Origin of the sequence: Flavobacterium okayamense (assembly GCF_019702945.1) — a bacterium.
Lineage (GTDB): Bacteria > Bacteroidota > Bacteroidia > Flavobacteriales > Flavobacteriaceae > Flavobacterium > Flavobacterium okayamense.
Window position 1 is genome coordinate 1,787,104 of the sequence record NZ_AP024749.1, and the last position, 57,671, is coordinate 1,844,774.

Annotated in this window: 60 protein-coding genes and 1 tRNA gene (2 of these 61 only partly in view); 24 read left to right on the forward strand and 37 right to left on the reverse strand. The window is 30.9% G+C overall.

Annotated elements, in window-relative coordinates; translation table 11 throughout:
- From KK2020170_RS08240 to uvrB, 3 genes are all read right to left on the reverse strand, one after another.
- A protein-coding gene (locus KK2020170_RS08240) for a response regulator (RefSeq protein ID WP_221257858.1) crosses the window boundary here: on the reverse strand, positions 1–1,311 show its 5' portion. The gene continues 1,455 nt to the left of window position 1, outside the view; 1,311 of the gene's 2,766 nt are visible here — the first part of the coding sequence; its start codon is at positions 1,309–1,311; the stop codon falls past the left edge of the window.
- 118 nt (positions 1,312–1,429) lie between these two features.
- Entirely contained in the window at positions 1,430–1,744 is a 315-nt protein-coding gene (locus KK2020170_RS08245; protein WP_221257859.1) for an HPF/RaiA family ribosome-associated protein, read from the reverse strand.
- 88 nt (positions 1,745–1,832) lie between these two features.
- Positions 1,833–3,821 carry an excinuclease ABC subunit UvrB gene (uvrB, locus tag KK2020170_RS08250; protein ID WP_221257860.1) on the reverse strand — a complete coding sequence of 663 codons (1,989 nt, stop codon included), beginning with the start codon at positions 3,819–3,821 and terminating at the stop codon, positions 1,833–1,835.
- 114 nt (positions 3,822–3,935) lie between these two features.
- Between uvrB and KK2020170_RS08255 the strand changes: the two genes are divergently transcribed.
- Both KK2020170_RS08255 and KK2020170_RS08260 read left to right on the forward strand, forming a co-directional pair.
- Complete coding sequence (locus KK2020170_RS08255; RefSeq protein WP_221257861.1) at positions 3,936–4,325, forward strand: hypothetical protein; 390 nt, start codon at positions 3,936–3,938, stop codon at positions 4,323–4,325.
- Between the two features lie 71 nt (positions 4,326–4,396).
- On the forward strand, positions 4,397–5,566 hold the full coding sequence (locus KK2020170_RS08260; protein ID WP_221257862.1) for a M28 family peptidase: 1,170 nt from the start codon (positions 4,397–4,399) through the stop codon (positions 5,564–5,566).
- Here KK2020170_RS08260 and KK2020170_RS08265 read toward each other — a convergent pair.
- Genes KK2020170_RS08265 through KK2020170_RS08275 form a run of 3 tightly spaced genes read right to left on the reverse strand, consistent with a single transcriptional unit; the run spans position 5,563 to position 9,485 of the window.
- Entirely contained in the window at positions 5,563–6,225 is a 663-nt protein-coding gene (locus tag KK2020170_RS08265; RefSeq protein WP_221257863.1) for a thiamine diphosphokinase, read from the reverse strand. The genes KK2020170_RS08260 and KK2020170_RS08265 overlap by 4 nt on opposite strands.
- Before the next feature lie 39 nt (positions 6,226–6,264).
- Entirely contained in the window at positions 6,265–7,104 is an 840-nt protein-coding gene (locus tag KK2020170_RS08270) for a DUF4249 domain-containing protein (RefSeq protein ID WP_221257864.1), read from the reverse strand.
- Positions 7,105–7,106: 2 nt separating this feature from the next.
- The gene (locus KK2020170_RS08275; RefSeq protein ID WP_221257865.1) at positions 7,107–9,485 is read right to left on the reverse strand and encodes a TonB-dependent receptor; all 2,379 of its coding nucleotides are present in this window, start codon (positions 9,483–9,485) and stop codon (positions 7,107–7,109) included.
- A gap of 122 nt (positions 9,486–9,607) precedes the next feature.
- On the opposite strand from KK2020170_RS08275, the gene KK2020170_RS08280 reads away from it, so the two are divergent.
- Entirely contained in the window at positions 9,608–10,264 is a 657-nt protein-coding gene (locus tag KK2020170_RS08280) for a hypothetical protein (protein ID WP_221257866.1), read from the forward strand.
- 53 nt (positions 10,265–10,317) lie between these two features.
- On the opposite strand, the gene KK2020170_RS08285 is transcribed toward KK2020170_RS08280, so the two are convergent.
- From KK2020170_RS08285 to KK2020170_RS08310, 6 genes are all read right to left on the reverse strand, one after another.
- Positions 10,318–12,540, reverse strand: a complete 2,223-nt coding sequence (locus KK2020170_RS08285; RefSeq protein ID WP_221257867.1) for an NADP-dependent isocitrate dehydrogenase — start codon at positions 12,538–12,540, stop codon at positions 10,318–10,320.
- Between the two features lie 220 nt (positions 12,541–12,760).
- On the reverse strand, positions 12,761–13,111 hold the full coding sequence (gene rplS / locus KK2020170_RS08290) for a 50S ribosomal protein L19 (RefSeq protein WP_221257868.1): 351 nt from the start codon (positions 13,109–13,111) through the stop codon (positions 12,761–12,763).
- 120 nt (positions 13,112–13,231) lie between these two features.
- Positions 13,232–13,909, reverse strand: coding sequence for a tRNA (guanosine(37)-N1)-methyltransferase TrmD (trmD, locus tag KK2020170_RS08295; protein WP_221257869.1), 678 nt, complete (start codon positions 13,907–13,909; stop codon positions 13,232–13,234).
- A 47-nt stretch (positions 13,910–13,956) separates the two neighbouring features.
- On the reverse strand, positions 13,957–14,403 hold the full coding sequence (locus tag KK2020170_RS08300) for a hypothetical protein (protein WP_221257870.1): 447 nt from the start codon (positions 14,401–14,403) through the stop codon (positions 13,957–13,959).
- A gap of 188 nt (positions 14,404–14,591) precedes the next feature.
- Complete coding sequence (locus KK2020170_RS08305) at positions 14,592–15,041, reverse strand: DUF1569 domain-containing protein (RefSeq protein ID WP_221257871.1); 450 nt, start codon at positions 15,039–15,041, stop codon at positions 14,592–14,594.
- A gap of 3 nt (positions 15,042–15,044) precedes the next feature.
- Positions 15,045–15,842, reverse strand: a complete 798-nt coding sequence (locus tag KK2020170_RS08310; protein WP_221257872.1) for a class I SAM-dependent methyltransferase — start codon at positions 15,840–15,842, stop codon at positions 15,045–15,047.
- 47 nt (positions 15,843–15,889) lie between these two features.
- On the opposite strand from KK2020170_RS08310, the gene KK2020170_RS08315 reads away from it, so the two are divergent.
- The 11 genes from KK2020170_RS08315 to hisIE all read left to right on the forward strand — a co-directional run bounded on the left by KK2020170_RS08315 (position 15,890) and on the right by hisIE (position 25,102).
- Positions 15,890–16,822, forward strand: coding sequence for a peptidylprolyl isomerase (locus KK2020170_RS08315; RefSeq protein WP_221260016.1), 933 nt, complete (start codon positions 15,890–15,892; stop codon positions 16,820–16,822).
- A gap of 101 nt (positions 16,823–16,923) precedes the next feature.
- Positions 16,924–17,214, forward strand: coding sequence for a cytochrome c (locus tag KK2020170_RS08320; protein WP_221257873.1), 291 nt, complete (start codon positions 16,924–16,926; stop codon positions 17,212–17,214).
- Positions 17,215–17,261: 47 nt separating this feature from the next.
- Positions 17,262–17,762: a hypothetical protein gene (locus KK2020170_RS08325; protein WP_221257874.1), complete on the forward strand. Its 501-nt coding sequence runs from the start codon at positions 17,262–17,264 to the stop codon at positions 17,760–17,762.
- A 246-nt stretch (positions 17,763–18,008) separates the two neighbouring features.
- Positions 18,009–18,866 carry an ATP phosphoribosyltransferase gene (hisG, locus tag KK2020170_RS08330; RefSeq protein WP_221257875.1) on the forward strand — a complete coding sequence of 286 codons (858 nt, stop codon included), beginning with the start codon at positions 18,009–18,011 and terminating at the stop codon, positions 18,864–18,866.
- A 17-nt stretch (positions 18,867–18,883) separates the two neighbouring features.
- Entirely contained in the window at positions 18,884–20,170 is a 1,287-nt protein-coding gene (hisD, locus tag KK2020170_RS08335) for a histidinol dehydrogenase (protein ID WP_221257876.1), read from the forward strand.
- A complete protein-coding gene (gene hisC, locus KK2020170_RS08340) occupies positions 20,167–21,234 on the forward strand; it encodes a histidinol-phosphate transaminase (RefSeq protein WP_221257877.1) in 1,068 nt (355 codons plus the stop codon). Before hisD ends, hisC begins: the two co-directional genes overlap by 4 nt.
- Complete coding sequence (gene hisB / locus KK2020170_RS08345; protein ID WP_221257878.1) at positions 21,209–22,348, forward strand: bifunctional histidinol-phosphatase/imidazoleglycerol-phosphate dehydratase HisB; 1,140 nt, start codon at positions 21,209–21,211, stop codon at positions 22,346–22,348. The genes hisC and hisB overlap by 26 nt, the downstream gene beginning before the upstream one ends.
- Positions 22,348–22,941 carry an imidazole glycerol phosphate synthase subunit HisH gene (gene hisH / locus KK2020170_RS08350; RefSeq protein ID WP_221257879.1) on the forward strand — a complete coding sequence of 198 codons (594 nt, stop codon included), beginning with the start codon at positions 22,348–22,350 and terminating at the stop codon, positions 22,939–22,941. Before hisB ends, hisH begins: the two co-directional genes overlap by 1 nt.
- Positions 22,942–22,948: 7 nt before the next feature.
- On the forward strand, positions 22,949–23,692 hold the full coding sequence (gene hisA / locus KK2020170_RS08355; protein ID WP_221257880.1) for a 1-(5-phosphoribosyl)-5-[(5-phosphoribosylamino)methylideneamino]imidazole-4-carboxamide isomerase: 744 nt from the start codon (positions 22,949–22,951) through the stop codon (positions 23,690–23,692).
- A 2-nt stretch (positions 23,693–23,694) separates the two neighbouring features.
- Entirely contained in the window at positions 23,695–24,450 is a 756-nt protein-coding gene (hisF, locus tag KK2020170_RS08360; RefSeq protein WP_221257881.1) for an imidazole glycerol phosphate synthase subunit HisF, read from the forward strand.
- Between the two features lie 52 nt (positions 24,451–24,502).
- The gene (gene hisIE, locus KK2020170_RS08365; RefSeq protein WP_221260017.1) at positions 24,503–25,102 is read left to right on the forward strand and encodes a bifunctional phosphoribosyl-AMP cyclohydrolase/phosphoribosyl-ATP diphosphatase HisIE; all 600 of its coding nucleotides are present in this window, start codon (positions 24,503–24,505) and stop codon (positions 25,100–25,102) included.
- A 1-nt stretch (position 25,103) separates the two neighbouring features.
- Here the strand turns inward: hisIE and KK2020170_RS08370 are convergent, their stop codons facing one another.
- The 24 genes from KK2020170_RS08370 to porX form a co-directional block, all read right to left on the reverse strand.
- Positions 25,104–25,571: a hypothetical protein gene (locus tag KK2020170_RS08370; RefSeq protein ID WP_221257882.1), complete on the reverse strand. Its 468-nt coding sequence runs from the start codon at positions 25,569–25,571 to the stop codon at positions 25,104–25,106.
- Positions 25,572–25,606: 35 nt separating this feature from the next.
- Complete coding sequence (locus KK2020170_RS08375) at positions 25,607–25,765, reverse strand: hypothetical protein (RefSeq protein ID WP_221257883.1); 159 nt, start codon at positions 25,763–25,765, stop codon at positions 25,607–25,609.
- A gap of 169 nt (positions 25,766–25,934) precedes the next feature.
- Positions 25,935–26,417, reverse strand: coding sequence for a hypothetical protein (locus KK2020170_RS08380; protein ID WP_221257884.1), 483 nt, complete (start codon positions 26,415–26,417; stop codon positions 25,935–25,937).
- Between the two features lie 153 nt (positions 26,418–26,570).
- The gene (locus KK2020170_RS08385) at positions 26,571–27,260 is read right to left on the reverse strand and encodes a M949_RS01915 family surface polysaccharide biosynthesis protein (RefSeq protein ID WP_221257885.1); all 690 of its coding nucleotides are present in this window, start codon (positions 27,258–27,260) and stop codon (positions 26,571–26,573) included.
- 228 nt (positions 27,261–27,488) lie between these two features.
- Entirely contained in the window at positions 27,489–27,983 is a 495-nt protein-coding gene (locus KK2020170_RS08390; RefSeq protein ID WP_221257886.1) for a hypothetical protein, read from the reverse strand.
- 461 nt (positions 27,984–28,444) lie between these two features.
- On the reverse strand, positions 28,445–29,458 hold the full coding sequence (locus KK2020170_RS08395) for a hypothetical protein (protein ID WP_221257887.1): 1,014 nt from the start codon (positions 29,456–29,458) through the stop codon (positions 28,445–28,447).
- A gap of 485 nt (positions 29,459–29,943) precedes the next feature.
- Positions 29,944–30,447 (reverse strand): hypothetical protein, encoded by a 504-nt coding sequence (locus tag KK2020170_RS08400; protein ID WP_221257888.1) that lies wholly within the window; start codon positions 30,445–30,447, stop codon positions 29,944–29,946.
- A gap of 501 nt (positions 30,448–30,948) precedes the next feature.
- Positions 30,949–32,064, reverse strand: a complete 1,116-nt coding sequence (locus tag KK2020170_RS08405; protein ID WP_221257889.1) for an FG-GAP repeat domain-containing protein — start codon at positions 32,062–32,064, stop codon at positions 30,949–30,951.
- A 481-nt stretch (positions 32,065–32,545) separates the two neighbouring features.
- Positions 32,546–33,217, reverse strand: a complete 672-nt coding sequence (locus KK2020170_RS08410) for a DUF4304 domain-containing protein (RefSeq protein WP_221257890.1) — start codon at positions 33,215–33,217, stop codon at positions 32,546–32,548.
- Between the two features lie 2 nt (positions 33,218–33,219).
- The gene (locus tag KK2020170_RS08415; RefSeq protein ID WP_221257891.1) at positions 33,220–33,705 is read right to left on the reverse strand and encodes a DUF2004 domain-containing protein; all 486 of its coding nucleotides are present in this window, start codon (positions 33,703–33,705) and stop codon (positions 33,220–33,222) included.
- 191 nt (positions 33,706–33,896) lie between these two features.
- Complete coding sequence (locus KK2020170_RS08420) at positions 33,897–34,595, reverse strand: hypothetical protein (RefSeq protein ID WP_221257892.1); 699 nt, start codon at positions 34,593–34,595, stop codon at positions 33,897–33,899.
- A 153-nt stretch (positions 34,596–34,748) separates the two neighbouring features.
- Positions 34,749–35,279 (reverse strand): hypothetical protein, encoded by a 531-nt coding sequence (locus tag KK2020170_RS08425; protein WP_221257893.1) that lies wholly within the window; start codon positions 35,277–35,279, stop codon positions 34,749–34,751.
- A gap of 529 nt (positions 35,280–35,808) precedes the next feature.
- On the reverse strand, positions 35,809–36,300 hold the full coding sequence (locus KK2020170_RS08430) for a hypothetical protein (protein ID WP_221257894.1): 492 nt from the start codon (positions 36,298–36,300) through the stop codon (positions 35,809–35,811).
- Between the two features lie 160 nt (positions 36,301–36,460).
- Entirely contained in the window at positions 36,461–37,054 is a 594-nt protein-coding gene (locus KK2020170_RS08435; RefSeq protein WP_221257895.1) for a hypothetical protein, read from the reverse strand.
- Positions 37,055–37,555: 501 nt separating this feature from the next.
- Entirely contained in the window at positions 37,556–38,464 is a 909-nt protein-coding gene (locus KK2020170_RS08440) for a hypothetical protein (protein ID WP_221257896.1), read from the reverse strand.
- A 478-nt stretch (positions 38,465–38,942) separates the two neighbouring features.
- The gene (locus tag KK2020170_RS08445; protein ID WP_221257897.1) at positions 38,943–39,425 is read right to left on the reverse strand and encodes a hypothetical protein; all 483 of its coding nucleotides are present in this window, start codon (positions 39,423–39,425) and stop codon (positions 38,943–38,945) included.
- Between the two features lie 257 nt (positions 39,426–39,682).
- A complete protein-coding gene (locus tag KK2020170_RS08450; protein ID WP_221257898.1) occupies positions 39,683–40,285 on the reverse strand; it encodes a hypothetical protein in 603 nt (200 codons plus the stop codon).
- Between the two features lie 550 nt (positions 40,286–40,835).
- The gene (locus tag KK2020170_RS08455) at positions 40,836–41,429 is read right to left on the reverse strand and encodes a DUF3997 domain-containing protein (protein WP_221257899.1); all 594 of its coding nucleotides are present in this window, start codon (positions 41,427–41,429) and stop codon (positions 40,836–40,838) included.
- Between the two features lie 195 nt (positions 41,430–41,624).
- Positions 41,625–41,699, reverse strand: a tRNA-Val gene (locus KK2020170_RS08460).
- Between the two features lie 82 nt (positions 41,700–41,781).
- Positions 41,782–42,168 carry a DUF4258 domain-containing protein gene (locus KK2020170_RS08465; RefSeq protein WP_221257900.1) on the reverse strand — a complete coding sequence of 129 codons (387 nt, stop codon included), beginning with the start codon at positions 42,166–42,168 and terminating at the stop codon, positions 41,782–41,784.
- Between the two features lie 118 nt (positions 42,169–42,286).
- Positions 42,287–43,483, reverse strand: a complete 1,197-nt coding sequence (locus tag KK2020170_RS08470) for an alanine dehydrogenase (RefSeq protein WP_221257901.1) — start codon at positions 43,481–43,483, stop codon at positions 42,287–42,289.
- 87 nt (positions 43,484–43,570) lie between these two features.
- Positions 43,571–43,981 (reverse strand): RDD family protein, encoded by a 411-nt coding sequence (locus KK2020170_RS08475; RefSeq protein ID WP_221257902.1) that lies wholly within the window; start codon positions 43,979–43,981, stop codon positions 43,571–43,573.
- Between the two features lie 6 nt (positions 43,982–43,987).
- Entirely contained in the window at positions 43,988–44,401 is a 414-nt protein-coding gene (tsaE, locus tag KK2020170_RS08480) for a tRNA (adenosine(37)-N6)-threonylcarbamoyltransferase complex ATPase subunit type 1 TsaE (RefSeq protein ID WP_221257903.1), read from the reverse strand.
- Between the two features lie 37 nt (positions 44,402–44,438).
- Positions 44,439–45,992: a T9SS response regulator signal transducer PorX gene (gene porX / locus KK2020170_RS08485; RefSeq protein WP_221257904.1), complete on the reverse strand. Its 1,554-nt coding sequence runs from the start codon at positions 45,990–45,992 to the stop codon at positions 44,439–44,441.
- A gap of 143 nt (positions 45,993–46,135) precedes the next feature.
- Here porX and KK2020170_RS08490 point away from each other — a divergent pair, with 143 nt between their 5' ends.
- The 8 genes from KK2020170_RS08490 to sucD all read left to right on the forward strand — a co-directional run bounded on the left by KK2020170_RS08490 (position 46,136) and on the right by sucD (position 53,720).
- Positions 46,136–47,371, forward strand: coding sequence for an HD domain-containing protein (locus KK2020170_RS08490; protein ID WP_221257905.1), 1,236 nt, complete (start codon positions 46,136–46,138; stop codon positions 47,369–47,371).
- Positions 47,372–47,449: 78 nt separating this feature from the next.
- Positions 47,450–48,469 (forward strand): UDP-3-O-(3-hydroxymyristoyl)glucosamine N-acyltransferase, encoded by a 1,020-nt coding sequence (gene lpxD / locus KK2020170_RS08495; RefSeq protein ID WP_221257906.1) that lies wholly within the window; start codon positions 47,450–47,452, stop codon positions 48,467–48,469.
- 10 nt (positions 48,470–48,479) lie between these two features.
- Entirely contained in the window at positions 48,480–49,868 is a 1,389-nt protein-coding gene (locus KK2020170_RS08500; RefSeq protein WP_221257907.1) for a bifunctional UDP-3-O-[3-hydroxymyristoyl] N-acetylglucosamine deacetylase/3-hydroxyacyl-ACP dehydratase, read from the forward strand.
- Between the two features lie 149 nt (positions 49,869–50,017).
- Entirely contained in the window at positions 50,018–50,803 is a 786-nt protein-coding gene (lpxA, locus tag KK2020170_RS08505; RefSeq protein WP_221257908.1) for an acyl-ACP--UDP-N-acetylglucosamine O-acyltransferase, read from the forward strand.
- Between the two features lie 22 nt (positions 50,804–50,825).
- Entirely contained in the window at positions 50,826–51,386 is a 561-nt protein-coding gene (gene efp, locus KK2020170_RS08510; RefSeq protein WP_221257909.1) for an elongation factor P, read from the forward strand.
- Positions 51,387–51,463: 77 nt separating this feature from the next.
- Complete coding sequence (locus KK2020170_RS08515) at positions 51,464–52,396, forward strand: UDP-3-O-(3-hydroxymyristoyl)glucosamine N-acyltransferase (RefSeq protein WP_221257910.1); 933 nt, start codon at positions 51,464–51,466, stop codon at positions 52,394–52,396.
- Positions 52,396–52,758 carry a nuclear transport factor 2 family protein gene (locus tag KK2020170_RS08520; RefSeq protein ID WP_221257911.1) on the forward strand — a complete coding sequence of 121 codons (363 nt, stop codon included), beginning with the start codon at positions 52,396–52,398 and terminating at the stop codon, positions 52,756–52,758. Before KK2020170_RS08515 ends, KK2020170_RS08520 begins: the two co-directional genes overlap by 1 nt.
- A gap of 89 nt (positions 52,759–52,847) precedes the next feature.
- Positions 52,848–53,720 carry a succinate--CoA ligase subunit alpha gene (gene sucD / locus KK2020170_RS08525; RefSeq protein WP_221257912.1) on the forward strand — a complete coding sequence of 291 codons (873 nt, stop codon included), beginning with the start codon at positions 52,848–52,850 and terminating at the stop codon, positions 53,718–53,720.
- A gap of 52 nt (positions 53,721–53,772) precedes the next feature.
- Here the strand turns inward: sucD and KK2020170_RS08530 are convergent, their stop codons facing one another.
- Entirely contained in the window at positions 53,773–54,945 is a 1,173-nt protein-coding gene (locus KK2020170_RS08530; protein WP_255567299.1) for a cytochrome-c peroxidase, read from the reverse strand.
- 178 nt (positions 54,946–55,123) lie between these two features.
- On the opposite strand from KK2020170_RS08530, the gene fabG reads away from it, so the two are divergent.
- A complete protein-coding gene (fabG, locus tag KK2020170_RS08535; RefSeq protein WP_221257913.1) occupies positions 55,124–55,870 on the forward strand; it encodes a 3-oxoacyl-[acyl-carrier-protein] reductase in 747 nt (248 codons plus the stop codon).
- A 13-nt stretch (positions 55,871–55,883) separates the two neighbouring features.
- A protein-coding gene (locus KK2020170_RS08540; RefSeq protein ID WP_221257914.1) for a hypothetical protein crosses the window boundary here: on the forward strand, positions 55,884–57,671 show its 5' portion. The gene runs 240 nt beyond the window's last position; 1,788 of the gene's 2,028 nt are visible here — the first part of the coding sequence; its start codon is at positions 55,884–55,886; the stop codon falls past the right edge of the window.

The following is a 57,671-nucleotide window of genomic DNA, read 5'->3' on the forward strand; positions in this document are numbered from 1 at the left end:
AAATTCGTGGGAAATATTAGCAAAAAAGCGCGATTTAAGTTCGTTTAATTCGTTTAGTTTTTGAGCGGTTTTTATTTTATTACGATAACCTAAAAATAAGAATAATCCGCTGACTAATAATAGAACAGCAATGGCGATGTAAATGTATTTTTGCTTTTCAGAAAGTTCGTTTTTCGTTTTTAAAAGTTCAATTTCTTGTTCTTTTTTTTCGGTTTGATATTTGATTTCTAAATCGCTAAAAAGTTGGTTGTTCGTTTTTTGTTCTAAACTATCTCTATAGGTAACATAATTTTCAAGTGCTTGATATGCTAAATCATTCTCATTTCTTGACTTGTAAATATCTGATAGATAGTAGTATGAATTTGAAATTATACTGTAATCAATGTTTTTTTCATTCTTTAAAATTTGAATTACTGCGTTATAATTTTTAATTGCTTCTTCATATTTTTTAATTTCATATAAAAAACTTGCGTAAGCCCAATAAGCTCTTATTAAAGCATTGTTATCATTAAATGTTTTACTTTTTTCAATAAATTCTTTGTAATATTTGGTAGCTAAATCATTTCGATTTATTTTTCGATATAAAGAAGCGTAAGCCCAATAAGTATCACTAAATTCTTTTACTATTTTATTTTCAAAGAAATATTTATTAGCATCGTCATAAAATTTTAAAGCGGTTTCTATTTCAGGATTTTCGCTTTCTACAAAAGTAGAACCATAGTAAAGTCCAGATACATGCATTTCAGTTAATGAGTTAGATGATTTTGCTAATTCATAAGCTTTTTTAAAGTAATCTTTAGCTTTACCATATTTTTTATTGTTGGCAGGATTATATCCTCTTAACATCATTAAGCCTATGTTTTGCATTGCTCTTATTTGTACATCATTTATAAATTTATTGGCTTCGCTAATTGAGTCAATATAAAAGTATTTTGCAATGGCCTTGTCGTCCTCGTATTTAGAATAATGAATGTTTGCTAAAATATTATTAGCTTCAAGAAAGTTTGTAATTTCTTCTTTTGTGGCGTAATTCTTTTTAATTATTTCTTCAATCAAAGAGATTGATTGGTCAAACATTTTTAGTTTGTAGTAAACTTTAGCTTTGTAAACTTTAGCTTTATCTTGAGCAGTGGATTCATTTTTCTGTTTGGCAAATGTAAAGAGTTTATCCGCTGAAATTAGCGCTAAATCATATTTCATTTCATTGAATGAAGACTCAAAATTTTGGCTATAAATATCAATTGAATCATTTTGAATTTGAGCAATTGAAAATGTACTGAAACAGAAAATTAAAAAGACTGCTAATCTCATAAAATTAAATTTATAACAATACTACAATTATTCTTTTATAATTTAACAAAACAATGTAACATTTTAGGGTTACAATATTTAAAAAAAAATCCCGAGTATATCTCGGGATTTTGAATTATTAATGTGCTTTTATTTTTTCCTTTTCGGTTGTAAGCTGTCTTTTCATTTTATGTAAGGCGTCATAAAATGCTTTTTCGGGAGTATCACCATTTGAAGTAACAGCAATTGGATTTTTTTTCTCAATTCGAGCTTCAATTACACATCTTTTATCATTTTTTCCACCTTTATCTCCATTTTCGTCTTCTAAATGGACTTCAATTCGTGTTACTAATTCATCGAAACGAGCTAAATCTTTTCTAATTTCTTCCTCAAAAAAATCATTCATTCTTTTGTGGCCTTCAATATTCTTGTCTGTATTAATTTGAACTAGCATAATTTTTTAGTTTTTTAATTATACTTAAAGTTACGAAATTTCTTTCAAATTTGTGTAATGAATAATACAAAGTATTGTTAAAAATTTTCTATATTTTTTCTTGTAGCGCCTGAATTTCGTCTCGCAATTTTGCAGCTTGCATAAAGTCTAAATCTTTTGCTGCTTTTTCCATGGCTTTACGTTTTTCGCGAATTTTCTTTTCTATTTCTGGTTTAGACAAATATTCACTTTCAGGTTCTGCCGCTTTTAAAACTTGGTTTTCATAATATTGTGTCGATACAGAATTACCTCTTAATGCATTTCCTAAACTTTTATTCAAAGCTTTCGGAACCAAATTATTTTCTTTATTATAATTAATTTGCTTCTCACGACGATAATTGGTTTCGTCAATCGTTCGTTGCATAGAATTGGTAATTTTATCAGCATACATAATGGCTTTTCCATTTACGTTTCGAGCCGCACGACCAACGGTTTGCGTTAACGAGCGTTGACTACGTAAAAAACCTTCTTTGTCGGCATCGATAATAGCTACTAATGAAACTTCGGGTAAATCTAAACCTTCACGTAATAAATTAACTCCGATTAAAACATCGAATAAACCTTTACGTAAATCTTGCATAATTTCAACGCGTTCCAAAGTGTCAATATCACTATGAACGTAGCGACAACGAATAGCAACTTTGGTTAAATATTTCGCTAATTCTTCCGCCATTCTTTTTGTTAAAGTAGTAACCAGCACACGTTCGTCAACTTCAACTCTTTGTTGAATTTCTTCAATTAAATCATCAATTTGGTTTAAACTAGGACGTACTTCTATAATTGGATCAAGTAAACCTGTTGGGCGAATTACTTGTTCTACATAAATACCTTCCGTTTTCTTTAATTCATAATCAGCAGGAGTTGCCGAAACATAAATTACCTGATTTTGTAAGCTTTCAAATTCTTCAAACTTCAATGGTCGGTTGTCCATAGCAGCTGGTAATCGGAAACCATATTCTACTAAGTTCTCTTTTCTACTTCTATCGCCTCCATACATCGCATGAACTTGGGAAATAGTAACGTGACTTTCATCCACAACCATTAAATAATCATCTGGAAAATAATCTAACAAACAGAAAGGTCGAGTTCCTGGCGCTCTTCCGTCTAAATAACGTGAATAGTTTTCAATTCCAGAACAGTAGCCTAATTCGCGAATCATTTCCAAATCGAAATTGGTTCGTTCCTCTAATCGTTTTGCTTCGAGATGTTTGCCGATTTCTTTGAAATAATCTACTTGTTTGACCATGTCTTGCTGTATTTCCCAAATTGCCTTTTGAAGAACATCTGGAGAAGTCACAAACATATTCGCTGGATAAATGTTTAGTTTCTCATAGCGTTCCAAAACCTGAGAAGTTTTGGCATCAAAAGCTTCAATTTCTTCAATTTCATCACCAAAAAAGTGAATTCGGAAAGGTTCATCAGCATAGCTTGGGAAAATTTCTACAGTATCTCCTTTAATTCTGAAAGTTCCCGGAGTGAATTCGGCTTCCGTTCGCGCATACAAACTCTGAACCAAACGATGTAATAATTTGGTACGCGAAATTTCCTGACCATTATCTAATGAAATGACATTTTTTTGAAACTCCACTGGATTTCCTATACCATACAAACACGAAACGGAAGCAACTACTAAAACATCTCTTCGACCCGAAAGTAGAGCAGAAGTAGTGCTCAACCTCATTTTTTCTAATTCATCATTAATTGATAAATCTTTTTCAATATAGGTTCCTGTAACAGGAATATACGCTTCGGGTTGGTAATAGTCGTAATAGGATACAAAATATTCAACCGCATTATTTGGAAAAAACTGTTTAAATTCTGAATACAATTGGGCTGCTAGTGTTTTGTTGTGTGCCAAAACTAGTGTAGGGCGTTGTACTTCTTGAATAACATTTGCAACAGTAAACGTTTTACCAGAACCCGTTACACCTAGAAGGGTTTGGTACTTTTCCTCATTTAAAATTCCTTCTGATAGTTTTTTAATAGCTTGAGGCTGATCTCCAGTTGGACTGTATTCGGATACGACTTGAAATTTCATTTAGAATTGTTGCAAATTTTAGAAGCAATAAAGTTACAAAGTTTATTACGAATTGTAATTAAATTTCCAATAGATTTGGCATTGTTATTGTTTGTCTGTTCAAAACTTTATGTCATGAAAACTTTTATTTTAAATTTATTTTTCTTTTTCTCAATTACTATTTACTCACAAGAGTTTGTTGGAGAGTACTCTTATAAAAGTGAACCAGTAAATGCCGGACCTATTATTTATAACTTAAAATTAAACGAAGATTTTAGATACGAAATCAACATTCATAGAAGAATTAACCGAGAATTAGGACCAGATGAATATTTTAAGGGAGTAGGAACTTGGAAACAAGTAAATAATAAAATTATTTTTTATCCTGAATTATGTGGTGAAAAGAATGAGATTGATATGACAAGTGTAACTGCTCGGTTTGATATTAAGAAAAAGGATGAATTGTTATTTTATTCAAAAAGAAAGATGAGTTGGGGATTAAATGTTGGTATGAAGAAAGGGTAAAAAGTTATATTTTTAGGGTATATCAAATAAAATTTTATATTTGTAACACCCACAATCTAAACTTAACCAAAATGAAGAAAATTACTCTTTTCGTATTATTTTTAAGTTGTAACTTATTTTCACAGAGTTTTATTCAATCGTATGCTGATGTTGCAAATCAAACTTCTCAAGCAAATATTACAGCGCATTTAACGGAATTTGAAAACCTTGGAGTAAAAAGGAGAGGTACTCAACCATTGGAAGATACATACAACTGGTTAAGAAATGAGTATTTAAGTTACGGATATGTAGCAGGTCAATTACAAGAAGATACTTATTTAAATGCTGGTTTTACATGTAAAAATTTAATTGTTACAAAAGTAGGTTCAGTTTATCCAAACTCTTATGTTATTATTTGTGGTCATTATGATACAATTGTTGGAACAGGAACTAACGACAACGGTAGTGGAACAGTTTCAATACTTGAAGTAGCACGATTATTACAAAATATTGATACAGAATATTCTATAAAATTCATTCACTTCAGTGGTGAAGAAGATGGCTTAGTTGGAAGTAATCATTATGTGAATAATGTTGTAAATGCTACAACTCCTAAAATGGATATAAAGCTAGTTTTTAATTTGGATGAAGTAGGAGGAATAGCTGGAGTTACCAACAATACTATTACTTGTGAGAGAGATACAGGTTCTCCAACTTCAAATAATGCAGCTTCAAATACGATTACTAATGAATTAATTACTTGTGTTGGTTTGTATTCGCCTTTGAATACAAGTTTATCATATGCGTATGCTTCTGATTACATGCCTTTTGAAGACAATAATGAAGTAATTACAGGATTTTATGAAACTAACGAATCTTCTCATCCGCACTCATCGACGGATTTATTAGTAAATATGGATCCAGTCTACAATTATAATGTAGCAAAAGCTGCCGTAGGAGCAATGTTACATTTTGCAATTGCAACTACAAGTTTATCTAATTCAAGTTTTGACAATGATTTTAATATTAGTTTTTTTCCTAATCCAACTCAAGATTATTTAAGTATTAATTTTGGGGAGTTTACTGGAAAAAACACTAAAGTTTCGATTTATGATATTAATGGTAAACAAGTTGAATTCAAACATTATTCGTCGCCTAAAATAATTGAAGTTTTAGATTTTTGCCAATTTGAAAAAGGTATTTATTTGGTTCAAATGGAATCTGATGGTAAAGAAATTTCAAGAAAAATTGTAAAAAATTAATCCCAACATTCCATTAAGAGTAAATCGCCTTCTTGATGTTTAATTACAACAATGCCATCTTCAGCAACATGATTGCTACTACTTGTTCGGTAACCTAAAGTTAAATTGTCATCTTGAAGTGGGTAAAATAAATTTTGTGAATGAACCCCAGATACATTCCCAATAGGAATAAGAGATATTTTAGTGTCTTTTGGATACCATTTTTCGAAACGATTGGGTAATAAAAATATTTTAGAATGATCGTCTAGAATTACAATTTTTAAATCATTTCGAAATCGTACAATGTTGGTAATATTTGTTATGGTGTGGTCGGCTCTTTTACCTGTTGCCCAAATAATATTTACGGCTTTATGGCCTCTTTCAATTAGAAAATCTAATGCTTTTTCTAAATCGGTTTTGTTTTGATCTGGAGTATAAACAATTTCAAGTGGAAATTGTTTTTCTAAATATACCTCAGGATTGAAATCTCTATCAAAATCACCTAAAATAACATCCACCTTAATATCCAATTCTAAAACCCGTTCAATTGCGGAATCTAAGACAACCACAAATGGAGACCATTCTAGTAATTGTCCCATTAATTCTTGGCTACATGATGCGCCGTTTGCTATGATTAAAGCTGGTTCTTGGTCGTCACGGACGATATGATGAGAAGACATTTTATGTTTAATAATTTAGAATTACGAATTTACTAATTATTATTCAACTGTATAAGTCATGGTATCTGTTTCTGATAACCTAAAAAAGCCTAGAGCGTAATTGTCAAAATTTGTTTGATTGATAATATTTCCTCTTACAGTTGCTGGAGGTGTTTGAAATGGACTTCCGCCATTTGTTGCAGCAACGCCAAGTAAAATATTCATGTAATTATAATACGTTTCAGAAATGCCATGTAATGTAAAAGTAACTTCATTTCCGGCTTCTAAATCTTCATTTGTATACAACCCAAACATTTGATTTCCTTGAAAGAACTCATCTGAAATAACATCATATTCTGGTAAAGCTGTAATTGAAGTATTGAATTGAATAAGATAAAAATTATTTTCAAAGGGAACATCGTCATAGAAAAACTTGACTTCAATTTCATCACCTGTAAAACCACCCTCGTTGTCTTGTTCTACAGAATCTATAGTTGGAGCTGCAAGTAAAGTTTCTGAAGCTGTGTACGTTTCACCATTTACAATTACAGTTAAAGTATAATTTTGATTAATTTCAGACACAAAATTTGGACAAAAATATTCTCCAGAATTAGGAATTTCCACAAAATTAAACACATCATTATTTCCATTAGTTATAAAAACGGTAGCTCCAGTTACAAAAGGAATTGTATTTTCATAAAAATCAGTCGTGGTTGTCAATTTTATAGTTTGTTCATTTCCTAATGTTCCTTTTTGCCATTTTAACGAGGCATCAATCACTAATTTTGGTTCAGCAGTTTCTAAATCAATATCTACAACATCTTCACAACTAATTAAACTTATAATTGCGAAGAAAAGAATTAAAAATGTAGTCGCTATTTTAATTATAACTTTTATCATGATTAAAATTTAAAATTATAAGTTACACTTGGAACAATCCCGAAAATTGAAAGTCGAACTGCTTCATTATTGCCAGAATCTTGGTTTTGTCTAAAGCTTATAGATGCTGCATTTCGTCTGTTATACAAATTATAAATTCCAAAAACCCATTCGCCATACCAACTGCGATTCTTATTTTTTTCTGGAATTAATGTTGCTGAAATGTCTAAACGATGATAAGTAGGCAATCTGTTTTCATTACGTAATCCATACGTAGGAACAGTTATGCCTTGGTATTGGTATTGTCCATTAGGATACGTAACAGGTTGTCCACTTTGAAGTGTAAAAATACTTCCAAAACTCCATTTTTCGTTGAGTTTGTACATTCCAGTTACAGAAAGGTTATGAAGTTTATCCCAACCTGTTTTGTACCAATTACCATTATTAATTCCTGTTTCGATTTCAGATCTTCCTTCCGTTTTTTGTTCAGAACGCGAAATAGTATAAGAAACCCAACCATTTAATTTTCCATTGTTTTTTCGGGCTAAAATTTCAAGTCCATAAGCTCGAGCTACGCCATTTAGCACAACTTGTTCAATATCGTCATTTGCAATTAAATCTGCACCATCTATATAATCTAGTCGGTTTTTAACTTTTTTATAAAAAGTCTCAACTTCTAGAGAATAATCTCCATTTTTAATATTTTGAAAATACCCTAAGGCAACTTGATCTAAAATTTGTGGTTTTAAATAATCATCACTTGGTGCCCAAACATCTAGTGGAGTAGGAGATTGTGTATTAGAAATTAGATGAAGGTATTGTGCCATTCTATTGTAACTTGCTTTTAATGAACTGTTTTCATTTAAAGTATAAGCAATTGAAAATCGTGGCTCTAAGTTTCCAAATTGTGAAATAATTTTATTTTTACCATATTGTTTTGTACCAATAGGAGTAGCTTTCTCATAGATTTGAAAGTCTTCATTAAAAACTACAGCTTTATTGTTTTCATACAGATTTATTTCTTCATTACCCAATCGGTAAAATTTGCTAAAACGAAAACCATAGTTTAAAGCGATTTTATTAGATAGCTTCTGTTCAATATCGATATATAAAGAAGGTTCGAAAGCGTATTTTTTAGCCAATTGATCTGGATTAATACCTGAAGAATCATCTGTTGGTTCTATTTTTCCAGGATTAAAGTCATAATATACTGCATTTGCTCCATAATATAGTTTTGTTTTATCATTCAAATAGTGCTTAAAATCGTACTTAATGTTGTAATTTTTAATGCCACTATTCCAATCAAATCCCACAAAATCTAAAGTCAATCCATAATAATAATCGCTGTAAATTAAGGATAGGTTAGAGAATAATTTATCAGTAAATAAATGATTCCATCGTAAGTTAAATACTGAATTACCATAAGTATTTACAAAACTTTCGTTCAAACTAAAAACATCTCTACCGAAATAACCCGATAAATATAAACTGTTATTTTCATTGAAATTGTAGCTTAGTTTAGTATTTAAATCGTAGAAGTAAGCAGAGTTTTTATTATCAGTTAATTTTAAGAATAAATGAGCATATGAACTTCTTCCGGCAAAAAGAAACGAACCTTTATCTTTTTTGATTGGCCCTTCGGCTAAAAGTCTACTTGAAATTAATCCTATTCCTCCATTCATGTGAAATTTCGAATTATTTCCGTCTTTTTGATAAATCTCTAATACTGAAGCAACTCTACCACCAAATCTTGCCGGAATTCCACCTTTATATAATTTGATATCTTTTATAGCATCGGTATTGAATACTGAAAAGAATCCAAATAAATGTGAAGTATTGAAAAGTGTGGCTTCATCTAAAAGTACCAAATTTTGATCAGCCGCACCACCACGTACGTTAAATCCCGACTGACCTTCACCCGCATTTGTAACTCCCGGAAGCGTTAAAATAGATTTTATTACATCGGTTTCTCCTAATACAACTGGCATTTGTTTTATGGATGCAGTTGTAATTTTATTTACACTCATTTCTGGCGTAGAAACTTTCACTTTGTAAGGGTTATCTGTTAGTATAACTTCTTCAAGTTCTTCAAGGTTTTCTTTTAGGACAAAATTTAACTTAATGTTTTCATTTAAATTGATTTCTGAACGAATATCAGAAAACCCTATATAGCTAACTAATAAATTGTAATTTCCTTTAGGAAGTGTTAAAGAATAAAAGCCATATTCATTTGTAGTTGTTCCAGTTTGTAATTCTGGAATTATTATGTTTACACCTATTAATGTCTCGCCAGATAAACTGTCTTTCACAACACCACTAAGAGTAAATTTATCTTGGGAAAATGAAGAATTTATGATAAAAAGTAGAATGAAAATATAAAAATGTTTTCTTTTTCTAAACATGGTATATTATTTGATATACAAAGTTGACGATTAATCTTGAATTTTGTTTCATTACATTTGTTAATCATTGGTTAATTTATAGATACTTTTGTAGTATTTATATAGATTTGTTAAAATTTGAGATGAAGATATTTACAAACATATTTTTTCTTTTTTTCATTGTTTCTTCAATCGCACAGATTGACAAGAAAAATGTTCCTCTTAAATTAAAGTTGGACAATCCATTTAAAGAAACGCCTGCTGATCAATCTAATTTACCCTCATTAGAGTTTAAAAGTATTTTTGATACCGAAAACAAACCTAATCGCTATTCAATTTTGCCAAAAACTGAAGAGAAAACTAAAAGTATATTAGATACCTCTACTGATTTTAAAAATCCAGGAGACGAAATAAAAAATAAATTAAATAATGAAATAGAAAAAGAAGGAAATTGGAATGACGTATTCTTTGGAAAATTCATTGTTAAGACTTCCTCAATAAAAATTAAGACAAGAGATTTTGCAGATCCGGATGGTGATAGAATTAGGTTCTTCTTAAATAAAGATGTTATGTATTTGAATGAATTACTTGAAGCAAATTTTAAAACCTATGTTTTGAATTTGAAAGAAGGAGATAATGCAATTGATATTATGGCACTTAATCAAGGTTTAGCAGGACCAAATACAGCGTTTTTTGCTATTTATGATGAAAATGATAATCTAATTACTTCAAATGAGTGGAATTTAAAAACAGGTGTTTCTGCAAAATTCCTCATTGAATATCGTAAACCTATGAGATAAATAAAAAAGGCTTTCAAAATGAAAGCCTTTTTTATTGTTAAACTAAGTTACTCTTAGTTTAATTTTGCTAAGATTGTATTAAAAGTTTCGCTTGGACGCATTGCTTTGTCAGTTAACTCAAAGTTAGGGTGATAGTAACCACCAATAGCTTGAGGTTTACCTTGAGCAGCAATTAACTCTTCATTGATTTTTGCTTCATTCGCATTTAAAGCTTCAGCAATAGGAGTAAAGGTAGCTTTTAATTCAGCATCTTTATCTTGATTTGCTAATGCATTTGCCCAATATAACGCTAAATAGAAATGCGAACCTCTATTGTCTATACTTCCAATTTTACGAGCAGGCGATTTATCGTTTTCTAAGAATTTTTCAGTCGCTTGATCTAATGTTTCTGATAAAATTAAAGCTTTTTGATTACCAAAAGTTTCACCTAAATGTTCGAAGGAAACACCTAATGCTAAAAACTCTCCTAATGAATCCCAACGTAGATAGCCTTCTTCAATAAATTGTTCAATGTGTTTTGGAGCTGATCCACCTGCGCCAGTTTCAAATAATCCACCGCCATTCATTAATGGAACGATTGATAACATTTTAGCTGATGTTCCCACTTCTAAAATTGGGAATAAATCGGTTAAGTAATCACGTAAAACGTTACCAGTAACTGAAATTGTATCTTGACCTTTAACGATTCTTTCTAATGAGAATTTAGTAGCATCAACAGGATTCATAATACGAATATCTAATCCAGTTGTATCGTAATTTTTAAGATACAGATTTACTTTTTCGATGATTTGTCTATCATGAGCTCTGTTTTCATCTAACCAAAAAATTGTAGGAACTCCAGTAGCTTTGGCTCTGTTTACTGCTAATTTTACCCAATCTTGAATTGGTGCATCTTTCGTTTGACACATTCTGAAAATATCTCCAGCTTCAACCGTTTGACTCATTAAGATATTTCCGTTTGCATCTTTCACATTAACTGTTCCATTTGCTGACATTTGGAAAGTTTTGTCATGCGAACCATATTCTTCAGCTTTTTGAGCCATTAAACCTACGTTAGGAACACTTCCCATTGTTTTTGGATCTAAAGCTCCGTTAGCTTTACAGAAATTTATTGTTGCATCATAAACACCAGCATAACATCTGTCTGGAATAATTGCTTTTGTATCTTGAGATTTACCTGCTGCGTTCCACATTTGTCCAGAATTACGAATCATTGCTGGCATTGAGGCATCAATGATTACATCTGAAGGCACGTGTAAGTTTGTAATTCCTTTATCAGAATTTACCATCGCTAAAGCTGGTCCGTTTTCAATTGCAGCATTTAAAGCTGCTTCAACTTCAGCTTGTTTAGGGTGTCCTGCAATCTTTGCATAAACATCACCTAAACCATTTTTAGTATCTACGCCAAGTTCAGCAAATAAATCTGCATATTTAGCAAATACATCTTTAAAATACACTTCAACGAAAGCACCAAATAATAATGGATCAGAAACTTTCATCATAGTTGCTTTTAAGTGTACAGAAAATAATACACTTTTTGCTTTAGCATCAGCAACTTGTTCAGCAATGAAAGATTTTAATTTGTTCATATTCATTACCGACGAATCGATAACTTCTCCTGCTTTTAATGCAGAACTGTCTTTTAAAATTATTGTATTTCCGTTGGCATCTGTAAATTCAATTGAAAAACTCCCAGCATCTGCCACAGTAACCGATTTCTCAGTTCCATAGAAATCTCCATCATTCATACTTGCAACATGAGATTTAGAATCACTTGTCCATGCTCCCATTGAATGTGGATGAGCTTTTGCATAGTTTTTAACTGCTTTTGGAGCTCTTCTATCAGAGTTTCCTTCACGTAAAACGGGATTTACAGCTGAACCTAAAACTTTAGCATATTTTGTTTTAATAGCTTTTTCTTCATCTGTTTTTGGATCTTCCGGAAAATTTGGGATATTGTATCCTTGCGATTGTAATTCTGCAATAGCTTCTTTTAATTGAGGAACTGATGCAGAAATATTTGGCAACTTAATAATATTAGCTTCAGGAGTTGTAGCTAGCTGGCCTAGTTCTGCTAAATGGTCACCGATTTTTTGACTGTCATTCAAAAACTCAGGAAAATTTGCTAATATTCTTCCCGCCAACGAAATATCACGAGTTTCTAGGGTAATATTAGCTGGTTTGGAAAAAGCTTTAACAATTGGCAAAAATGAATGTGTAGCCAACATTGGAGCTTCGTCTGTAATCGTATAAATAATTTTGGTTTGATTTGACATATAGTTTGTTTTTATTTAGACATAATAATTTACAAGCCACGCAAATATAAGAAAATAATGAGGATTTATTAATGACGCTTGTTGGCTATATGGTATTATTTAAGAATTGATAAAAAAAGGATTTCATTTTAAGAATTTAATAATTTTTGCTTAAAATTTTTATAAATAAAAAAAGGTTGAACTATATGTCCAACCTTTTTTATGAATTTTAAAGTGAAGATTAATATCTTCTTTCTTTAATTTTAGCTTTTTTACCAGTAAGTTCTCTGAAGTAGAAAATACGAGCTCTACGAACTTTACCTCTTTGGTTAACTTCAATTTTTTGTAATGCTGGCATGTTAACAGGGAAGATACGCTCTACACCTACAGAACCAGACATTTTACGAATTGTGAAAGTTTCAGTTGCACCAGAACCTCTTCTTTGGATTACAACACCTTTGAAGAACTGAGTTCTAGTTTTTTCACCCTCTTTAATTTCATAGTACACAGTGATTGTGTCTCCTGAGTTAAATTCAGGGAAATCTTTTTTTGCTACAAATTCGCTGTTTACGAAATCTACTAAATTAGCCATTTTTTCTAATTATAAATTGTTGAATCAGAGTAACATACACGTACTTCGCCAGAGGTTAGTCCAAATGTGGATGCAAAATTAATAAATATTTGTAAATAAGCAAGTTCTTCGTGCTATTTTTTACTCTTCAAGTAAATCAGGACGCCTTTCTTTGGTATGTTCATACGCTTTTTGTTCACGCCATTTTTCAATTTCTGGGAAATTTCCGCTTAATAAAATGTCTGGAACCTTTAATCCTTTATATTGAGCTGGTCTTGTGTAAATGGGATGTGATAATAAATTATCTTGAAAACTATCTGTCAATGCTGAAGTTTCATCGCTTAAAACACCTGGAATCAATCGTATTAACGCATCGCAAAAAACAATTGCACCAATTTCGCCACCACTAAGAACATAATCGCCAATAGAAATTTCTTTAGTAATGTGCATATCACGAACGCGTTGATCTACACCTTTGTAATGTCCGCAAAGAATAATAATATTCTTTAACATTGACATTGAGTTTGCCATTTTTTGGTGTAAAGTTTCGCCATCTGGCGTCATATAAATCACTTCGTCATAATTACGCTCTGATTTCAATTTAGAGATACACAAATCAATTGGTTCAACCATCATAACCATTCCAGCGCCACCACCAAATTGATAATCATCTACATTTTTATGCTTGTTTGTGGAATAGTCTCTTAGGTTGTGAAAGTGAACTTCTACTAATCCTTTTTGAATAGCACGTTTCATAATAGAACCTTCAAAAGGACTTCGCAATAAATCTGGTAAAACTGTTATAATGTCAATTCGCATTCCGATACTTTTTCGATTGCAAATTTATAACAATTGATTTTATAAACTTATACTCCAAATTGTTTTAGGTGATTATCGAGATAATTCCAAACAAATTTATCCCAATCTGTATAAGTCATTTTACCCCAAAAAGGATGATGCATCTTCATAATAGCATGTTTCCCTTGATTGCCTAAACGATTAATTTTTTGGATTAATTCTAGTTTAAGTTCAAAAATATTTAGTTCTTTAGGGTGTTTTCTGTAGTAATAATCGTGACTTTCTTGTGTTAAAGCATTTTTTATAAACTGATTTCTAAAGAGTTTACTTAATGTTTTTTTTAAACCGCTTACTTTAATGTCTTGTTTGCCAAAAGCTATATCTAATTCTATTAACATTTGACGATATAACATTTCGGCTGTTAAATTACCTTCTAAAGTTTTCGAATTTTCATCTAACAAGTCGATTCGTTCAATTAACTCACGAGTGTCATAAGAATTATAAATACTTTTCATAAGCCATTCATTATAGTTAAACATTCACAAAATCAAGTAAAATTAAATACAGAGAATTTCGATTCAAAATCGGGAGAGTGAAAATATTGAATTTGAGTGATTTAACGATAAAAAATCGATTAAAATCAAAAAAAGCAGATAATAGTAATAAATTAATTTATTTTTATAAATTACTGTAAAATAGTTACTTAACAATCGAATTGTTTTAGATGATGATTTAAATGCATATAGTGTAATTTGTCCCATTCTTCATAGGTCATTTTACCAAAAAATGGATGTATTTGATTTTTAATTGCAGTATGTCCCTCCAAAGCAAATCTTTTTACTTTTTCAATCAATTCTTTTTTTGAAGCTTCAAAATCATAACTTTCTTTTCTTATAAAGGCAGGAGCTGTAGGGCTATTTTTTTTAAATTCTGGACTATTTAAGATTTTAGATTTTAGCATTTTACCTAATAATCGCATTACAAAGTTTGCTTTTAATGGTAAAGTTCCAAACGCAACATCAATTGGAGCTATACAATGACTTAACATTTGATCTACAGTCATTTTTCCCCATTTAGCCTTAGATTCAATTGTAAGGTTATTTATTCTGTTTATAATTTCTTGATTATCTGCTGGGTTAAAAATTGATTTCATAATTTATTTTTTTGTTGCGATTAAGCTAAATAACATTGGAATTTTATTATCCATATGTTTGATCCTAAATTTCCCTTTTTCAAATTCTATCGTTTCGTTGAAGCAATTATAAGGTGAATAATCATATTCTTTAAAGTGTTGAATTTGGAGCCCTTGATTAATTAAACTTGAAAAAACTTCTGAGAGTGAATGATTCCAACCAATGTAATCTGTTTTTATATCAGCCTCTTTATTGGCATAAGTTCCAGTGTATTCTTCAATAATTGGTTTTTCATTATGATAATGATATTTTATTTCTTTAAAATCATCATCAAACATCCAAAGCACAGGATGAAATTCAATAAAAATTAATTTTCCACCAGTTTTTAAACTTTTTGAAATTACGTTAGCCCATTTATCTAAGTCGGGTAACCAACCAATTGTTCCGTAACTTGTGTAAACAATATCAAATTGTTCGTTTATGTGTTCTAAAGTATCGTAAACATTACAACAAATAAATTTAGTATCAAGGTTTAAAGCTGAATTTATCTTTTTGGCTTCATCTATTGCTTTATCCGATAAATCGATTCCTGTAACTTTTGCGCCCATTCGAGCCATAGAAATAGAATCTTGACCAAAATGACACTGCAAATGTAAAATTGATTTATTAGTTATATCTCCAAGTATTTCTTGGTCAACTTCGGGCAATGAATTTTTTCCTTTTAAAAATTCTTTTTGGTTATAAAAATCTGAAGCCAAATGAACCGGAACTTTATTGTTCCAAGTTTGTTTGTTGATTTCAAAGTAATCTTGATTTTTCATTTGAATATAAAATCGTAATTTTGCAATCAAATTTAATTATTAAAGCAATGCAAGACGGAATTTACGCAAAATTTAATACACCAAAAGGCAGTATTTTGGTAAAATTAACTCACGATAAAACACCTGGGACTGTTGGAAACTTTGTTGGTTTAGCAGAAGGTCAATTAGAAAACGATGCAAAACCAATGGGAAAACCATATTATGATGGTTTAAAATTCCATAGAGTTATTCCAGATTTTATGATTCAAGGAGGGTGCCCTCAAGGAACTGGAGTTGGTGGACCTGGATATCAGTTTGACGATGAGTTTCATCCAGAATTAAAGCACAATGGACCTGGAGTATTATCAATGGCTAATGCAGGACCAGGAACTAATGGTTCACAGTTCTTTATTACGCACGTTGAAACAAGTTGGTTAGATGGAAAACATACGGTTTTTGGACACGTTGTAGAAGGACAAGATGTTGTTGATGCCGTTGCACAAGGCGATACTATTGAATCTATTGAGATTGTTAGAGTTGGAGAGGAAGCTAAAAACTGGAATGCTATTGAAGCTTTCAGAAAATTTGAAGGTTCTCGTGAGCAACGTTTAGCTGATGAAAAAAGATTAGCCGAAGAAGCTTTAGAAAAATTAGCAGCTGGTTTTCAAAAAACTGAAAGTGGTTTGCGTTACCAAATTATACAAAAAGGTAGTGGTAAACAAGCTGAAAAAGGTAAAAAAGTATCAGTTCATTATCAAGGAGCATTAGATAACGGACAAGTTTTTGATTCTTCATACAAAAGAAAACAACCAATTGATTTCACCTTAGGTGTTGGTCAAGTAATTGAAGGTTGGGACGAAGGAATTTCTTTATTAAAAGTTGGTGATAAAGCTCGTTTTGTTATTCCTTCGTATTTAGGTTATGGAAGTAGAGGAGCTGGTGGCGTTATTCCTCCAAATGCAACATTAGTATTCGATGTAGAATTAATGGACGTGAAATAGTTTTTAAACTAACTCTATAAAATAAAATATATCCCAAAACTTAATGTTTTGGGATTTTTTTATGATAAAAAATTATATTTTTACACAAAACCAATCAAAAAATGAAAACAAAATTATTAAGTACCATAGCTATTGCAGCTTTGTTAGCGTCATGTTCTTCGAGTAAAAAAACAGTAGAAGCAACTGAAGCAAAACAAATTAAATTGACTCCAGAATTGGCTGAAGGAAAAACTTTATTTGAAAACAATTGTGGAAAATGCCATAAATTATTCAGTCCAGATGATTTTACGAAAGAAGAATGGGAGCCAATTGTGAGTCGTATGCAGAAGAAAGCAAAGATTACTGATGAACAAAGAGATTTAGTTTATAACTATTTAGTAATGAATAAATAATATTTTGGCTCGAATTTTGTCTTTAAAGTTTAAGTCAAATTTTTAATATGAAAAAAATCTTATCAATTTTACTTTTTCTGTATTCTATTTTCTCATTAGGACAAATCCAACATTGTGGTTATGATTTTACATCTTACATAGTTGTTGATGTTCATGAAAACGGAAAAACTGAAAATATTAAAGATTTAACAATTTCAATTGTTAATGAAAAGGGAGAAGATATTTTAAATGTTGGAAATGTTTATAGTTGGAATGGAGCGAATAAGCCTTTGGTATTTACCCAAAATTACCTAATTAATAAAGAAAACGAAAAAGAAAGATACTTTTTTCCGTATGCAAAAGATCAATATTTTTTATCTGTGAATAATACATTTCCAGCTGATAATTTCAGTGTTAAAATACAAGATAGTAAAGGCTTGTATAAGCCTCAAATAGTAGCGTTGCAGAGTTTTAACATGTATATTTTATGTTCTTCAGAAAACGAAAAGGCTAAGATGTTTGGTAGACGAACAAATAGTCCTGTTGAAGTTATTTTAGAAAAAAACTAATATTTAAAATTTGGATATTTAAAATAAAAGTATTTAAATTTGCAGAGTTAAAATAACAGAAAATATGTTTTTAAATCAATTACATCATCATCATCATTTTTTCCACGCTCAAGCGATGTAGTGATGTTATGTAATTAATCATATATAAAACTAGTAACCCGTTTGAGTACATCAAGCGGGTTTTTTATTTACTGATAGTTTTAAATCTCCTTGGTGTACTCATTTTAAAAATTAATTAAATTTAAAATGAACACGTTAAAAATTGCTATTCAAAAATCAGGTCGTTTACACGATGAAAGTATCCAAATTCTAAAAGATTGTGGTATTTCAGTTTATAATGGAAACGACCAGCTTAAAGTTACTGCTTCTAATTTTCCTTTAGAAGTGTATTATTTACGAAATTCAGATATTCCTCAATATTTAATAGATGGAGTTGTAGATGTAGCTATAGTTGGCGATAATTTGTTAGTTGAGAAAGGAGCTAATATTCAAGTAGCTGAAAAATTAGGTTTCTCTAAATGTAAGGTTTCGGTAGCAGTTCCTAAGAATTTCGAGTACAATTCCATCCAAGATTTAAACGGATTACGTGTGGCAACTTCGTATCCAAAAACTGTTGTTGACTATTTTACATCAAAAGGAATTACGGTAGATATTCACCAAATTTCAGGTTCAGTTGAAATTGCTCCAAATATTGGACTTTCCGATGTCATTGTGGATATCGTTTCTTCTGGAAGTACACTTTTTAAAAACGGATTAAAAGAAGTGGAAATCATTTTAAAAAGTGAAGCTGTATTAGCGGTTTCACCAAAAATTTCAGATGATTCAAAAATATTATTAGAAAAACTTCAATTTAGAATTCAATCCGTTTTGCGTTCAAGAAAATCAAAATACATTTTAATGAATGTTCCCAATGATAAAATTTCAGAAGTAAGTTCTATTCTACCTGTTTTAAAAAGTCCAACAATTATGCCTTTAGCAGAAGAAGGTTGGAGTAGTCTACATTCCGTAATTGATGAAGGGCAATTTTGGGAAGTTATCGACCAACTAAAACAAGCAGGTGCAGAAGGTATTTTAGTTTGTCCAATTGAAAAAATGGTATTATAATTTTAAAACTCACAACTATGCAAATCATATTTAACCCCAAAAAAGAATCTTGGTCAGAATTATTAAAAAGACCCACACAATCCTTTGAAGATATTGAAGAAACCGTAAAAGGAATTTTTAAAGAAATCCAACAAAAAGGAGATGTGGCTGTTCAAAAATATACGTCTTTATTTGATGGAACTTGTATTGAAAATATTTTAGTCTCTCAAGAAGAAATAAATGAAGCTATTTCTTTAGTTTCAAATGAATTAAAAGAAGCAATTGAAGTTGCAAAAAATAATATTTATAATTTTCACACAGCTCAAAAAACTGAAAAACTTGAAGTTATCACAACCAATGGAGTAAGTTGTTGGCAAGAAAAAAGACCCATTCAAAAAGTAGGCTTATATATTCCAGGCGGTTCAGCACCTTTATTTTCTACCGTATTAATGTTGGCTTTACCAGCTCAAATTGCTGGTTGTAAAGAAATTGTGCTATGTACACCACCAAATAAGGAAGGAAAAATAAATCCAGCCATTTTATACACAGCTCAATTATGTGGCGTGACAAAAATCTTTAAAGTTGGTGGTATTCAAGCTATCGGTGCTTTGACATTCGGAACTGAAACGATACCTAAAGTCTATAAAATTTTCGGACCTGGAAATCAATTTGTAACTGTGGCTAAGCAATATGCAACCCAATTTGGTGTAGGTATTGATATGCCAGCTGGTCCAAGTGAATTATTAGTATATGCAGATGAATCAGCAAATGCAGCTTTCGTTGCTTCTGATTTATTGAGTCAGGCAGAACACGGAAAGGATAGTCAAGTAATTCTAGTTACAACGTCAAAGGATATTCTTAAGAAAGTTGAAAATGAAATAACAAAGCAAATTGAAGAATTACCACGAAAAGAAATTGCTAAAGTTGCTATTGAAAATTCTAGGCTATTTTGCGTTACAAATGAAAAGGTAGCTTTAGAGTTAATAAATGAATATGCACCGGAACACTTTATTGTTTGTTCAAAAAATGAAGATTTCTTTGTTAGCGGAATAGAAAATGCGGGTTCTATATTTATTGGAAATAACACACCTGAAAGCGCGGGAGATTATGCTTCAGGAACCAATCATACCTTACCAACAAATGGTTATGCAAAAACATATAGTGGCGTAAATTTAGATAGTTTTATGAAGGCGATGACCTTCCAAAAGATTACTGAAGAAGGAATGCTAAATATTGGAAAAAGTATTGAAATCATGGCTGAATCAGAAGGATTACAAGCACACAAAAATGCAGTTTCACTACGTTTAAAAGAACTAATAAAATGAAAAGTTTTGATTTAAATAAATTGGTGCGTTCAAATGTGAAAACTGTAAAACCGTATTCTTCGGCAAGAGACGATTTTAAAGATTTTGAACAAGAAATGATCTTTTTGGATGCAAATGAAAATCCGTTTTCAAATGGAATGAATCGTTATCCCGATCCGCAACAAAAAGAATTAAAATACATACTTGCCGATAGAAATAATGTATCTAAAGATAATATCCTTATTGGAAATGGAAGTGATGAAGTTTTAGATTTACTTTTTAGAGCCTTTTGCGAACCTAATCGTGATAATATTATAACCTTACCCCCAACTTATGGTATGTATAGCGTTTTAGCGGGTATAAATGCAATTGAAAATAGAGAAGTTTTACTAACAAATGATTTTCAACCAAATGTAGATTCAATTATTCAAGCAATTGATGAAAATACAAAAATCATTTTTTTGTGTTCACCTAACAACCCAACAGGTAATTCGTTTTCAGATGAAGCAATCTTAAAAATCATGAATAATTTCAACGGATTAGTTGTTATTGATGAAGCTTATATCGATTTTTCAAAAGATGAAAGTTGGCTTAGTGTTTTAGCGGATTGTCCAAATCTTGTAATTACACAAACGCTTTCAAAAGCTTATGCAATGGCGGGTTTACGAATAGGTATTCTATATGCATCTACAGATATTATTTCAATTATAAATAAGATAAAACCGCCTTACAATATTAATATTCTCTCTCAAGAATCAGCATTAAAAAAGTTGGAACAAAGTACAATGCCTTTTCAAGTTAAAAAACTAATATCAGAGAGAAAAAAACTGAAAAAAGAACTTGAAAAAACCTCTTTTGTAGAGAAAGTTTTTCCTTCCGACGCCAATTTTATTTTAATAAAGGTTGATGATGCCAATTATCGTTACCAACAGTTTATTGATAACGGAATTGTAGTTAGAAATAGAACGAATCAGCCATTGTGTGAAAATTGTTTGCGAATTAGCATTGGTTTAAAAGAAGAAAATGAAAAATTAATCCAGGTTATTAAAAAAATAGATTATGCTAAAGAAAATATTGTTTATTGATAGAGACGGAACCATGATTAAAGAAGTGTCGGATTTTCAAATCGATGCTTTTGAAAAAATGTATTTCTATCCGAAATGTCTAACCTATTTGGGTAAAATAGCTAGAGAATTAGATTATGAATTGGTTTTAGTTACCAATCAAGATGGATTAGGGACTACAATTTTCCCGGAAGATACTTTTTGGCCGGTTCATAATTTCATCATTAAAACATTTGAAGGGGAAGGAGTTGTTTTTGCCAATCAATGTATCGATAAAAGTTTTCCTGAAGATAATGCACCTACACGCAAACCTAGAACAGGAATGTTAATAGAATATATAAATAATCCTGACTATGATTTGGAAAATTCTTTTGTGATAGGTGATCGAATCACTGATGTGGAATTGGCTAAGAATTTAGGTTGTAAAGCAATATTCATAAACGATGGAATTCAAGCAGGAACAAATGAAGTTGAAAATTCATTAGAAGAACTTCAAAAATCAATTGCTTTAGAAAATAATGATTGGGAAAAAATTTATGAATTTTTAAAACTACAAGATCGTTCGGCTTCTATAATTCGTAAAACAAATGAAACAGATATTGCCATTACCTTAAATCTAGACGGAACTGGAAAGAGTACTATTGATACAGGAATTGCCTTTTTCGATCATATGTTAGACCAAATAGCACGTCACGGACAAATGGATTTAGATATTAAAGTCAAAGGTGATTTAGAAGTTGATGAACACCATACCATTGAAGATACAGCTATTGCTTTAGGAGAAGTTTTTTCAAAAGCTTTAGGTACTAAATTAGGAATCGAACGCTACGGATTTTGTTTGCCTATGGACGATTGTTTAGCACAAGTAACCATCGATTTTGGAGGTAGAAATTGGTTGGTTTGGGATGCTGATTTCAAACGCGAAATGATTGGTCAAATGCCAACCGAAATGTTTTATCACTTTTTCAAATCTTTTACTGATGGTGCAAAAGCAAATCTCAATATAAAAGCTGAAGGTACAAACGAACACCATAAGATTGAAGCTATTTTTAAAGCCTTTGCTAAAGCAATTAAAGTGGCTGTAAAAAGAGATCCAGAAAAAATGATTTTACCTTCAACTAAAGGAATGTTATAATGAAAATAGCCATAATAGATTACGGAGCTGGAAATGTACAAAGTGTATTATTTGCTTTAAATAGATTAGGGTATGAAGGTGAAGTTACTTCAAATTGGGAAGTTATTTCAAATGCCGATAAAGTTATTTTTCCTGGCGTTGGCGAAGCTTCAAGTGCAATGAAAATGATTCTGAATTTAGGATTGGATAAGTTAATTCCAACGTTAAACCAACCTGTTTTAGGTATTTGTTTAGGTATGCAATTGCTATGTAATTACTCTGAAGAAGGAAATGCCAAAGGTTTAGGAATTTTTGATATTGATGTTGTAAAGTTCACAAGCGAAGTAAAAGTTCCGCAAATGGGCTGGAACACGATTAAAAATTTAAAATCAGATTTGTTTAAAGATATTAAAGAAGACGAATTTATGTATCTAGTTCATAGTTACTATGTTCCAAAATGTGAATATGCAATCGCTACAACTGAATACGGAATAGAATATACCACAGCAATACATAAAGACAATTTTTATGGCGTACAATTTCACCCAGAAAAAAGCGGAATTTATGGAGAGCAAATATTAAAAAACTTCTTAATTCTTAATTCTAAAATCTAAATTCAAAATGAGAATAATTCCAGCTATAGATATCATCGATGGAAAATGCGTAAGGCTATCGAAAGGTGATTACAATACAAAAAAAATATATAACGAAAACCCATTAGAAGTTGCCAAAGAATTTGAAGCATCAGGCATTCAGTACTTGCATTTAGTTGATTTAGATGGTGCAAAATCGAGTCAAATTGTGAACTACAAAGTTTTGGAACAAATAGCTTTAAAAACTTCATTAAAAATTGATTTTGGTGGAGGCATTAAAACCGATAATGATATTAAAATCGCTTTCGAAAGTGGTGCGAAACAAATTACCGGTGGAAGTATAGCTGTAAAAAATCCAGATGTTTTTAAAAAATGGATTTCTGAATATGGAGCTGATGCTATTATCCTTGGCGCTGATGCTGCTGATGAAAAAATAGCTATTTCAGGTTGGTTAGAAGAATCTACTGAAGAAGTTATTCCATTTATTCAAAAATACCAACAAGAAGGTATTGAATATGTTATTTGTACAGACATTTCTAAAGATGGCATGTTACAAGGTCCAAGTTTTGATTTATACAAAAAGATTTTAGATTCTGATTTGTCAAATCGAGCGGAGTCGAGATTAAAATTAATCGCTTCTGGAGGAATTTCCACTTTCGACGAACTACCAAAATTAGTAGAATTAGGTTGCGAGGGAACAATAATTGGAAAAGCAATTTACGAAAACAGAATCAGTTTAAAACAATTAGAAAATTACATTTTAAACAACTAAAAATGCTAACAAAAAGAATAATTTCATGTCTGGATATTAAAAACGGACGCACCGTAAAAGGTATTAATTTCTTAGAATTGCGCGATGCTGGCGATCCTGTAGAGTTGGCAAAAAAATACGCCGATACCATGGCGGATGAATTGGTATTCTTAGATATTTCAGCTACAGAAGAACGCAGAAAGACATTAGTCGATTTGGTAAGAAAAGTAGCCGAAACGATAAACATTCCCTTTACTGTTGGTGGTGGAATTTCTTCTGTGGAAGATGTAGATATATTGTTGAGAAATGGAGCCGATAAAGTTTCTATCAATTCTTCGGCAGTAAAAAGACCTCAATTAATAAATGAAATCGCAGCTAAATATGGAAGCCAGTGTACAGTTGTAGCTATAGATGCCAAAAAAATTAATGGCGAATGGATGGTACATTTAGTTGGTGGTAAAGTTCCAACTGAATTGAATTTATTCGATTGGGCTAAAGAAGTTGAAGAAAGAGGCGCAGGCGAAATTTTATTTACTTCTATGAATAACGATGGAACTAAAAATGGCTTTGCCAATGAAGCTTTGGCTAAACTTTCTGAAATTGTAAATATTCCAATCATAGCTTCTGGTGGTGCTGGAACTATGCAACATTTTGCCGATACTTTTATCGTAGGAAAAGCTGATGCTGCTTTAGCCGCAAGTGTTTTTCATTACCACGAAATTGATATTCCAGAATTGAAAGAATTTTTAAAACAACAAAATATTAACATTAGACTATAATTGTCCCCTTGAGGATTATTGCGAAAGCAATAGAGGGGTGTAAAAGAATATAATTATGATAAATTTCACAAAATATACAGACGGTTTAGTACCAACAATAATTCAAGATAATGAAACCAAAAACGTATTAATGTTGGGTTTTATGAACCAAGAAGCATTAGATAAAACAATAACCACAAAAAAAGTAACTTTCTTTAGTCGTACTAAAAATAGATTATGGACAAAAGGCGAGGAGAGTGGCAACTTTTTAAACTTAGTAAGTTATGCGATTGATTGTGATAACGATACGTTGTTGCTAAAAGTAAATCCTATGGGGCCAACATGTCACAAAGGTTCTGATACTTGTTGGAACGAACAAAACAATCAAGAGTATGGGTTTTTATCAAAATTAGAAAACACAATTACAGCGCGTAAAGAAAACGCTTCAGCTGAAAAGAGTTATGTAGCTTCTCTTTTTGAAAAAGGAATAAATAAAATCGCCCAAAAAGTTGGGGAAGAAGCCGTTGAGGTCGTTATTGAAGCAAAGGACAACAATGACGATTTATTCTTGAACGAAAGCGCCGATTTATTGTTTCACTATTTAATTTTATTGCAAGCAAAAGGTTTTCAGTTAAATGATGTAGTAGATGTATTGAAGGGAAGAGAGAAGTAATTTAAAACATAAAAAACCATTCACCTTCACAAATTAATCCGTACACTTGGGCTTCTTTATTCATGTCCCAATACAATTCAATTTGATTAAAACTCATACCCATTTCTAAATAAGAAATGTAAATGTTTAGTATTGTAAATAAGATTAAAACTAAAGTGATTAACCTGTAGGAATAAATTATAAATTTATTGTTATTTGAAATCTTTATAATTTTTAAAATTATTAATCTCAATCCAATTAAAATTATTGTCCAAAATAAAGTATTCAAAATTATTCCGGTTAAACTAAAATAATATTCTAAGGAACTTCCTAAAGATTCTTGTTTAAAGATGAAAGGATTTCCGTAATAATCAGGAAACATTTCGTTTGAACCTTTACAAGTATATTCAACACCAAAAAGTAAAGACAAACCAATTCCTAATCCAATAAAAATTAAGGTGAAATATTTAATAATGTTTTTAAAGTTCAAAATAAGTTTTGGTAATTACTTATGAATTTATTTTGCTATAGTTTTTTATTCTTTTCTATTTCAGTTAGATTTTGATCAATCATTTTCTTTTCAGCTAATCGCTCACCTTTCCAGAAAAACCTTTTTCCAATCTTTTTTAAATGTTTATGCCATTCAGAATGAGTTGTTAATTGACCTTTTCGTTTATTTCCCATTTGTTAAAAATATTAAACTTTCTTTTATGAATTATTTCAAAACTAATAAAGAAAGTAGCCTACAAAAGACAAAGTTTAGAAAATTAGAAAAAAAGTGTGAAATTTTGAATTGATGAAACAATTTTCAGAATATTCCTGAACTAACTCTTATTTGTAACCTTTGTTAGCATTAGTTTTTCTCTTTTAAAGAAACTAATTTTTGAAGTAATATGTCTAATCCATCATATTCAAATTTACAAAAAGTAAATTCTGTTTCTTTATCATTAATTTTTAAATAAATTTCAAAACCATGCTGTTCAGCGAGAATTGTTCCACATGGCCTTTTTTTGCTTTTTTTTCCATTAATTTCGAAATCTCTAACTAATTTAAGAATATTTTTGTTTGCGGTTTGAAATCCTTCAAATTTTCTTTTCGGATTTGATGATATATGACAAAAAATGAGTTTTTCTGCTTTTACATTAATTAATATTTTTCCAACATAATTTCCAAGACAACCTATTTGTTCACGATATTTAATTTCAATATGAATTGAATCATTTTCGTTTATATTAGAACTAATTATTTCTGAAAATATATCTTTTTCATCTATTTGCGATGAGCAAACATTTATAAAGCAGAATATTGCTATTATTATGAATAGATATTTTTTCATAGAATTAAACATAGCATTTTACAGCTAACCTTATTGGCAGCGATTAAAGACTTGCTATAACAAATATAAGTTATTTTGGTTGCCTGTGGCTTTCCGTAGGAAAATCTTATCTCGAGTCATTGAGGCTAACTGCTGTTAGTAGTTCGTACTTTTTTATTCAAATTTCTGGATGTAATTGTCCTTCCACATTCTCTTTGCAAAATTTAATATTTTTGGATGTGATTTCAAAAAATTATCATCAATTTTATATTCACCTCCAAATTTTGAATTACCAAAATCTATTAAGCTATTACCTCTAATTGTATGTTTATTTTCTCCTTCATACATAATGATTTTCATTTCTAAAGAACTTACATCAGAAACACATCCTTTTTGATACATTGACCAAATTTCCGTAATTCCGTTATTATTTAAATCAGTAAATAGATTTGTATTGTCTAAAAAGCCTATAATTAAATCAAAGTCACAATTTTTTTCAAAATCTTGAATTTTCCAATTTAATTCATACTTATTGCTAGTATTGTTCAACAAGAAGTTATATACATAAATACTCTTATCAAATTCATGCTCAATGAACTTAATTTTCTCACTTTGTGTTTCTTCGGTTTGGGTTAAAAGTACTATTTGATTACCTATCTCATCTTTTAGTTTAGTAGCTTTAATAAAATTGCCTTTAAAAGTTAATTCTTTGGGTAATTCATTTACAGAAATATTTTGTGTTGAAATTTTGTTTTCATATTTATCATTTTCAGATAATTTTGAATCATTATTATCAATTTTTTTTTGATTACAACTAATGAAAAATAATAATAATAAAATTGCTCTAATTTGCCTTAATTTCATGTTTCTGTTTAGTATGACTACTAACGACCTGCTAAACGCAGTTCTATGATTTTTGCGTAAATATAAGAAATTTGTTGAGCAATTATCCGATTAAAGGACTTCCGCTTACCAATCGGATAATTGATTGTCCAATAGTAAACGTAGTTTACGTAATTGGTTCAAATTTCGGTTATTGGGAGCAAAAATTATAGGACCAAATTGCATTTAGCTTATGTTAGTGTTATTTCATTATAGTACAACGTCATATTTTGCATTGTCATTATTCTTAAAAATGACCGTCTCAATTAGTCTTCCTAATTCTGCTGCTTTTTTGATGTCCGCATTTACATTCAATCTGAGCACAGGTGCAGGATTTTTTGATTCATATCGAGGTTGGTTGCCGTAATCTGTATCAGTTGTTTCAATTCCATTCTGATTTGCAAATTCTCTCAATGATTCTATATAGGGCAATTGCTCTAATATCATTGCTTCAAATTCAATTTGTAATTTATTTCCTTCTTTCATGAAATATATGCAGTCAATGCCGTTCGAGGTGATTCCAATAAAATCAAATTCTGTTTTACCTGTCTGTAATAAATTAAGTTGACCCTCTAATTCGTCAATCTTAATTTGCTTTGCAATTAAGATTGTATTATTCGAGTTATTATCATTGCTACTATTTGGGTTACTATCATTACGACTATTGCAACCAAATAATTCAAGAAAACCACTTATTATCCCCATAAATATTATATTTTAGTCATTTATTCGAGTAGTCTTTATTCCCACTAACGACCTGCTAAACGCAGTTCTATGATTTTTGAGTAAATATAAGAAATTTGTTGAGCAATTATCCGATTAAAGGACTTCCGCTTACCAATCGGATAATTGATTGTCCAATAGTAAACGTAGTTTACGTTATTGGTTCAAATTTCGGTTATTGGGAGCAAAAATTATAGGACCAAATTGCTTATAGCTTATGTTAGTACACGTTTTCCCTCGATGGGCAGTTAAAGCTGTATTATAGCAAATATTCCAAGCAATTTGGTTTAGCAGGTCGTTAGAACACATTTCTTTTGGGGTGGGATTTAGCGCAGCAAAATATAGCAACAAAAGTCAGCTTTAGCTGAATGTGTTCTAACGGTTTAGCTATGAGCAGTAGCATCCCGAAGGGCATTATTGCTTATAGGTTTTGTTGGCAATAGTTAATTCGTTTGATTTTTGAATTTCATCTGCATGTAAATTGAAGAAGACTTGGCATCAGTAAAATGAATGATTACGGTCGAATCATTTTTCCATGCTACATCTAATGGTCCCCAATTTTTTGAAAGTAAATCTATTGGATCGAATTCGAATAGTTTCTTAATCTGACCTTCATCTATATTTAAAAATTGAATACCGTTTGGTGTCCATCCTGCACCAAGATCAATCGCAAAATTGACAGTTGATGAAGCACTCAAATTGGTTGAGAAATTTTTCCCAAATAGTACTAATTCATTACCGTTTCTAGCGTCTATTGCAATAGGATGTCCTGCCTCTAACCAATTTTCCCAGACTACATATAGGTTTGTGGTTGGATCGAAATGTTCGAATGAATATCCATAAAACTGCTCATCTTCTATAGGTTTTCTTAGATTATGGAATTGACCATTATTTAATTTTAGATCTAATGATTGATTTGACAACTCGGATAATAGTTCTCTCTCTATACACTCACTTTTATTCAGTTGCTCGGTATGAGAGTCCAAACTCTTAAAATATTCGAACTCGGTTTTATATGATTCACTAAAGTAAAGATCATATCCTTGATGTTCATGTTTTTCAATCTCAGTATGGTTTGGGTATATTTTTTTTAAATCTAATCCTAGAAAATACAATTCGTTAGATTCATTTCTGATTACCAATGAATTATTGAATAACATAATTGAGTCAATGAAGATATCTTGAACATCTCTCTCGAGACTTTCATCATATGAAATTTCATATATTTCTTTTCTCCAAAGTTCTTTTTGACTTTCAATATCGATTGCTATTATTTCATTTAAAGAAGAAACATATTTGATTTTATCAACTATAACTGGTGAAACCGACTTTGGAGGAAGTCTTTTTTGATTAGAAACTAATGTTTCAGCACCTTCAACTTTTAATGGTTGTTTTTGTTTCGATTCAGAACAACCAAAGATGATGAGGCAGATAGGGATTAATTTTATACAATTCATATTTTGTTCATGTAATTATTGCCAACGACCTGCTAAACGCAGTTCTATGATTTTTGCGTAAATATAAGAAATTTGTTGAGCAATTATCCGATTAAAGGACTTCCGCTTACCAATCGGATAATTGATTGTCCAATAGTAAACGTAGTTTACGTAATTGGTTCAAATTTCGGTTATTGGGAGCAAAAATTATAGGACCAAATTGCTTATAGCTTATGTTAGTACACGTTTTCCCTCGATGGGCAGCTAAAGCTGTATTATAGCAAATATTCCTAGCAATTTGGTTTAGCAGGTCGTTAGAACACATTTCTTTTGGGGTGGGATTTTGCGCAGCAAAATATAGCAACAAAAGTCAGCTTTAGCTGAATGTGTTCTAACGTTTAGGTATAACCGTCAGTTACGGGTTAATATGCGCTTATTTTCGGTTTGGCACGGACTTTAGCAATTCCGAGTGGATTCGGACGTAGTCGAATCCGCCGTAATTGCGGTTATACATTGTTGTGTGTAGTTTTTTTTAATCGGTTAATTATTTTTCTCGCTCTACTTTCCACATTTTTCCATTCCCATAATTCAGGATTCCCAAATTCAGGATTTGTGCTTTCCCAGTTTTCAGCTCGTTTTTTTGAATTTACGGAAACTCTACATTCAATTCGGTTTTCTCCGTTTTGTAAGTCAAACTGAATAAAGATTATTGCCCAACCATCTATTCGATAGCGGAAAGTTTTTCCGTCACAATATTTAGGATTTAGCTTTATTTTCGACGTAAAGAACTTGCCTTTCGATTCAGGATTATAATTTCCAAATCCGAAATGCATTTTTCCATTCGCTATTCCATTGTCAAAATAGTCTTGGAATTCAGAGATATTGTTTATTCGAACTATTTCTTTTTCCATTTCAGAATATGATTCATAGAATTCATTTTTAGAGTCCGAAAGAATGAATTCAATCAGTTCAAAAAGTTGATTCTTATCTATGATTTCTGTTCTCTGCATTAGTTTTTCTCAAATTACACACAACGACCTGCTAAACGCAGTTCTATGATTTTTGAGTAAATATAAGAAATTTGTTGAGCAATTATCCGATTAAAGGACTTCCGCTTACCAATCGGATAATTGATTGTCCAATAGTAAACGTAGTTTACGTTATTGGTTCAAATTTCGGTTATTGGGAGCAAAAATTATAGAGCCAAATTGCTTTTAGCTTATGTTAGTACACGTTTTCCCTCGATGGGCAGTTAAAGCTGTATTATAGCAAATATTCCAAGCAATTTGGTTTAGCAGGTCGTTAGAACACATTTCTTTTGGGGTGGGATTTAGCGCAGCAAAATATAGCAACAAAAGTCAGCTTTAGCTGAATGTGTTCTAACGTGTTTGTGTATGATTAGTGGCGTGTTTAAGCACCTAATTTAGCAAATAAAACCGAATAGAAAATCCGCGAGTATTTTTGCAAGTAGGCGATAACCAGCCATTAATTATACACGTTGTTGCCCACAGTTATTTTTTACGAGTTCTATAATATAAATTCCAAGTTCCTGAATTTGATTCAACAATGTCTGGTAATCCATCATTATTTAAATCTCCTATTTCAATGTTATAAGTGTCATCTTTTAAGTCTTCTCGCAAACCAATTTCTATAAACGAGCCATCTTTCTGGCCTAAATAAATATAATTCCGTTCTTCTGAATTTCCCTCAACAATATCTAAATAGCCATCTTGATTTAAGTCTGCTACTTTTATTGATGAAGTCTGACGTTCTTCTTTGAAAACGAAAACTCGCTTATAAGTCAAATTTTTGTCGCCAAAATAAATGCTATTTTTTGAACCTAAATTTCCTGTTACAACATCTAAAAATCCATCTTTGTCAAAATCTCCAATATCAATAGAACGGGTTTCATCTTTTTCATTACCAAATTCTATTACTTTTAAAAAATTCTGTTTTCCGTCATTTAGATAAATTTTGTTTTTACTTTGTCTTTCTGCTGTAATTAAGTCTAAAAATCCGTCTTTGTTTATATCTACGATTCTTGTTTGAATTGTTTGGTCAGAATCAGATCCAAAAGTGATGATTTTTTCAAAATTTCCTTTTCCGTCATTAAGGCAAATTTCGTTTACGGCTTTTCTATTTGAAAGTATTAGGTCAAAATCTCCATCGTTGTCAATATCTGCTATTTCAAGATTTCTTGAAGGTGCTAAAGATCCAAAAGAAATTTCATTGTCAAAGCTGTCATTTGCAGAACCAAAATAAATTTTATTCGGAATATTGTCGTTGGCTACGGCTATGTCTACAAATCCATCATTATTGAAGTCAGCACTTTTTAAAGCATATGAAGCATCAAGGATTTTTCCGATGGGTTGCGCTGTTTTAAAACCTCCTTTGCCATCATTGTAATAAATATAATTCTGTTCTGCCCAATGTCTGCCATTTGCAACAAGCGCATCTAAATCTCCGTCGTTGTCAATATCGTATAAGGTTATAGAAGCTGTTCGGTTTGATTGTGTTCCAATTGAAAAAAATCCATCGGCATTAAAAAATGTCACTTCTTGAGAGAATCCATTAAATGAAATTGTCAATAAAGTAAGTAATAATATTAGCGTTCGAATCTTTTTCATAATTGTGGGCAACGACCTGCTAAACGCAGTTCTATGATTTTTGCGTAAATATAAGAAATTTGTTGAGCAATTATCCGATTAGATGACTTCCGCTTACCAATCGGATAATTGATTATCCAATAGTAAACGCAGTTTACGTTATTGGTTCAAATTTCGGTTATTGGGAGCAAAAATTATAGGTCCAAATTGCTTATAGCTTATGTTAGTACACGTTTTCCCTCGATGGGCAGTTAAAGCTGTATTATAGCAAATATTCCAAGCAATTTGGTTTAGCAGGTCGTTAGAACACATTTCTTTTGGGGTGGGATTTTGTGCAGCAAAATATAGCAACAAAAGTCAGCTTTAGCTGAATGTGTTCTAACGGTGGCGGTATGAAACGTTGCGCATTTTGGAACACAAACTTATCAGCCCGCTAAGCCGTTGATTAAATGTTATTTTGTTCAAATATAGCACTATCTGCGCAATGTTTTATGACCGCGTGTTATGGGCTGGTTATCTTAAACTTATCTTCATAAATCCGAATATACTCTTGGTCTATTTTTCCTCGATTATTTTTAGCCATTTCTTTTGCCCACTTATTAGCTTCATCTAATCCGTAGTCTGCAAATTCTTGCGCAATGTTATATTTTCCAATCTTTAGGTTAATTTCTTTTAAAATCCAAGCAAACTCAATCATATTTGAGATAAAGCAATTTTTTATCAAACGATAGTCTCTTTTTTTGAGGTCTTTAACTTTTATCTTATCAAATGGTTTTGGAAAATCCATAAACGAATTGTAAAACTTTGTTCCATGTTTCTCAAACGATTCCCAAATTTGATTTATCGATTCAATATTATCTGCTTCACTATCCCTAAAATTCCAGTGATAATCACCATCTCCTTTGGGTGATAGTCTTTTCCGAATCAAACATGATGCATATGTAATTTTGTTCACGTCAACATTATCTTGTGCTAAATCGGGAATAAAGTCAAAGTGAATTGCAGTCTCACAACATACTGACCCACCATACCATGCTCCTTGAAATCCAAAAACTTTTACAATGTGATTATCTTCTACTTTTCTAAAATGAAAGCCAGAACCTTTCCAGCCAAGTTCTCTAATCTTTGGAGCAAAATGTTTGGTAACAAGTTTTTTAAATCCAGCCGCATCCATAATTAACTCTCCATTGTTATGTGGTCAAGTTGTCCTTTACTATTTACCTTAACTACTAATAAGTACTGTGAAACTTCCTCGTCTGTAACAAAATCAAAAATTACATACTCGTCATTGTCTTCGGGGTAGAATCCAATCCGTTTAAGTTTGATTATTGATAGAAGTTGTTCCTCTCTCGATAATGATTTATCCGAATCTGAAAGAAGACTTTCAAGTTCATCATTGTCCAGCTCCTCTATATGAAAAGCCAGAAACTCCTTAACATCTTCACCCGATTTATAGTCGTTTTTAATGAAGTCATTTACTTTTAGTAAAATTCCATCCAAATCGTCCAAAATACTTTTTAGATAATCAAGATTTGATTCATTGATTTTAGTTTCCTGAAAGTTTATGTCTAACTGCACAGAATTTCCTTTAAAATCAATATCAACTTCATAATAATCAGTCAGGTTTTGTAAATCAATTTCGTTAAAGTATTTAAGTTTCATTTTTTTAATCCATTTAGTTTAATTATTTGCAGGATGTTTTCTTAACTTGCCCATAACGTTTCAGTATAACCGTCAGTTACGGGTTAAATATACCAAAAATTTCTGTTCGTCACTGACCTTAGCAATTTCGAGTGGATTCGGACGTAGTCGAATCCGCCGTAATTGCGGTTATACATTGTTGTATGCAGTTTTTATTCAATTCCTCCCATTTTGAATATCCGAATGTTTAATTCAAAATCAGATTTTAGTTTGTTCAATTCTGTTTTGTTCAATTCACAAATATTTTTTGAAAATAATTTTTCTGATTTCAATTCAGCTGCCTCTAAATAACCCAATGCGATTCTGCTTAATACGTCATTCATTTTATAAAAAGTATTGCCTCTGAAAGTCAAATCTATCCTAGGATATCGTAGTCTTATGTCTGAATCGAATTCAGTATTTGGCTTAAAATTCCGGTAAAACTCAAAAACATTTTGCTTTAGTTGTAATTGGCTTTTTTGCTCTTCATCAATTTCAATTCTAAAACTGTCTTCAACAAAAGATGTAAATCCACTTCCAGTACTTCTTACAAGTGGCATAAGTCCAATTTCAATTCCATTGATTTTTGAGTACGGGAAAATGTTGGAATAAATGCTCATACCATATTCCGATTTTTCAATTCCATTAAGAGCGTTTGGTGATTTTAATTGAACATTTGATTCCGAAATATAATCATTGATGTTGTTAATTAGTTCAAGTGGGATTCTCCAATTATTTTTTGGATTAGTAAGTAGTTCTCTCTCATTTTCGCAAGTCAATTTATACAGTTCGGATTGACTGTCAGCGTTTGATTTTGAATTATTACAATTTAAAATAATTCCTAATAGTATGATGTAAATAATTTTTTTCATCAAATTGCATACAACGTTATGAGGCTTGCTCTCAGTGGCGTTGAACCAACACCAAGCCATTACAAATATAACAAAACATTCCATTCAGCAGCGGATTTTCCGCAGGAAAATCCGGAAGTAGCCATTGAAGCAAACCGCTGTTAGCTACAGTTTTTATTCTGTCATTATATATCCAGCTCTTGTTTTCAATTTATTTGGTTTAAACATAAAAGATATACTATTTATGTTAACATCGGTCAATTCATTAAGAGTTTTATAGTCAGTAAAAATTTCACAAGCGACTGCTGTAAAATAAAATCTTTTATCTACGGGATTAAAAAACAATTGAATTCCTCCATCATAGGTGTTTTCTACTAATTCAACATTTGGAAACAATTCAGTCAGATAATTCAATTTCAAATTCAGTTTTTCTCCGCTAAATGCTAAATAAGTAACAGGTTTATCCGTTTCAGTATTCTCTAAATCAGGATTTATCGCAACGTAATTTAAATTCGTGTTTTTGGGAATTAAGAATTTCGAGCCTCGTTCATTTCTTTTGTATTTCTTGTTTTCAGAGCCTAAAAATTCCGAAATAGTTTTTGTCGATTTAGAATTACGATTAGATAAGAATTCAGTTATTAAAATTAACCATTCTTTTGACGTTGTATTATTTATGTTTTTAGTTTCAGTCACGGTTTTTCTCAAATTGTAGCTAACGACCTGCTAAACGCAGTTCTATGATTTTTGCGTAAATATAAGAAATTTGTTGAGCAATTATCCGATTAAAGGACTTCCGCTTACCAATCGGATAATTGATTGTCCAATAGTAAACGTAGTTTACGTTATTGGTTCAAATTTCGGTTATTGGGAGCAAAAATTATAGAGCCAAATTGCTTTTAGCTTATGTTAGTACACGTTTTCCCTCGATGGGCAGTTAAAGCTGTATTATAGCAAATATTCCAAGCAATTTGGTTTAGCAGGTCGTTAGAACACATTTCTTTTGGGGTGGGATTTAGCGCAGCAAAATATAGCAACAAAAGTCAGCTTTAGCTGAATGTGTTCTAACGTCCCGCCGGCTTTAAGAAGTGGCGGACTTTTTTTACTGATGTTTACAAATATACCGAAAAGTCTTAAAGAAAAAAGCTGAATGAAAAGAAGAAATATAAGCACCAAACCATTCCAAATAATCACCAAGCCCCGCCATTTCTTAAAACCGCTGTTAGCAGTTGTTTCTTTATTTAGTAATTATTGAGTAAATATGTCCATATAGATAAGTTGAATCTTTTTCCCTTTTAACCCAATTCATTTCAGAATACTTTTTAATCTTTTTGGGGTTAACTTTAGCAAATTCCATGATTCCAACAATTTTATCATTGATAAGATGTAGATACATTGGTTGACCTTTGCAGTACAAAAGCATTCTATCTTCAAAGGAAATTATTCCTTCTTTTGCGTCATCACCAAAAATTTCAACCATAATCTTAGATTCTTTTGAAAAGCTATATGGATTGATAATTTCTTTGTTGAAAAAGTTTAAAGAATGATCAATTTCAGAAAATTTTCCTATAGGTTTTCCATTGTATACAATTAGAGGATTTTTATTTACAAAACCTGATTCTATTTCTTTTTCTGTAAACTGGATCAACGTTGTTTTTCTTTGTCCCAATTTGTTTTTGAAACCAGTACATAATAAGATAATTGATAAAATTACGAATAGTTTTTTCATAACGTTTTTTTGAAATAACTGCTAACGGTTCTTGGCTAGCTGATGTTGTGGTGTTTTGTTACTAGCCAAACCAAATATACGAATACTTTCGGATTTTCGGAGAAAATTCGGAAGTAGGCGAGAAGCCACAATAACAGCTAACCAATGTTGTAGTACGTTTTTATTCATTTTTATCAAATCCAATAAGTATTTGACATAATTTATAAAACTCACTTTCATTTTCGGGACTCCATCTAATTACAGCATGATAGTTTCTTTCTGTACAATAATTTTTGTTAATTGAAATTGCTTCTAATAACCAATTTGAACCATCCAAGCCGCTTCTTTTAATTCTGGTTGGTAAAGTCCAAAAACATGTGTTTTTTATTTGATTTTCAAATTTATTCCATTCTTTTTCTGTTAGTTGTCTTTCATATTTAATGTTAATACTGTCATTTCCATCAAAATATTTATAATGTTTCTTAACAGTTAGTTTATAATCTCTAACATTCTGTTCAATTTTATAGACAAATGTTGAACCACTCATGATATCTTTATTTGAAAATCTGTATATATTTTTCTTTTCAAATCTAATATCATTTTCTTCTAAGTCAGATAAATATTTATCCCAGTATTTTTTATTTATTGAATTTATAGTATTTAAAATGCTATCATTTTTTCTGAGAATCTCATCATCTATTTTACAATTACAATTATTTTGACAACTGAAGTTTAGTAAAATTACTATAAAAAATATGTATATTCTGAAATTCATAAAATGTACTACAACGACCTGCTAAACGCAGTTCTATGATTTTTGCGTAAATATAAGAAATTTGCTGAGCAATTATCCGATTAGATGACTTCCGCTTACCAATCGGATAATTGATTATCCAATAGTAAACGCAGTTTACGTTATTGGTTCAAATTTCGGTTATTGGGAGCAAAAATTATAGGTCCAAATTGCTTATAGCTTATGTTAGTACACGTTTTCCCTCGATGGGCAGTTAAAGCTGTATTATAGCAAATATTCCAAGCAATTTGGTTTAGCAGGTCGTTAGAACACATTTCTTTTGGGGTGGGATTTTGTGCAGCAAAATATAGCAACAAAAGTCAGCTTTAGCTGAATGTGTTCTAACGTTTCGCGGCTACAAGTAGTGGCGTGAACCAGCACCAAGCCACAACAAATATATCTTAAATTTTGGAAAATCCGAAGGATTTTCCAAACACATACAAACCTAGCCATTACTTGTAACCGCTGTTGTACAACGTTGTTTTAAAATCCATATTTAGCTCTCACTAAACTATCTTTTTTTTCTGTTAATTCCAAGGGAGGCAGTCCAATGGAGATACGGTTGCTATCAACTTTTTTTAAGTCGTTAATCATATTGGCATATCCACCACCTTGAGCTCTATAAGTTCCGTAAATCTGTGGTTCCCCATTGTATAAATAATACTGATCTATAATTCTTCCAAGAGTTAAAGGAGATGCGGTTCCATTTTTTACAAATTCTTTAATTTTTGGCACAAAGTAATTTATTCTTATACTATCATCAGTATGTAGTAACATAAGTTCAACATCAACATGATTATCCATATTAGTTTGTCCTACAATTCTCTCCGTTGGATAACCAACTGTTTTAAATATTTCTATTAAACGCTTTTCATGAATTTTATCAATACTATCTTGTTTAGCAATATTTTCTTTGTAATTTTTATTTCGGTACATTTGGTCAGCTCTTTTCATTGAAATTAATTCATCTCTAAGTTTGAAATCAGCATTTGTTTCAAATTGATTTCTTAAAACATGGTACTCTTTAATTAGTTTCTGACCGTATTTTGATGTTAAAAATTCATTGAAATTTTCGTTACTTTCAAATCTATTTAACTTAACTCCGTTTAGAATTTGTTTTTTAGCATATTCATAGGTGATGTCAAATTTTTTTAAAATAGCAGCACTTTCTGTGAATTTTGAAATTTCGTTAAAAGTAAAAGTGTTTTTTGCTTCACACTTTTTAAAAGTAATTAAATATAGATCAAATGCTTTTTCATAGTTTCCAGTTTCATATTCCAAATCAGCTTTATACATAGTTTGGTAGTAGTCTTCAATATAATTACACTCAGTTATTTTAATTGTTTTACAACTAACAATAACTATTAAAATTAAAGCAGATATTCGATTCATTTTTACAATGTTGTACAACGACCTGCTAAACGCAGTTCTATGATTTTTGCGTAAATATAAGAAATTTGCTGAGCAATTATCCGATTAAAGATCTTCCGCTTACCAATCGGATAATTGATTGTCCAATAGTAAACGCAGTTTACGTTATTGGTTCAAATTTCGGTTATTGGGAGCAAAAATTATAGGACCAAATTGCTTATAGCTTATGTTAGTACACGTTTTCCCTCGATGGGCAGTTAAAGCTGTATTATAGCAAATATTCCTGGTAATTTGGTTTAGCAGGTCGTTAGAACACATTTCTTTTGGGGTGGGATTTAGCGCAGCAAAATATAGCAACAAAAGTCAGCTTTAGCTGAATGTGTTCTAACGGTCTCGTATAACCGTCAGTTACGGGTTTATATGCGTTAATTTTCGGTTTAGCACAGACTTTAGCAATTCCGAGTGGATTCGGACGTAGTCGAATCCGCCGTAATTGCGGTTATACATTGTTGTGCATAGTACTTTTAATGCTTTCAATTTCAGATTCAATTTTTTTGTGTTCAATAAATCCGTTTTGAGTAATTGTATTTTCAGTAATTTTTTTCCAAAATGATAAATTCAAATTCGATACAGTTCCGTAGTTTTTATAAGTTCCATTTTTTAATTCGTAATAATAAATGCTTTTAAATTGAGATTTTCCTTTATAAAAATCAGTTCTCTTTTTCTTACAAGTTAGAAAATGTAAAAACTCGTTAAATCCTTCGTTCAAATTATCAATATTTGGATAGAAATGTTTGTGAGCAACTCCAATTCCAACAGTCAACATTCCGCCTTCGTCAAGTTCAATCCATATTGGTGATTCTTCTTCGTTTTCCGAATTCAGAGTTAGATGAGTTCCGTTTTCAAATTCCGAAATCAAATTTGGGAAATGAGTTTTCAAAAGTTCTTTTATTCTGCTGAATGTCAATTCGTGTTTCGTCATTTTGGGTATTATGTACAACGTTCTGCGGCTTGCTCTCAGTGGCGTTGAACCAACACCAAGCCATTACAAATATAACAAAACATTCCATTCAGCAGCGGATTTTCCGTAGGAAAATCCGGAAGTAGCCATTGAAGCAAACCGCTGTTGTGCGAGGGTTTTTTTCGAAATTTCAATAGAACAGTAAACTTGATGAGTTTATTAAAAAAAACTATTTTCATATTTATGTATTCTCTAAAAACAACTATTTTGTATTAGTTTTATTTTCGCATATCGCGAATTAAATCTAAAATATTTTTTTGGGATTCAGGTTCCAAAAAATCTAATTTTTCTAATAGAAATCTTTTAAAAACTTCATTTTTTATTGACAGATGTTTTTCCTTATTTTTTGATATTTGAACTTCTATTTTCTTGAATATTTCTGGGTGATTTGCTTTTATAGATTTTTCAATTACTGAATAGAGTTCATCAAACTCTTTGATGTTAAGTTCATTTAAGTCATTCATGTAATTAATATTCAATTCTTCGCAACGTTTAGCATCATCAATAATTTTTTGTGTACTGTCTAATGTTGATTTTGAAAGATTATGAACCTTTTTTATTTCAGACATTCTATTTTCCATATCAGTTTCAATATTTTTTAACGCAACTTCTCTATTGTTTAAAGACAGGTTTATAGATTTTTTTTGTAATTCTACATATTTTTCTATTTCATCAATATTAAAAATTGAAAATATTTTTTCATATTTATTTAAAATTTCATTTTGTTTAGCAAATTGAGCTTTTTGTATTATAAACACTATTGCATAAACAATAGTAGATATTATAACAACAATATTTTGAGGGTTTATAAATTCTTTCATTTTTTATTTTCGTTTACTTCATATTATTCTCCGTCTGCTACTCAACTCTCGCACAACGACCTGCTAAACGCAGTTCTATGATTTTTGCGTAAATATAAGAAATTTGTTGAGCAATTATCCGATTAAAGGACTTCCGCTTACCAATCGGATAATTGATTGTCCAATAGTAAACGTAGTTTACGTTATTGGTTCAAATTTCGGTTATTGGGAGCAAAAATTATAGAGCCAAATTGCTTTTAGCTTATGTTAGTACACGTTTTCCTTCGATGGGCAGCTAAAGCTGTTTTTTACTGAAATTCCAAAGCAATTTGGTTTAGCAGGTCGTTAGAACACATTTCTTTTGGGGTGGGATTTTGCGCAGCAAAATATAGCAACAAAAGTCAGCTTTAGCTGAATGTGTTCTAACGTTTCGCAGCTATAAGAAGTTGGCGATTTCGGAAACGAAAACTGTCTGCCACCACTGAACTTGATACGAAGCACAAAGCTTCATTTAACCACTGAACCGCCAATTTCTTGTAGGTGCTGTTAGCGGTATGTGGCTTTTTTACTGTCATTCAAGTGTCGGGCTTTTTATTGTAAATGTTAATTCGTCAGGCACGCCAAGTTCGTGTCGCTTGTTTATAAATTCTTTCTCATTCTCGAAGGTATAAACTTTATAGCTGTCACGATTTTTTCTTTCGTAATTTCTAATGTCAACTATATGAAAGAAAGTAATTTTTCTATATGGTTTTAAACTGTCAGGAGGATTCCAACCATTGCTGATGTGATACCATTTTCCACTGTCTTGATAAATTCTATCATCCTTGCTTAAATATACAGTGTCAGCCAAGTTTTTTATTTCAAAGTCACCTTTTGAATTTTGGTCACGAAATAGTCGTTCGCTAACTTCTTCTTCTTTGTCGGGATGTTGCTTTGCAATTATAAAATTGTCATTATAGCCAACAGCAAAAACAGTCTGCTTAATAATTGGCGTCCCACCGTTTCCTTTATCGTCAAAACTTAAAAGTATATGTTGGTCAGTATTGTCTGCCCACCAATTAAGCCAAAAGTCTTTTGTCAACTTAGTGTATGAAGTCACTTCGTCACCCCAAAAGCAACCAGTCAGAAAAAGTGCAGAAAGTCCTATTAAAATTAATTTCTTCATTGTCGTGTGTGTAGTCTTGCCATTACCGCTAACTAGTTTATATCCTTACTTTTATTCCGCTTAGTGAGCCTTTTTAGACGGATATGCAGAATAATTGTGTTTTCAAATCTAATAAATATTTAAAACATATTGTAATGAAAACGATAATTTAATGGAATAAAAAAAGGCTTCCTAAAAAGGAAGCCTTAAATTTTGTGGGCAATAAGGGATTCGAACCCCTGACCCCCTCGGTGTAAACGAGGTGCTCTGAACCAACTGAGCTAATTGCCCCAATAAAATGCAATCTTGTTCTCAATTGCGAGTGCAAATATACACTGATTATTTGTATTTGCAAGTGTTTTTTTAAATAAAATTACCTTTTTTCTACTTTTTCTAAAATTACTTTATCAGTGTAGTTTATCATGGTAATTGTAATTTCTTCATTTTGAGTTGTTTTACCTTCTATAACGTAAAGTTTCCCTTTTTTAAATATTTCATTACTCTTTGAAAAATCTACATCGCCATACTTTAAGGAAGCTTTTACATCTTCTAAATTTACCCAATCTTGGTTTAGAGTAGTTTTGGCTTCTTCAGATATTTGAAGTGGTTTTTTTCGTAAATCTTGTAAAACTCTACAATTAGGTAAATAACAAAATTCTACTCCTTTAGATTCTGCTTTTGTGCCTAAAAACCAAATCACAAAAAATAATCCTAATAATAAACCAAATAAATAATAGGCTAGACGAAACTTAAATTTCATTTTAAAAACTTTTTGCAAATGTAAAACTTAATTTTTGCATTAGCGGTAGTAGCGATATCCTTTTTATGAAATAAAAAGATAAAGTGAATGACGCGACCACATTAAATGTGGTAATGCTCTAAAAAACAATTAAGTTTATGTCGCGATGTTCTAAGTTAAACCAATCGGCAATGGACTTATTAGTTAGCAAGCCATGATAAAAGTATATTCCGTTTTTAAGTCCGCGATTGCATCGAATGGCACTTTCTAATCCGCCATCATCGGCAATGTGTAATAAAAATGGTGTAATGATATTACTAATCGACATAGATGCGGTTTTAGAATATCGAGAAGGAATATTAGGTACGCAATAATGAATTACATTGTTTTTAATGAATGTAGGTTTGTCGTGTGTTGTAATTTCTGAAGTTTCAAAACATCCACCAGTATCTATACTAACATCTACAATTACAGCTCCTTTTTTCATGTGTTCTACCATGGTTTCAGTCACAACAACTGGTGTGCGATTTTTTCCACGCATAGCACCTATTGCTACATCGCATCGCATTAGTGATTTGAGTAGCATTTTTTCTTGTATGGTAGATGTAAAAATACGTTGGTTTAATAAATTTTGAAGTCGGCGTAAACGCGTAATTGAATTATCGAACACTTTTACGCTTGCACCAAGTCCAAGTGCTGTTCGTGCTGCATATTCGGCAACGGTTCCTGCGCCAAGAATAACCACTTCTGTAGGACGAACACCTGTAATGTTTCCGAATAATAAACCTTTACCAATGTTTTGGTTAATCATCATTTCGGCAGCAATGTGAATGGCAGCTGTTCCGGCGATTTCGGAAAGTGATTTTACAGCTGGATATGAACCGTCTTCGTCTTTTATGAATTCGAAAGCAAGTGCTGTAATTCGCTTTGTAGCTAAAGCTTGAAAATATTCTTTGCGTTGTGTTTTTAATTGAATAGCTGAAATAACAATCGTTTGAGGATTCATCATTTCAATTTCAGGTAAAGTTGGCGGTTCAACTTTTAAGATAATAGGACAACTAAAAACCTTTTTGGTGTCTTTTGTAATTTCGGCACCAGCATCGCTATATTCTTTATCGGAAAAACTTGCGCTTTCTCCCGCTCCAGATTCAATAAGCACGCGATGTCCATGAGAAGTTAATGAAGCAACAGCATCGGGCGTTAAACAAATACGACGTTCTTGATAAGCAGTCTCCTGTGGAACGCCAATGAATAATTCGCTTTTATGTCGAGCTACTTCTAATTTTTCTTCTTGTGGTAGCAGTTGTGCTTTTGAAAACGGACTATATATAGCCATAGGTTTTAGTTAAGTTGTGCCAATTTAGTCAAAATTTTTAATAGAAAAAAGAAAAAAGAGAAAAGAGAAAAGAATGTTTTAAATAATTTATTTTGAATCATTTAAAACATGTGTTTTAGCAACTTTATCTCCAAATCTTTGATTATTAGACTTATTTGATAGAATAATTAAAGAAATAATTCCTAAAACAAATATATCTATGACATCAAAAGCTCTTCTAATTAAAGATTGACTGAAACTGATCTTAGATTTGTCTTCTGAAATTACTTTTAGACCTATTATTTTTTTACCAATGGTTTTGCCAAATTTATATTCAGGAAAAACAAGTAAAAAAAACCAAAGAACAAGTAATAGAATAATTTCAATATTCTTAATTTGAAATTTAAAAACTCCAGAAAATAACAAATAGATAAATGACAAAATGAAAAAAGCAATAAAAAGTATAAAGTAGTCAACAATACAAGCTCCAATTCTTTTTCCTAAAATATTTTCATTCATAAATTATCAATTATTAATTGTTAATTCTCTTTTTCCGTCTTCTAAAACCTTAATTGAAATATTGGCATGGTCGATAGGAATTAGATTTGGCGTTTTTTCGGGCCATTCAATAAAACACCAATTACCAGAATAGAAATATTCGTCTACTCCCATATCGTAAGCTTCTTCCTCAGAATTTAATCGGTACAAATCGAAATGATAAAGGGTTTCACCTTTATCAGTTTGGTATTCGTTTACCAATGAAAATGTAGGACTACTCGAATTGTCAACAACACCTAATTCGTTTACTAATGCTTTAATGAGTGTGGTTTTTCCAGCACCCATTTCGGCATTAAATGTGATTACTTTTTTAAGTGAAGGTATATTTAAAATTTCTTTAGCAACTGAATCTATTTCGATTAAACTATAAATAAAAGTCATATACAACTGTTAACTGTTACTGTAAACTGAATACTATTTACTTTGGTTCTAATACTAAAAACGGAATAATCATTTCTTCAAGTGAAATTCCACCATGTTGGTACGTATTTCTATAATAACTTACATAGTGGTTGTAATTATTCACGTAGGCTAAAAATAAATCATTTTTAGCAAAAATAAACGAACTACTCATATTTATTGCAGGTAAACCTATTTTCTTAGGATCTTTTACAGCATAAACGTCTTTGTCTTCATACGTTAAACTCCTTCCAGTTTTATAACGAAGGTTTAACGATGTATTTCTATCTCCAATTACTTTCGAAGGATTTTTACAATTAATGGTTCCGTGGTCGGTTGTAATGATTAATCGAAATCCGTTTTGTTGCGCTTGTTGAATTAAATCTAATAACGGCGAATTTTTAAACCAACTTTGTGTTAACGAACGATATGCTTTATCATTGGATGCCAATTCTTTAACTACATCCATTTCGGTTTTAGCATGCGAAAGCATATCTACGAAATTGTAAACAACGGTTGTTAAGTCGTTATTTTTTAATGCTTTAAAGTTTTCAGCTAATTTTTTTCCGTCTTTAAAGTTGGTAATCTTATAATATTCTTGCTTAATGTTTAAACCTAAGCGTTTTAATTGTTCGGTTAAGAATTCGCCTTCATGCATATTTTTTCCGCCTTCATCAATATCATTTTTCCAATATTGCGGATATTTTTTTTCCATGTCAATTGGTAAAAGTCCAGAGAAAATGGCATTTCTAGCGTATTGTGTAGCCGTAGGAAGAATAGAGAAGAAGCTCACTTCTTTTTCTAATTTGTAATGATTGTTTACAATTCCTTCAAAAGCTTTCCATTGATCGTAACGTAAATTATCGATTACTACAAATAGAATAGGCTTGTCTTTTTTGCGAATTTCGGGTGCTACTAATTTTCCAAAAAGATTGTGCGATAGGATAGGAGCGTCGTCTTCATCTTGAATCCAATCTTCATAGTTTTTCTCAATAAACTTTCCAAACTGAACATTGGCTTCTGTTTTCTGGCTTTCTAATATTTCAATCATGCCTTGATCTTCAATATTTTCCAATTCCATTTCCCAATACACTAGTTTTTTATATAGCTCAACCCAATCTTCATAGGTATTAACCATAGCTAAATCCATGGCAATTTTTCGGAATTCTTTTTGGTAATCTAGGGTTGTTTTTTCGGAAACCAATCGTGAATGATCTAAGTTTTTCTTTAAGCTTAATAGAATTTGGTTTGGATTTACAGGTTTAATTAGGTAATCGGCTATTTTTGAACCAATAGCTTCTTCCATAATATATTCTTCTTCACTTTTTGTAATCATAATTACAGGAACTGAAGATTTCTTTTCTTTAATTTCTTGTAATGTTTCTAAACCACTTAAACCAGGCATATTTTCGTCTAAAAAGACAACATCATAATTGTTTTCTTCGAAAAGCTCAATAGCGTCTTGCCCGTTATTACAAGTGGTAACATCGTAGTTTTTCTTTTCTAAAAATAAAATGTGTGGTTTTAATAAATCAATTTCATCATCAACCCAAAGTATTTTTATGTTGCTCATATCTATGTAAAAGTATTTTATTCTTTAATTTTCGTAGGCTAAGTTAGTATTATTACAACGAGGAATGTATTAAAATTAGTATAAAATTTTACAGAATTATAATATTTTGAAATTGTGTAACTTTGTTGTTTAAAATTTCACTTGTGAGCAAGACCAATAAACTCAAAATATTTAATGATCCTATTTACGGATTTATTACTATACCGAATACTCTAATTTACGATTTAATTCAGCATCCATATTTTCAACGTTTACGAAGAATTTCTCAAATGGGAATGTCTTATCTAGTATATCCTGGAGCCCATCATACACGATTTCATCATGCTTTAGGATGTTTGCATATTATGCAAAAAGCAGTTCAAACGTTACGTTTTAAAGGTGTTGAGATATCAAATAATGAAGAAAACGCACTTTATATAGCTATTTTGTTGCATGATATTGGCCACGGACCATTTAGTCATGCAATGGAACATAGCATAGTAGAGGAAGTACACCATGAACAACTTTCTTTGTTGTTTATGGAACAATTGAATAAAGAATTTAACGGACAATTATCCTTAGCAATTCAAGTGTTTAAAGGTGAATATCACCGAAAATTCATGTTGCAACTGATTTCAAGTCAGTTAGATATGGATCGAATGGATTATTTAAAGCGTGATAGTTTTTACAGCGGCGTAGCAGAAGGAAATATCAATAGTGAACGATTGATTCAAATGATGAATGTTGATAATGATGTTTTAGTTATTGAAGAAAAAGGAATTTATTCGGTTGAAAAATTCTTAGTAGCGCGAAGATTAATGTATTGGCAAGCTTATCTACATAAAACTTCGGTTGTTGGAGAATTAATCCTAACAAAAATATTAAAAAGAGCAAAAGAATTGGTCCAAAACGGAATTCAATTAGAAGCTAGTAAACCATTATCTTACTTTTTAGAAAATAAAGTCACATTAGAAGATTTTAATGAAAATGTTTTACAGAAGTTTAGCTATTTAGATGATTATGATGTTTTAAGTGCAATTAAAGCATGGCAATTTCATGATGATTATGTTCTGTCTAATTTGTGCCGAATGATAATTAATCGTGATTTGTTGAAAATTAAAATGTTGGATGAAAAACCTAGTAAAGAATTGGTGAAGTCATACAAACAAAAATTCATCAACTTAACGAAATTATCAGAAAAAGAAGTTGCATATTTTGTTTTTAAAGGAAGTTTAAAAAATCAGGCTTACAATAAACAAAGCGAACCCATTCATATTTATAAAAAAGATAAATCAATTGAAGATGTTGTAGAGGCTTCTGACCAATTGCATCTCAAGGCTTTATCAAAACAAGTTACAAAATATTATATCTGTTTTCCAAAAGTAATTTTGGAGTCTTAACATTTTAATTTAATTTTATACTTTTGTGAAGTTAATTTTTAGCCAAATTTAGGTTAGAATTAAAACAATTTTTTTTAAATGAAATTTACAGCAGCTCAAATTGCAGGCATTTTAGAAGGTGAAGTTTTTGGTAATCCAGAAGCTGAGGTTTTTAAACTTGCTAAAATAGAAGAGGGAACAGATGGTTCTTTAACTTTTTTAGCAAACCCGAAATATGCTAACTACATATATACTACAAAAGCAACAATTACAATTGTTAATAATACATTTGAACCTGAACAAGAAGTTACTACAACTTTAATAAAAGTAGAAGATGCTTATAAATCATTTTCTAAACTTTTAGAATATTACAATCAGGTTAAACTAATGAAATCAGGAATTGAGCAACCATCAGTTATTTCTGAAGGTGTTCAATATGGAGAAGGTTTATATTTAGGAAGCTTTTGCTACATTGGGAAAAATGTATCTATAGGAAAAAATGTAAAAATTTATCCAAATAGCTTTGTAGGCGACAATGTAGTTATTGGTGATAATTGTGTTTTATTTGCTGGCGCTAGAGTATATTCTGAAACTGTAATAGGAAATAATTGTACCATTCATTCTGGAACAATTGTAGGTTCTGATGGATTCGGTTTTGCACCTCAAGAAGATGGTACATATACTAAAGTTCCACAAATTGGAAATGTAATTATCGAAGATAATGTAGAAATTGGAGCTTGTACAACAATAGATAGAGCAACTTTAGGGTCAACGGTAATTCGCAAAGGAGTTAAGCTAGATAACCAAATTCAAATCGCTCATAATGTAGAGATTGGAGAGAATACGGTTATTGCTTCGCAAACAGGAATTGCAGGTTCTACAAAAATTGGGAAGAATTGCATGATTGGTGGTCAGGTTGGTATAGTTGGACACATTACAATTGGAAACAATGTTAAGATTCAAGCACAATCAGGTATTGGTAAAAGTTTAAAAGATGGAGAAGTGGTTCAAGGGAGTCCTGCATTTAATTATGGGGACTTTGCAAAATCATTTGTTCATTTTAGAAATTTACCTAAAATTGTAAGTGAAATAGAAGAAATTAAAAAGAATATAAATTAATTATAAAATCATGGCTAAGCAAACTACTATTGCTAGTGAAATTTCGTTAACTGGTGTAGGATTACATACTGGACAAGAGGTTAAAATGACTTTTAAGCCGGCACCTGAAAATAATGGTTATACTTTTGTTAGAGTTGATTTAGAAGGAGAACCAATTATTGAAGCAGATGCTAATTATGTTATTAACACTGATAGAGGAACTAATTTAGAGAAAAACGGAGTTAAAATTCAAACTCCTGAACATGTTTTAGCAGCTCTTGTTGGTTCAGATGTAGATAATGTTATTATAGAATTAAATGCTTCTGAACTTCCAATAATGGATGGTTCTTCAAAGTATTTTGTTGAAGCTATTGAAAAAGTAGGTTTAGTAGAACAAAATGCTGAGCGCTTAGAATTTATAGTTAAAGATGTAATTTCTTATGTCGACGAAACTACAGGAAGTGAAATTACAGTTATTCCACACGATGAATATTGTGTAACAACAATGGTAGATTTTGGTACTAAAGTATTAGGAACTCAAAATGCTACTATGAAATGTATCAAAGAATTTAAATCAGAGATTTCGAATTCTAGAACGTTTAGTTTTTTACATGAATTAGAAGCTTTATTAAATCATGGTCTAATTAAAGGTGGTGATTTAAATAATGCCATTGTATATGTAGATAAAGAGATTTCTCCGGATACTATGGAAAAATTAAAAGCAGCATTTAACAAAGAAAAAATTTCAGTTAAGCCTAATGGTATTTTAGATAATTTAACGCTTCATCATCCTAATGAGGCCGCACGCCATAAATTGCTTGATGTTGTTGGAGATTTATCATTAATTGGAAGAAGAATTAAAGGGAAAGTTATTGCTAACAAGCCAGGACATTTTGTCAATACTCAGTTTGCTAAAAAGCTTTCTAAAATTATTAAAATTGAAGAAAAGAACAATATTCCAACATACGATTTAAATAAGGAGCCATTATTGGATATTCATGGAATAATGGGATTATTACCACACAGACCACCATTTTTATTAGTAGATAAAATTTTAGAAATGTCTGATAATCATGTGGTAGGATTAAAAAATGTTACTATGAATGAAGATTTCTTCGTAGGACATTTTCCCGGAGCACCTGTTATGCCAGGAGTTTTAATCGTTGAGGCTATGGCTCAAACAGGAGGGATTTTAATTTTAAGTTCTGTTCCTGATCCAGAAAATTACTTGACATATTTTATGAAAATAGATAATGTTAAGTTTAAGAATAAAGTACTTCCCGGTGATACATTAATCTTTAAATTAGAATTATTATCACCAATAAGAAGAGGAATTTGCCACATGCAAGCTTATGCATATGCTAATGGAAAGTTAGTTACTGAAGCTGAATTAATGGCTCAAATAGTGAAAGTAAAATAGTAATTAGTGAAAAGTAAAAAGTAATTAGTTTCTTTTAATTGATAATAATAATAAAAATGGAATAATTAGTATTTAGTATAAGTCAAACTTTTTTGAATCACTAAGTAAATGACTAATCACTAATCACTAATTACTAATAACTTAAAAATATGAATCAACCGTTAGCATATGTACATCCAGGAGCAAAAATTGCTCGTAATGTAGTTATTGATCCTTTTACAACGATTCACAACAATGTAGAAATAGGTGAAGGAACTTGGATAGGTTCAAACGTAACCATTATGGAAGGAGCAAGAATAGGTAAAAACTGTAATATTTTTCCTGGAGCTGTAATAGCTGCAGTCCCACAAGATTTAAAATTTGGTGGAGAAGATTCACTTGCAGTAATTGGTGATGGAACTACTATTCGTGAATGTGTTACTATTAATAGAGGAACAGTTGCATCAGGTCAAACCGTAATTGGTAAAAACTGTTTAATTATGGCAACTGCACATATTGCTCATGATTGTCATATTGGAGATAATGCTATTATTGTAAATGGTGTTGCTTTAGCAGGACATGTTGAGGTTGGAAATTTTGCAATTATTGGAGGTTTAGCAGCTGTACACCAATTTATTCATATTGGAGACCATGCTATGATATCTGGAGGTTCTTTAGTGCGTAAAGATGTGCCTCCGTTCACTAAAGCTGCAAAAGAGCCTTTGTCTTATGTTGGAATTAACTCTGTAGGATTAAGGCGTAGAGGTTTTTCAACTGAAAAAATTAGAGAAATTCAAGACATTTACAGAATTTTATATCAAAAAAATTATAATACTTCACAAGCTTTAAGTATCATCGAAGCTGAAATGGAGGCAACTCCAGAACGAGATGAGATTGTTCAATTCATCAAAGGTTCATCAAGAGGTATAATGAAAGGATACTCAGGAATATATTAATAATCAATATAACAATTAAAAAATGGCAAATACATCAGATATTAAGAACGGTCTTTGTATTAAATACAATCATGATATCTATAAAATTATTGAATTTTTACACGTAAAACCAGGAAAAGGACCTGCATTCGTTAGAACAAAACTTAAATCACTTACAAATGGTAAAGTTTTAGATAACACCTTTTCTGCGGGACATAAAATTGATGTAGTTCGTGTAGAAACGCATACTTTTCAATATTTATATGCAGAAGGTCAAGATTTTCACTTTATGAATACTGAAACTTTCGAACAAATCACATTAAATAGAGATGTATTAGATGCTCCAGATTTGTTGAAAGAAGGAGAAAATGTAATGGTTCAGATAAATACAGAAACTGATTTACCTTTATCTGTTGATATGGCCGCTTCAGTTATTTTAGAAGTTACATATACAGAACCTGGTGTGAAAGGAAATACAGCTACAAATGCTACAAAACCAGCAACTGTAGAAACTGGAGCAACAGTTAACGTGCCTTTATTTATTAATGAGGGTGATAAAATTAAAATTGATACTGCTACCGGTAAATACATGGAGCGTGTTTAATAAGTAAATAGTGAATAGTGATTAGTAATTGGTATCTTTTCCTAATCACTTTTTACTAATCACTAATTACTTTTACAATGAAGTTTTTTAAAGAACATACATTAAGTGAAATTGCATCTATAATAGATTGTAAGTTTTTAGGAGATGCAAATTTTCCAGTTCTGGGAATGAATGAAATTCATGTTGTAGAACCGGGCGATATCGTTTTTGTAGATCATCCTAAGTACTACGATAAAGCCCTTCAGTCTGCTGCTACAATTGTTATAATTAACAAAGAAGTAGATTGCCCTGAAGGAAAAGCTTTATTAATTTCAGATGATCCATTTAGGGATTTTAATAAGCTTACAAAACATTTTAAACCTTTTACGGCTTCAAATTCTTCAATATCTGCAACTGCAGTAATTGGTAAGTCTTCAATAATTCAACCAAATTGTTTTATCGGACATAATGTTACAATTGGAGAGAATTGTATTATTCATGCTAATGTTACCATTTATGATAATACGGTTATTGGTAATAATGTAGTTATCCAATCAGGAACAATTTTAGGTGCTGATGCTTTTTATTATAAGAAGCGTCCTGAGGGTTTTGATCAATTATTATCAGGGGGTAGAGTAATTATTGAAGACAATGTGGGTTTAGGAGCACTCTGTACAATTGATAAAGGTGTTACTGGAGATACAACTATAGGTGAAGGCACCAAAATTGATAACCAAGTGCATGTTGGTCACGATACTATTATCGGAAAAAAATGTTTAATTGCTGCTCAAACGGGTATTGCTGGTTGTGTTGTAATTGAAGATGAGGTTACACTTTGGGGACAAGTTGGTACAACTAGTGGTATTACAATTGGTGCAAAATCAGTTATTCTTGGACAAACGGGAGTTACAAAATCGGTAGAAGGAAATAAAACATATTTTGGAACGCCGATAGAGGAATCTCGTGAGAAGTTGAAACAACTGGCAAACATTAAAAAAATTCCAGATATAATTGAAAAATTAAAATCCTAATGAGTTTAGAAAGTATAGTTGAAAAACTTTATCTAGAGGATGGATTAAGAAATAGAGATTTTTTAAATTCGCTTTTAGATGAAGATTTTAAATTAGAATGGGACAGTTCGGTTGGTTCTAAAATTATGACTAAAGCAGAAATTTTAGAAATGGCAGATGAGCTTAAAGCTAATTATGAAGTTTCAAAAGTTTCTATTTTAGATGTTGTACATAATGATACTAAGTTGGTAGTTCATTATTTACATCATGTTTCGACTATAGAAAATCCAAAAGAGCTAATTACTATTGCAAAAGTAGTCGTTATTTGGGAGTTCCGAAACAATAAAATTTTAAACGGATATCAAATTAGCAAAGCTGGATAAAAAAGTAATAAATTCTTAACTTAATTTGTCGCAAAAAGATTATTTTTGCATCACTTGAAATAACACAATAGAAATTAAATAATAATAAAATGAGCGTTTTAGTTAATAAAAATTCAAAAATAATTGTTCAAGGATTTACTGGAAGTGAAGGAACTTTTCACGCTTCTCAAATGATTGAATACGGTTCAAATGTTGTAGGTGGAGTAACTCCAGGTAAAGGAGGCTCAATGCATTTAGATAGACCAGTTTTCAATACAGTACAAGAGGCAGTTGAAAAAGCTGGAGCAGATACTTCAATTATTTTTGTTCCGCCTGCATTTGCTGCAGATGCAATTATGGAAGCTGCAGAAGCTGGAATTAAAGTAATTATTTGTATTACTGAAGGAATTCCTGTAGCGGATATGATTAAAGCTTACGATTATATTAAAGGTAAAGATTGCCGTTTAGTTGGTCCTAACTGTCCTGGTGTAATTACTCCAGAAGAAGCTAAAGTTGGTATTATGCCAGGTTTTGTTTTCAAAAAAGGAAAAGTTGGTATTGTGTCTAAATCAGGTACTTTAACTTATGAGGCAGCTGATCAAGTAGTGCGTCAAGGTTTTGGTATTACAACTGCTATCGGAATTGGTGGTGACCCAATTATTGGAACTACAACTAAAGAAGCTGTTGAATTATTAATGAATGATCCAGAAACTGAGTGTATCATTATGATTGGTGAAATTGGTGGTCAATTAGAAGCTGATGCTGCTAAATGGATTAAAGCTGATGGTAATCGTAAACCAGTAGTAGGTTTCATCGCTGGTGAAACTGCTCCTAAAGGTCGTACAATGGGTCACGCTGGTGCAATTGTTGGTGGTGCTGATGATACAGCAGAAGCTAAAAAACGCATCATGAGAGAACACGGAATTCACGTAGTAGATTCACCTGCTGAAATTGGTAAAAAAGTAAAAGAAGTTATTGGTTAATTTTCTGATAACTATAAAATAAAAAGCCCTATTTGATAGGGCTTTTTTTATTTTAGTTTGGAAAGGGATTGCTCCATTTTTCATTAGTGTAAACATCACTTCCCGTTAGTGTATTTAAAAATGCTACAACTGCATTTACTTCGTTTAGTGTTAAATTTAATTGTTGTGGATTTCCACCTGGTGTTAATCTAGGGTCTAAGTTTGTATTTCCTGGGGCAACATTTATTGAATTGTAATGATTTACTGTAGCTTGTAATGTAGAAAGATTTCCAGTATGCATAAATGGACCATTTGAATTTCCTGTTGGTGAAATTAAATCTCTCAAACTAGGTGCTTTTGTATTGTTTACATCAATTGTTGTTGTAGAACCTATGACTCCAATAATTCCATTGTTTAGTGATAATGGGTCAATATCAAATTCTGGTGCTCTATGACAACCTGCACAACCTAATCCACCTCCAGTTCTCGAACCCGTTCCATCAAATTGTGGAGGAGCTAAAAATAATTGTTTTCCCTGATTTTCTTCTGCAGTAAAATTTGTAAAAGGAGCTCCATCATTAGGAGCTAAGATTCTTCCTGCATCGTATTTAGAATCAAATGACTGAATACTTCTAACAAATTGTGCTAAAGCAGTTTGAATTTTTACTTCAGTAATTTCATTAGTTCCATATGCATAATTAAATAATTCATTATAATAATCTATTGCACCTAATTTAGTAAGTAAATCTGTAAACGAAGGATCTCCATTTTCACCACTAAATCCCATTTCTCCATGATCTTTAATAGGCATTGTACTTTGTTCTTCAAGAGAGTTAGCTCTTTCATTCCAAAAATATTTTACTTCATCAGAAAACCTATTGTTGATTAGTCGCATGGAATGTCTTCCTGTAGTTCCATTAGCTCCAGAACTAGCTATTTCAGTATCACTAAATGCACTTTCTTGTTTATGACAAGTAGCGCAAGATGTAGTGTTGTTTGAAGATAAATTTGTATCATAAAATAAAACCCTACCAAGAGTTGCAATTTTGTCATTTATAGGATTATTAGTTCCGTTATCTTTGGTAATGTAATTAGGTACATTTTGATTAGCATAATTTAGAGGACTACTTAAATGTAAGTTATTACCAAATGTATTTTCGATTGCATAGTAATCATATGAACTACTAGTGTTGTCGTTACAAGATGTTAGCATAACAACAATCAATGATAAAATAAATATTCTCATAATAATTTGATTAGGTTATTCATATGACTTGTTATTTTTAAAAAGGTTTAATTTGTCTCTATTTTTTTAAGAAACTAAATTCTTATATTTGCTTAACAAAAAACAAACAAATTAAATAAATGAATTGCTATTTATATATTAGCATTGCATTTGACCAAAAAACAATAAATTTTTACAAATGAAATTATTAGAAGGAAAAGTTGCAATTATTACTGGAGCAAGTAGAGGTATTGGTAAAGGTATTGCTGAAATATTCGCAAAAAATGGAGCAAATGTTGCTTTTACATATAGTTCTTCTGCTTCATCAGCTGAAGAATTAGAAAAAGAGTTAACGGCTCTAGGTGTAAAAGCAAAAGGTTATAAATCAAACGCTGCTGATTTTAATGAAGCTGAAAAATTAGTAAACGATGTTTTGGCTGATTTCGGAACGGTAGATGTTTTAATAAATAATGCTGGAATTACTAAAGATAATTTGTTAATGAGAATGTCTGAAGAAGATTTTGATGCGGTTATTGATATCAATTTAAAATCGGTTTTCAATATGACTAAAGCGGTGCAAAGAACTATGTTAAAAAACAGAGCTGGTTCTATAATTAATATGAGTAGTGTTGTTGGTGTCAAAGGAAATGCTGGACAAGCAAATTATGCAGCATCTAAAGCTGGTATGATTGGTTTTACTAAATCAATTGCTTTAGAGTTAGGTTCTCGTAATATTCGTTGTAATGCTATTGCTCCAGGTTTCATCGAAACTGAAATGACAGCTAAATTAAATGAAGATGTGGTTAAAGGATGGAGAGAAGGTATTCCATTAAAAAGAGGAGGATCACCTGAAGATGTGGCAAATGTATGTGTGTTCTTAGCTTCAGATATGAGTGCTTATGTTACAGGACAAGTAATTAATGTTGACGGTGGAATGTTAACATAATATTGAGTTTTAAATGTCTACAACCACTTTACTTTTACTTTTTTTATCGGTTTTAGTTGCTGGTGGTTTAGCATACTTTCAATATATTTTTAGAGCCAAAAGTAGATTCAAATTGAATGTATTTTTGGCTTTTTTACGTTTTCTAGGCTTATTTGGAATTTTACTTTTGCTGATAAACCCAATAATTAAAAGTGTTTCTTATGAAATTAAGAAAACGAATTTACCAGTATTTATAGATAATTCAGAATCTATTAAAGACTTAAAAGCAAATAATCAAGTAGAAGAAGTACTTAAAGTAATTGAATCAGATAATGAACTAAAAAACAAATTTGATATTCAATATTTTTCTTTTGATAGTTCGGTTTCTAATTTGGATTCGCTAAATTTTACTGGCAAACAAACCCAAATTGATGCTATTGCTAGAGAAATAAAGCAATTATATCGAAATGAACATTTTCCGGTTTTACTTTTAACCGATGGGAATCAAACTATTGGGAATGATTATGTCTATAGTTTTTCTGAAAATTCAAAAGTATATCCCATTATTGTTGGCGATACTACAAAAATTTTAGATTGCAAAATCAATCAAATAAACGTTAATAAATATGCTTTTTTAAAGAATAAATTTCCTGTTGAAGTTTTTGTACAATATAACGATCAAAAATCACTTCCTGCAACAGTTTCAATAAATTTAAATGGAACTATAGTTGCCAAACAAAGTATTACGTTTACTAATGACAAAAAAGCTCAAAACTTAAATTTCTTATTGGATGCTGATAAAGTTGGACCTAAAAAATACACAGTTTCTATTTCAAGTTCTTTAGAAGAAAAGAACACTAAAAATAATGCAAAACCTTTTGTTGTTGAAGTTATCGATCAACGAACAGAAGTTGCTATTATTTCAGCAATTAGTCATCCAGATATTGGTGCTTTAAAAAGAAGTATTGAATCTAATTTACAACGAAAAGTAAGCGTTTTAAAGCCTTCTGATATAAAAAACCTAAACGATTTTAATGTTTTAGTTTTATATCAGCCTGATGCTTCTTTTAAATCAGTTTTTGAAGCTAATAAAAATAGTAAAAGAAATGCATTTATAATTACAGGTTTAGCTACAGATTTCACTTTTTTAAATCTCAACTCAAATGATTTTTCATTTAAAATGAATAATCAAAAAGAAGATTATTTAGCTGTTTTTAATTCAGGTTTTAATCTCTTTTCTTTAAATGATATTGGTTTTGAAGAATTTTCTCCTCTTGAAAGTAAATTTGGAACAATTAAAGCTAAAAATAACAACACAAGCTTATTAAATGCTAAGATTCGCAATACAGAAATTGGTCAGCCTTTTTTTGCTTTTTTAGAAGAAGGAAATGAAAGAAAAGCGTATTTATTTGGTGAAGGCATTTGGAAATGGCGAATGGATTATTATTTGGAACATAAAAACTTTACTGAGTTTGATGTTTTCATAGACAAAACAATTCAATATCTTAATTCAAATGCTTCTAAGCAATCATTAATTGTTAATACAGAAAATTTTTATAATTCAGGTGAGCCAATAACAATTACTGCTGAATATTTTAATAAAAATTATGAATTTGACAGAAATGCTAATCTTGAAATTAAACTAATAAATAAAGAGACTAATATTCAGAAAAATTACAATTTCATTTTAGCAGGAAATGAATATAAAGTAAGTTTGAATGGACTAGACGCTGGTAATTATTCATTTTCTGTTATTGAAAAGAATTCTAACACTACAAAAAGTGGAACCTTTGAGGTCTTAGCGTTTAATATCGAAAAACAA

Bases quoted from the DNA above. Each gene is read 5' to 3' on its own strand.
- KK2020170_RS08245 (WP_221257859.1), bottom strand. From the start codon at position 1,744: ATGCTAGTTCAAATTAATACAGACAAGAATATTGAAGGCCACAAAAGA.
- uvrB (WP_221257860.1), bottom strand. From the start codon at position 3,821: ATGAAATTTCAAGTCGTATCCGAATACAGTCCAACTGGAGATCAGCCT.
- KK2020170_RS08255 (WP_221257861.1), top strand. From the start codon at position 3,936: ATGAAAACTTTTATTTTAAATTTATTTTTCTTTTTCTCAATTACTATT.
- KK2020170_RS08260 (WP_221257862.1), top strand. From the start codon at position 4,397: ATGAAGAAAATTACTCTTTTCGTATTATTTTTAAGTTGTAACTTATTT.
- KK2020170_RS08265 (WP_221257863.1), bottom strand. From the start codon at position 6,225: ATGTCTTCTCATCATATCGTCCGTGACGACCAAGAACCAGCTTTAATC.
- KK2020170_RS08270 (WP_221257864.1), bottom strand. From the start codon at position 7,104: ATGATAAAAGTTATAATTAAAATAGCGACTACATTTTTAATTCTTTTC.
- KK2020170_RS08275 (WP_221257865.1), bottom strand. From the start codon at position 9,485: ATGTTTAGAAAAAGAAAACATTTTTATATTTTCATTCTACTTTTTATC.
- KK2020170_RS08280 (WP_221257866.1), top strand. From the start codon at position 9,608: ATGAAGATATTTACAAACATATTTTTTCTTTTTTTCATTGTTTCTTCA.
- KK2020170_RS08285 (WP_221257867.1), bottom strand. From the start codon at position 12,540: ATGTCAAATCAAACCAAAATTATTTATACGATTACAGACGAAGCTCCA.
- rplS (WP_221257868.1), bottom strand. From the start codon at position 13,111: ATGGCTAATTTAGTAGATTTCGTAAACAGCGAATTTGTAGCAAAAAAA.
- trmD (WP_221257869.1), bottom strand. From the start codon at position 13,909: ATGCGAATTGACATTATAACAGTTTTACCAGATTTATTGCGAAGTCCT.
- KK2020170_RS08300 (WP_221257870.1), bottom strand. From the start codon at position 14,403: ATGAAAAGTATTTATAATTCTTATGACACTCGTGAGTTAATTGAACGA.
- KK2020170_RS08305 (WP_221257871.1), bottom strand. From the start codon at position 15,041: ATGAAATCAATTTTTAACCCAGCAGATAATCAAGAAATTATAAACAGA.
- KK2020170_RS08310 (WP_221257872.1), bottom strand. From the start codon at position 15,842: ATGAAAAATCAAGATTACTTTGAAATCAACAAACAAACTTGGAACAAT.
- KK2020170_RS08315 (WP_221260016.1), top strand. From the start codon at position 15,890: ATGCAAGACGGAATTTACGCAAAATTTAATACACCAAAAGGCAGTATT.
- KK2020170_RS08320 (WP_221257873.1), top strand. From the start codon at position 16,924: ATGAAAACAAAATTATTAAGTACCATAGCTATTGCAGCTTTGTTAGCG.
- KK2020170_RS08325 (WP_221257874.1), top strand. From the start codon at position 17,262: ATGAAAAAAATCTTATCAATTTTACTTTTTCTGTATTCTATTTTCTCA.
- hisG (WP_221257875.1), top strand. From the start codon at position 18,009: ATGAACACGTTAAAAATTGCTATTCAAAAATCAGGTCGTTTACACGAT.
- hisD (WP_221257876.1), top strand. From the start codon at position 18,884: ATGCAAATCATATTTAACCCCAAAAAAGAATCTTGGTCAGAATTATTA.
- hisC (WP_221257877.1), top strand. From the start codon at position 20,167: ATGAAAAGTTTTGATTTAAATAAATTGGTGCGTTCAAATGTGAAAACT.
- hisB (WP_221257878.1), top strand. From the start codon at position 21,209: ATGCTAAAGAAAATATTGTTTATTGATAGAGACGGAACCATGATTAAA.
- hisH (WP_221257879.1), top strand. From the start codon at position 22,348: ATGAAAATAGCCATAATAGATTACGGAGCTGGAAATGTACAAAGTGTA.
- hisA (WP_221257880.1), top strand. From the start codon at position 22,949: ATGAGAATAATTCCAGCTATAGATATCATCGATGGAAAATGCGTAAGG.
- hisF (WP_221257881.1), top strand. From the start codon at position 23,695: ATGCTAACAAAAAGAATAATTTCATGTCTGGATATTAAAAACGGACGC.
- KK2020170_RS08375 (WP_221257883.1), bottom strand. From the start codon at position 25,765: ATGGGAAATAAACGAAAAGGTCAATTAACAACTCATTCTGAATGGCAT.
- KK2020170_RS08380 (WP_221257884.1), bottom strand. From the start codon at position 26,417: ATGAAAAAATATCTATTCATAATAATAGCAATATTCTGCTTTATAAAT.
- KK2020170_RS08385 (WP_221257885.1), bottom strand. From the start codon at position 27,260: ATGAAATTAAGGCAAATTAGAGCAATTTTATTATTATTATTTTTCATT.
- KK2020170_RS08390 (WP_221257886.1), bottom strand. From the start codon at position 27,983: ATGGGGATAATAAGTGGTTTTCTTGAATTATTTGGTTGCAATAGTCGT.
- KK2020170_RS08395 (WP_221257887.1), bottom strand. From the start codon at position 29,458: ATGAATTGTATAAAATTAATCCCTATCTGCCTCATCATCTTTGGTTGT.
- KK2020170_RS08400 (WP_221257888.1), bottom strand. From the start codon at position 30,447: ATGCAGAGAACAGAAATCATAGATAAGAATCAACTTTTTGAACTGATT.
- KK2020170_RS08405 (WP_221257889.1), bottom strand. From the start codon at position 32,064: ATGAAAAAGATTCGAACGCTAATATTATTACTTACTTTATTGACAATT.
- KK2020170_RS08410 (WP_221257890.1), bottom strand. From the start codon at position 33,217: ATGGATGCGGCTGGATTTAAAAAACTTGTTACCAAACATTTTGCTCCA.
- KK2020170_RS08415 (WP_221257891.1), bottom strand. From the start codon at position 33,705: ATGAAACTTAAATACTTTAACGAAATTGATTTACAAAACCTGACTGAT.
- KK2020170_RS08420 (WP_221257892.1), bottom strand. From the start codon at position 34,595: ATGAAAAAAATTATTTACATCATACTATTAGGAATTATTTTAAATTGT.
- KK2020170_RS08430 (WP_221257894.1), bottom strand. From the start codon at position 36,300: ATGAAAAAACTATTCGTAATTTTATCAATTATCTTATTATGTACTGGT.
- KK2020170_RS08435 (WP_221257895.1), bottom strand. From the start codon at position 37,054: ATGAATTTCAGAATATACATATTTTTTATAGTAATTTTACTAAACTTC.
- KK2020170_RS08440 (WP_221257896.1), bottom strand. From the start codon at position 38,464: ATGAATCGAATATCTGCTTTAATTTTAATAGTTATTGTTAGTTGTAAA.
- KK2020170_RS08445 (WP_221257897.1), bottom strand. From the start codon at position 39,425: ATGACGAAACACGAATTGACATTCAGCAGAATAAAAGAACTTTTGAAA.
- KK2020170_RS08450 (WP_221257898.1), bottom strand. From the start codon at position 40,285: ATGAAAGAATTTATAAACCCTCAAAATATTGTTGTTATAATATCTACT.
- KK2020170_RS08455 (WP_221257899.1), bottom strand. From the start codon at position 41,429: ATGAAGAAATTAATTTTAATAGGACTTTCTGCACTTTTTCTGACTGGT.
- KK2020170_RS08465 (WP_221257900.1), bottom strand. From the start codon at position 42,168: ATGAAATTTAAGTTTCGTCTAGCCTATTATTTATTTGGTTTATTATTA.
- KK2020170_RS08470 (WP_221257901.1), bottom strand. From the start codon at position 43,483: ATGGCTATATATAGTCCGTTTTCAAAAGCACAACTGCTACCACAAGAA.
- KK2020170_RS08475 (WP_221257902.1), bottom strand. From the start codon at position 43,981: ATGAATGAAAATATTTTAGGAAAAAGAATTGGAGCTTGTATTGTTGAC.
- tsaE (WP_221257903.1), bottom strand. From the start codon at position 44,401: ATGACTTTTATTTATAGTTTAATCGAAATAGATTCAGTTGCTAAAGAA.
- porX (WP_221257904.1), bottom strand. From the start codon at position 45,992: ATGAGCAACATAAAAATACTTTGGGTTGATGATGAAATTGATTTATTA.
- lpxD (WP_221257906.1), top strand. From the start codon at position 47,450: ATGAAATTTACAGCAGCTCAAATTGCAGGCATTTTAGAAGGTGAAGTT.
- KK2020170_RS08500 (WP_221257907.1), top strand. From the start codon at position 48,480: ATGGCTAAGCAAACTACTATTGCTAGTGAAATTTCGTTAACTGGTGTA.
- lpxA (WP_221257908.1), top strand. From the start codon at position 50,018: ATGAATCAACCGTTAGCATATGTACATCCAGGAGCAAAAATTGCTCGT.
- efp (WP_221257909.1), top strand. From the start codon at position 50,826: ATGGCAAATACATCAGATATTAAGAACGGTCTTTGTATTAAATACAAT.
- KK2020170_RS08515 (WP_221257910.1), top strand. From the start codon at position 51,464: ATGAAGTTTTTTAAAGAACATACATTAAGTGAAATTGCATCTATAATA.
- KK2020170_RS08520 (WP_221257911.1), top strand. From the start codon at position 52,396: ATGAGTTTAGAAAGTATAGTTGAAAAACTTTATCTAGAGGATGGATTA.
- sucD (WP_221257912.1), top strand. From the start codon at position 52,848: ATGAGCGTTTTAGTTAATAAAAATTCAAAAATAATTGTTCAAGGATTT.
- KK2020170_RS08530 (WP_255567299.1), bottom strand. From the start codon at position 54,945: ATGAGAATATTTATTTTATCATTGATTGTTGTTATGCTAACATCTTGT.
- fabG (WP_221257913.1), top strand. From the start codon at position 55,124: ATGAAATTATTAGAAGGAAAAGTTGCAATTATTACTGGAGCAAGTAGA.